The organism is Streptomyces sp. NPDC001020, assembly GCF_053599115.1.
On sequence record NZ_JBSFLQ010000005.1, the window covers coordinates 169,831 to 226,315 of the forward strand.

The window sequence follows — 56,485 nt, forward strand, 5'->3', positions numbered from 1 at the left end:
CACCGCCTATGTCGACGGTGAGAGGTGCCGCATCGAGGTCGCCGACTCGGGGCCGGGTTTCCCCTCCGGCAGACCCCGTCCCACGCGTCGGCCCGCACACGCCGACGCCGAGCACGGACGGGGCCTCTGTCTCATCCAGGAACTCGCCGACCATGTCCACATCGGCAACGAACCGGGTCATGGCGGGGCCGTGGTGCGCTTCGACAAGATCCTGAAATGACCGGAGGACGCCCTCTGGTGGCCGTACGGGCGAGAACTGCGGGCGACCACCAGTGATCGCCCGCAGTTGACCCACAGCTTCTGACGGCCCGGTCAGCTCAGCGTCAGCCCTTCAGGGACGCCATCCACGTCTCGACCTCGTCGGAGCGGCGCGGCAGGCCGGCCGACAGGTTCCGGTTGCCGTCCTCCGTGACCAGGATGTCGTCCTCGATGCGGACACCGATCCCGCGGTACTCCTCCGGAACGGTCAGGTCGTCCGCCTGGAAGTACAGGCCCGGCTCGACGGTGAGCACCATGCCCGGCTCCAGCGTGCCGTCCACGTACGTCTCCGTCCGCGCGGCCGCGCAGTCGTGGACGTCCATGCCGAGCATGTGGCCCGTGCCGTGCAGGGTCCAGCGGCGCTGCAGGCCCAGTTCCAGGACCCGCTCCACCGGGCCCTCGACCAGGCCCCACTCGACCAGCTTCTCGGCCAGCACACGCTGTGCGGCGTCGTGGAAGTCGCGGTACTTGGCGCCCGGCTTCACCGCGGCGATACCGGCCTCCTGAGCCTCGAAGACGGCGTCGTAGATCTTCTTCTGGAGCTCGCTGTAGGTGCCGTTGACCGGCAGCGTGCGCGTGACGTCGGCGGTGTAGTACGTGTGGGTCTCCACGCCCGCGTCCAGCAGGAGCAGGTCGCCGGAGCGGACCGGGCCGTCGTTGCGCACCCAGTGCAGCGTGCAGGCGTGCGGGCCGGAGGCGCAGATAGAGCCGTAGCCGACGTCGTTGCCCTCGATGCGCGCGCGGAGGAAGAACGTTCCTTCGATGTAGCGCTCGGAGGTGGCCTCCGCCTTGTCGAGGACCTTCACCACGTCTTCGAAGCCGCGCACGGTCGAGTCGACGGCCTTCTGCAGCTCACCGATCTCGAACGCGTCCTTGACCACGCGCATCTCGGAGAGGAAGACGCGCAGCTCCTCGTCCCGCTCGGCGGTCACCTTGTCGTGCAGGGCGGCCTCGATACCGGCGTCGTACCCGCGGACCACGCGGACCGGTCCGGTGGCCTCGGTCAGCTTCTGCGGCAGCTCGCGCACGTCCGACGCCGGGATGCCGTACAACTGTTCGGCCTCGGTGAGCGAGTGTCGGCGGCCCACCCACAGCTCGCCCTGGCCGGACAGCCAGAACTCGCCGTTCTCACGGTTGGAGCGGGGCAGCAGGTAGATCGTCCCCCGGTGGCCCTTCGTCCCGTCCGGGGCGGTCGTCGGCTCCAGTACGAGGACGCCGTCCTCGGTCTGGTTGCCCGTGAGGTACGCGTACTCGACGGACGCGCGGAAGGCGTACTCGGTGTCGTTGGAGCGGGTCTTCAGATTGCCCGCGGGAATCACCAGACGCTCGCCGGGGAAGCGTGCGGAGAGCGTGGCGCGGCGGGCCGCGGTCTCGGCGGACTGGGCGATCGGCTGCAGGTCGTGCAGCTCGGTGTCGGCCCAGCCGGACTTCATGTTCTCGGCCAGCTCGTCGGACACGCCCGGGTACAGGCCGTTCTTGCGCTGCTTGATCGGCTCTTCTTCGGCAGTCTCCGGGGTCTCCGGGAGCTCTTCTGCCACGGTCATCCTCCTCGCTACGGCACTGGGCCTTCCCCATCGTACGGTCGTACCGAAGGGGGCCCAGGGCCGGAAGGTCTGTTACCGGGAGGTTGGCGCGCGGTACCGGGGAGTCACTCGAACCGTGCCGCCAGCAGCACCACGTCCTCCGTGCCGTCCGTCCCGTCCAGCCCGCCCGGCAGCACGCTCCGCAGTACATGGTCGGCAACGGCCCCGGGGTCGGTGCGCAAGGGCCGCGGCACGCTCGCGGCCGCCGCGTGCAGCCGGGCGAAGGCGCGGTCCGTGGGGTCGCCGGTGCGGCGCAGCAGTCCGTCGGTGTAGAGCAGCACGGTCTCGCCGGGCTCCGCGGTCAGCTCGATGCTCGGCGCCTCCCAGCAGGCCAGCATCCCCAGGGGTGCCGACAGGGTGGTCTCCACGAACTCCGTGCGCCGCGGGCCGATCACCAGTGGCGGGCTGTGCCCGGCCCCGGCGAGGGTGAGCTTGCGCGGCGCGGGCTCGCAGTACGCGAACAGGGCGGTGGCCGAACGGGCGGGTTCGGTGAGCCTCAGCAGCAGTTCCAGGTCCGACAGGACGGCGACCGGGTCCTCGCCCTCCATCACGGCGTAGGCGCGCAGGGAGGCCCGCAGTCGGCCCATGGCGGCGACGGTGCCGGCGCCGGACCCGGTCACGGACCCGACCGCGAGACCGAGCGCGGCGTCGGGCAGCGGCAGCGCGTCGTACCAGTCGCCGCCTCCCCGCGCACCGGTGCGGCGCCGGGCGGCGAGCTGGACGCCGGCGACCCGGGGCAACCGGGAGGGCAGCAGCTCCTCGGAGATCGTCGTCATGTACGCGCGCGTGCGCTCGACTTCGACCAGCCGCGCCAGGTGCTCGGTCGCGTAGCGCGCGTACAGGCCGACGAGGTGACGTCGGCGTTCGACCGGTTCGGCGGGCTCGTCATAGAGCCACACGGCGGCGCCGAGACGGCCCGCGGCATCGGTGGACAGGGGGAGTGCGTAGCTCGCGGCGTAGCCGAGCCGGGCGGCCACCTCGCGGTGGCGGGGGTCGAGCCCCTCCTCGGAGAACAGATCGGGCTGGGCGATCTCGCGCTCGCCGCCCGGCAGCCCGTCGAGGATCCTGCCGTACGACAGGGAACTGCGCGGCACGGTCTCGATGTGCCCGAGGTCGGCGCGCCCCAGCCCCAGGCCGATCGTGGTGTCGGGGCCGAGACCGTCGCACGGCTCCAGCACGACGAGGCCACGCCGGGCACCCACGAGGGCGGCCCCGGCGCGCAGCAGTTCCTGGAGCGCTTCGGCGAGTGAGTCCGTGCGCGCCAGGCGTTCGGTGAGTTCGTGGAGGGTCGTCAGGTCGGAGACCCAGCCGGCGAGCCGGTCCTGGAGGACGGCCCCGGGGTCTGCCGGGGCCGCTGAGGCGGCCGAGAGTGCAGGTGTCGGCGCGACAGTGTGTGCCGGTGAGGGAACCGTTGAATCGATTCCGGCCACTTTCGATGGATGAGGGGCGTTCATGGCGTCCGGCTTTCGGACCGGCGCCCATTGCTCGAAAGCATCGCAAAACCCCCATGTCATTCTGCGCCGCGAGCAGTATCTCCACATGTACACGCACTCGTGAGGGGATGTCCAGCATTGTCCTGCCGGGATTCCTGGTGTCCGTGGGGCTTTCCTGCGTTCTTACCCAGAAGGAAAGTTGGCCTGAAACGGCCTCGGGTGTCGCCCTCTTGCGGTCGACTGGCTCCGTTCGGCAGAGCGTCACAACGGTCGTGGTGGGTACGTACTCGGTGAAGGCCAGGGGTGGTTGGGGGACACCCGGAACCTCGCGCCGAACCCGGGCGTCTTAACCACTGACGGCCGAGCCCCATCCTCCCGCGTCGGAGGCGGCGAGTAAGAGCGGGACGGCGAAACGCCAGGCGCCGCCACCCCGCGCCCGGCCCATCTTGGTGATGGGCGCAGTACGGACGCGGACGCAGTCAGAGTTCGACCCTCAGTGGTTCCCCCTGTCGAGGACAGGGGCGTGATGCGCCATTAGGTACGCACAGCGAAATGATCGACACATGGTGTGATGTGGCCCTCGTGTTGCCAGGCGTGCAACGGAAAGGAACGAGCGCTCATGCGCGAGATCCTCGGAAGGCGACGCAGGCTCCTGTCCAGGCGGAACGGCGGGAGGCCTGAGGTGATCGGCGCGGCCCTGACCTTCGCGACCGCATGGCAGTGGCCCGTTCTCCCGGGTGTGGCACCGGACCCGCAGGGGCGCGCCCGTTGTGGGTGCCCCGACCCGGAGTGCACCGTGCCCGGCGCGCACCCCTTCGACCCCGGACTGCTCGCGGCCACCACCGATGAGCGCATGGTGCGCTGGTGGTGGAGCAATCGGCCTACCGCACCCATCGTGCTGGCCACCGGGGGCAGGGCACCTTGCGCGGTGAGCCTGCCCGCCCTCGCGGCCTCTCGCGCGCTTGCCGCGCTCGACCGCAAGGGCATGCGCCTCGGGCCGGTCGTGGCTGCACCGCACCGCTGGGCGATCCTCGTGGCGCCGTATTCCATGGAGCAGTTGGGTGAGTTGCTCTGTGCCAAGGACTTCGTTCCGGGGTCGCTGCGCTTCCACGGCGAGGGTGGCTATCTGGCGTTGCCCCCCTCCGAGACGGGTCACGGGGAGGTTCGCTGGGAGCGGGCACCGCTGCCCGGGTCCGCCTCGCCCTGGGTTCCCGACGTGGAGGCCGTCGTGGACGCGGTCGTGGCGGCCCTCACTCGTACGGGTGTGAGCGCACCTGAGTCCTAGGGGTGTCGGGCGCGCGGCGAACTGGGCGCCCATGAACGGTCGATATCTTCGACCTCATGCTGTTTCGTCCTGGGGGGTGCGGGGAACAGGGGCCCGGATGGCGCTCGCCGGTCCGTGCCGGTCGGCCCGACCCTCGCAGGGCCCGTCTGCTCGCGCTCATGGGTCTGGTGTCGGCCGCGGCCGCGCTGCCGCTCGCCGTGGCGTCCGCCGGCCCTGTCGGCGATGCCGAGCACGTGGTGGTCTTCCCGCCCGCGCGTGAAGAGGCGAAGCTTCCGGTTCCCTCCCCTTCCCAGTCGTGGGGGCTGGGTCTCGCCACCGCCGCCCGTTGCGGGCCGGAATTCTCCTCCGTCGACGGTATTCACGCGCAGACCTGTGTCCTGACCCAGGGGCGGGTCGCCTGGGCGCGCACGTACTATCGCAACGCCACCGGCATAGAGCTGAGTTCCTTCTTGAGCGTCATGGGGCCCGGCGGACGCGCCGTCGAGATGCGCTGCGCGGTGGGCGTGGGGGGCGGCCCGAAGACCTGCGAGACACCGCGGCTGGCCATGACGGGCGACAAGGCGGCGTACTCGGCGGTCGCGGAGTTCGCCCGGGGCGACGGGGACGGACCGCTGCTGCTGCGCTCCGGAAGCGACGCGGCCGATCTGGACGGACAGTAACGCGGCGGCGTCGTAAGGCAGTTGATCCGTGTTCCGTACACGTATCAGCACATGGAAAGGCCCGGTTGCTGGCGACGGGGGATGCACCAGCAACCGGGCTACTTGAACGGTAACAAGAGATCGGCTTTTCGCAAATTCGATCTCGGCTATTCGGACACCGGCCTACCTGCCACAACCGTGGATTGTGACAGGAGTCACCTGCCCGAAGGGGCCATGAGGGGCTGACCGGTCGGTCAGTCCACGCAGTGCGTCAGCTGAGCGTCACCTGTCGGTTGGTCAGCCCGCCACGCGCCCGGCGCTCGTCCGCGGTGAGCGGCGTGTCCGACGCCAGGGCGGCCGCGAGGCGCTCGGCGAACTCGGCCACCGGCTTCTCGACGTCCTCCGCCCCCATGTCGCTCGGCAGGTCCCAGACCGGCACCGTGAGCCCGTGCGCGCGGAAGGAGCCGACCAGGCGCGTACCCTCGCCGAGGCTCGACTGCCCGGCCGCGTGCAGCCGGGCCAGGGCGTCCAGGAGTCGCTCCTCGGGGTGCGGCATGACCCACCGCAGGTGGTTCTTCTCCGGGGTCTGGCACCAGTAGGCGGCGTCCACGGCCGTGATCTTCACGGTGGGGATGGCGGCCTCGTTGGCCCGCTCCAGAGAGGCGGTCACCTCAGGTGTCGCGTTCTCCATGTCCGGGACCCAGAACTCGAAGCCGCTGTGCACCACCGGCTCGAAGGTGCCTTCGGGGTCCAGCAGGTCCTGCAGCCGCGGGCCGTCGGCCGGGGCGCGGCGGCCCTGCACCGGAGTGCCGGGTGCCACGGTGAGGGCGCGCTGAAGCGTGTCCGCGAGGTCGCGGCTGATGTCGCCCGACGCCGTGTCGTTCTGCAGGCCGAGCAGGACCGAGCCGTCGTCGCGGCGCAGCGCCGGCCAGGCCATCGGCAGGACCGTCGCGAGCGTGACCGACGGGATGCCCTCGGGGAGGTCGCCCTTGAGCTTCAGCTCGGCGGTCGCCGCCGGCACCAGCTCGCGCAGCGCCACCCAGTCGCACTCGCCGGGGAGTCCCTCGAACGGGCGCTGCACCAGCTCCGTCACCGCGTGCGCGGCGGCCCGGCCGTGACAGGCCTTGTAGCGGCGGCCGCTGCCGCAGGGGCAGGGCTCGCGGGCGCCGACGACCGGAACGTTCCCATCAGTACCCGCGGCACGGGCACCAGGGGCGGGCTGCGGGCGCTTGGCCTTGGTCTGGGGTCGCTTCTTGGCCATCGTGGGTGTCTCCCGGTTACGGCTCGTTTCGTACGGGCGCGAGCCTAGCCGCTCGTACGCCGACCGACGGGATCTTGTGGACAACGCACCGGGCCGTCCCGGAAGAGAATGTTCCGACCCGGTCCGGGCCGCGTGCCCGTGAGGGCACGCGCCTCGGCTTGGCGCCTCCCGGCCGGGACCCCGTACCGCGTGTCCCGGCCCGCCTCGGGCTCGCGAAGAGGACCACGACACCACGTCCACCGCTCCGTGCGCTGTGCCCGCTGTGCCCGCTGTGCGCGCGTCACCGGGAACGGCTCAGTCGACTTCGTCGAACGCGTCCGCGAAGTCCAGGTCGGCCGATACGGAGGGCGCCGTCACGCGCGTGGCGAAGTCGTCACGACGGTGCGCGGAGCCGGTGTCGTCCTGGACGACGACCCAGACCGTGACCTCGCCGCGGGCGTCGTCCCGGACTCCCCAGTCCTCGGCCAGTGCCGTGATGATGTTCAGCCCGCGACCACCGTGCGCGGTGACCGAGGGTGTCGCCGGAACCGGACGGGTCGGACCCCCGCCGTCCGTCACCTCGACCGTGAGTCGTCCCGAGGTGTCGAAGCGCCACGCGGCGCGTACGTCTCCGTCCCCCGCCAGGCTGTCGCCGAGCGGCCTGCCATGGCGACAGGCATTGCTGAGTAGTTCCGAAAGGATCAATACGGCGTCGTCGATGACCGATTCCGACACGCCACCGGTCCGCAACTGATCGCGCATCCGGTGTCTTGCCTCCCCCACGCCCGCAGGACCATGGGGTACGGCCATGCTCGACGACGTGGGCACCTCCTGTGCCACCACCAACGCCACCCCCGAGACCTCCTTCGCCCCACGCCACCGTGTGAATGCCCCACGGAACTGGGCCGGAAACCGACCCCCGTGCGTGTGGTGACGCACTCGTGACGGTCCGACACGGAACGAACGCGCCGGTGCACTCTCTGTAGTTAATTGGCTGGATTTCAGCCCTTACGGCGGGGTCTGCGGCGGACGGGCGCTCAGCGGCCGAGCTGGTGCAGCACCGCGCGCGGGCGGTTGGTGATGATGGCGTCGACGCCCAGCTCGACGCAGAGATCGACGTCTTCTGGCTTGTTCACGGTCCACACGTGCACCTGGTGTCCCACCTGCTTCAGGCGCTGGATGTACCCCGGGTGACTGCGCACGATCCGCATCGAAGGGCCTGCGATCCGGACACCGGCGGGCAGTCGTCCGTCGCGCAGCCGGGGGGAGAGGAACTGCAGCAGATAGACGGTCGGCAGGGCCGGAGAGGCGGCCCGCACGCGGTGCAGCGAGCGTGCCGAGAAGCTCATGATCCGTACCGGCGACTCGGCCGGCGACTGCGGGGCCTCCAGCCCGAACCGCTTCAACAGGTGCAACAGCCGCTCCTCGACCTGCCCGGCCCAGCGCGTCGGGTGTTTGGTCTCGATGGCCAGGTCGACGGGGCGCCCGGCGTCGGCGACGAGTTCGAGCAGGCGCTCCAGAGTGAGGACGGCGGTCTCCTCGGGGTCCTGCGGGCGGTGCTCCCAGTCCGGTTCCTCGTCGCGGCTCTTCCAGGAGCCGAAGTCCAGGGCGGCGAGGTCGGCGAGTTCCAGGGCGGAGACCGCGCCGCGGCCGTTGGACGTACGGTTGACGCGCCGGTCGTGGACGCAGACGAGATGTCCGTCCGCGGTCAGTCGGACATCGCACTCGAGGGCGTCGGCGCCGTCCTCGATCGCCTTCTTGTACGCGGCCAGGGTGTGCTCAGGGGCTTCTTCGGAGGCTCCGCGGTGAGCGACGACCTGGATCGGGTGCTGTCGTGCGAGGGTCACCGCGTCATGGTGCCACCGTCAAGGAGAGCGCGCGGGACCGGAAGCCGACGCCGGGACGTCGGCGAGGTGTCGGGAATGCAGAATTTTGTTCGGCAGAGTCCGATATAAAGAAAGGTCGAGGACCCACAGTCACCGCTTATGGTGCCCTGACGCCCTGTGGGAAAAGCTTGTCCACGTACCAAGCGCATGCACAGCTGAAGCGCGCCCGGCACCGCGCGGAGCGAGCGAGTGCGGCCGAGTGCGACCCAGAAGAAACAGTTGTGGAACTGAGGAGAAGAGCTGTGAGCACCGAGAACGAGGGCACCGAGGTACCCCCGGCGCCGTCCGCGCCTCCCGTGCCGGTGGACGCTCCCGCTCCCGTGCCGGGCGCGGCCTCCGAAGGGCACGCGCCGAGCGGTGGGACCCCGGCTCCGGCCGCGGTGGGCGCCCCGCCCGTGGGAGGTGTGCCGGCCGCGGCGGGCGTCCCGCAGCCGGAGGGTGCGCCGACGGGCCAGTTCCCGCCCATGGCCGCAGGACAGCCGGGCGTCCCCCCGGCTGCCGAGGCGGGGTGGCCGCCACCGCCGGCCACCCCCGCGTATGGCGGCGGCGGTGGGGGCGGCGTGTGGGGTGCCTCGTACCACCAGCCCGCCCCGAAGCCGAAGAAGGGCCGTGGCGGTCTGGTCGCCGCGATCCTCGTCGCCGCGCTGGTCGCGGGCGGTGTGGGCGGTGGCATCGGGTACCAGCTGGCCAAGAACGGCGACTCCGGCGGCTCGACGACCGTCTCCGCCGCCACCAGCGGCGGCGACGTCAAGGTCCCCTCCGGCTCGATCGCGGGTGTGGCCGCCAAGGCGCTGCCGAGCACCGTCACCATCGAGGCCGCGAGCGCCAACGGTCAGGGCGGTACCGGCACGGGTTTCGTCTTCGACACCCAGGGCCACATCGTCACCAACAACCATGTCGTCGCCGAAGCCGTCGACGGCGGCAAGCTGACGGCGACGTTCCCCAACGGCAAGAAGTACGACGCCGAGATCATCGGGCACGCACAGGGCTACGACGTCGCCGTCATCAAGCTCAAGAACGCCCCGTCAGACCTCAAGCCGCTTCCGCTCGGTGACTCGGACAAGATGGTGGTCGGCGACACGACGATCGCCATCGGCGCCCCCTTCGGCCTGTCGAACACGGTGACCACGGGCATCATCAGCGCCAAGAACCGCCCGGTGGCGTCCAGCGACGGCAGCTCCGGCAGCAGGGCGTCGTACATGAGTGCCCTGCAGACCGACGCCTCGATCAACCCGGGCAACTCCGGTGGTCCCCTCCTGGACGCACGGGGCGCGGTCATCGGCATCAACTCGGCGATCCAGTCCACGAGCAGTGGCGGTCTGGGCGGCAGCGGCCAGTCCGGCTCGATCGGGTTGGGCTTCGCGATCCCGATCAACCAGGCCAAGTACGTCGCCCAGCAGCTGATCAAGACGGGCAAGCCGGTCTACGCGAAGATCGGAGCCTCGGTCTCGCTGGAGGACTCCTCGGGCGGGGCGAAGATCACCAGCCAGGGCACGGGCGGCTCCGCCGCGGTCGAAACGGCGGGCCCCGCGGACAAGGCGGGCCTGAAGCCGGGTGACGTGATCACCAAGCTCGACGACAGGGTGATCGACAGCGGACCGACCCTGATCGGCGAGATCTGGACCCACAAGCCCGGTGACACGGTCACGATCACCTACCAGCGCGACGGCCGGTCCCACACGGTGGACCTCACCCTGGGATCCCGCGTCGGTGACAACTGACCAGCCTCCACGGGATGGACAGCACGTCTGAGGGTCTTCCTTCTGACCGGGGAGCCGCGCGAGGTGCGACCGACACCTTGAGGAGTCGCAGGCAGGGGTCGGAGGCGTCGGCTTCCGGCTTGTCGGCCCGTTGACCTGTCAGGCCCGAGACCCCGGATCGGTGAGCGCCGGCGCCGCAGGCGTACGAAGTGACCGGTACGACAGCGGCACTCCGTCAGCGACCGCGATGACAACGCCCGCGTCGTTCGGCACCGGTCCCTCCCCTCGTGGGGACCGGTGCCGAACGGTGGGGCGGCGTAGATCTCGCCGCACCGGTACGGATCAGGTGAAACCGGACCGTGGTCGGTGCGACAGCGGTCCTGTCGGGACCGGCTCTACGGCTCTCTCGAGCTCACACGGTGAGACCGCCGCCACTGTCCCGTCACTTCGGCGTGATTCGGCCGAGAACATGCGGCGTCGTGCGTCGTCTCTCCGGGAGCTGGTGGCCTGGGCGGGCGACGCCCGGTTGATGTGCTCCTGCGTCGAGATCTTGCCATCTGCGCTTTCCGCCAAGGAGATTCCGGCCACGACCGGACGACTAAACCGCAGGTCAGGCGTATAGAGTGGGTTTTCCGGTCCGGACGTTCGGGTGTGGCGGAAAGTAAGGAGTGGAGGCCTTGAGTTCCGACTCAGGGGCACGCACAGCCTTCGCAGAACGTCTGGCGCTGCTGTACAAGGAGGCCGGTAACCCTCCCCTCAAGCGCGTGGCCGAGGCGGTCGACCGGCTCCAGCGGATCGACGAACGCGGGCGCCCCGTGCGGGTGTCCGCTCAGCGGATCAGCGACTGGCGACGGGCCAAGAACGTGCCTGCCCAGTTCGTCGCACTCGCGGCGGTACTGCACATCGTGATCCCGCAGGCACGGCGCTTGCGGCCCACGCCCGTGTCCGAGGGCCTGTACGACCTGACCCAGTGGCAGCACCTGTGGGAGCGAGCGCTCGCCGATCCGGTCGTCGATCGCTCGACGACATCCACGGACGAGGAGGAACGACCTCCGGTCGGAACGCCGAGCGCCGTCCCCGTTGTGTGCCCCTACCGGGGGCTGGCCTCGTACCGTCAGCAGGACGCCCGATGGTTCTTCGGCCGGGAGCGGAGCACGGATGCCCTTGTCGGTCAGCTTCGCGCGGCGGAGAAGACGGGCGGCCTGGTCATGCTCGTGGGCGCCTCAGGGGCGGGAAAGTCCTCCCTGCTGAGCGCCGGTTTGGTGCCCGCGCTGCGGAACGGCGTAGCGGGCGAGGAGACCAGCCGGGCGAGGGACGTGGTCCTGCAGTTTGTGCCGGGAAGCGATCCTTCCGCGGAGCTGGTCCGCCGGATACCCGAACTCGCGCACCTCGTTCCCACCGCGGAGGGACCGGCAGGGGAGGAACCTCACACCTCGGAATTCGCTCACGTGGCGCGGGAGGCCGTCACGGCATGGGCGCGGCGCGAGACGCCATCCGGCGCGCGTCCGGTTGTCATCGTGGACCAGTTCGAGGAGGCGTTCACCCTCTGCTCGGACGAGGCGAACAGACGCACCTTCATCCAGCTCCTCCATGCCGCGTGCACGCCCGCCGGGCCCGGGGACGCAGCCCCCGTCCTCGTCGTCCTCGGCGTACGCGCGGACTTCTACGAGCAATGCCTCGGATATCCCGAACTGGCCGACGCGCTGCAGCACCGTCACATGGTGCTCGGGCCGCTGACCGCCACGGAGCTGCGTGAAGCGGTGACCGGTCCGGCCAAGGCCGTGGGGCTGGAACTTGAGCCGGGGCTGGCGGAGCTGATCGTCCGGGAAGTCGGCGCCGGCGGCCCCCGTGGTGCGCATGACGCGGGAGCGTTGCCGCTTCTCTCCCACGCGCTGCTCTCCACGTGGCAGCGACGGAAGGCGGGACGGCTGACGCTGACCGGCTACCGCGCGGCGGGCGGATTCCAGGGAGCGGTGGCGGCGACCGCCGAGCGGGCCTGGTCCGGCCTCGATCCCGCGGCACGCACGGCCGCGAGACTGCTCCTCCTCAGGCTGGTCCGGCTGGGCGAAGACACCCAGACCACCCGGAGGCGGGGGACGCGGCGCCAACTGGCGGAGGAATCCGCGGATCCCGGCAAGACGGAGGAATCACTCGAGGCGCTGGTGCGCGCCCGGTTGGTGACACTCGACGCGGAGACCGTGGAGATCACCCATGAAGCGCTGCTCCACGCCTGGCCGCGCCTGCGTGACTGGATCGACGAGGACAGGCACGGCCACCTGCTGCGCCAGCGACTCGAGGAGGACGGCAGGGCCTGGGAGAGCTCGAACCGCGACACGTCACTGCTTTACCGCGGTTCGCGTCTGGAGCAGGCCCACGACTGGGCGAAATCCACCGGTGGCGCCTCCTTGACCAGGAGTGCGGTGGAGTTCCTCGCTGCTTCCGTACGGCTGCGCAAGCGCACGGTCAGGATCAGTCGTGGCGCGGTGTCGGCTCTGGTCGTCCTGGCGGTGCTGGCCGCCGGTTCGGCGGCGCTCGCGTGGCGGCAGCGGGACGATGCCGTGTTCGAGCAGGTGCTCGCCGAGGCCGATCGGGTCCAGTACACGGATCCATCGTTGTCCGCTCAACTCGACCTGGTGGCACACCGCCTGCGACCACGCGACAAGGGCACGAACAGCAGGCTGATATCGACCGTCAACGCGCCGCTGGCCACGCCGCTCCTCGGTCACACCGGCGCCGTCTATCTCACCTCGTTCAGCCCGGACGGGCGGATCCTCGCCACCGCCAGCTACGACCGGACCGTTCGACTGTGGAACGTGTCCGACCCGACCCGCCCCAAGCTCCTGGGTAAGCCCCTCACCGCCCACACGAGCTGGGTGAGCAGCGCCGTCTTCAGCCCCGACGGCCACACCCTCGCCAGTGCTTCCGACGATGGCACGGTCCGGCTGTGGAACGTGCGGGATCCCGCACGCCCGCACCCGCTCGGTGCGCCCCTGACCGGCCGTCCCGGCACGGTCTACCTGCTTGCCTTCAGCCCCGACGGACACACCCTGGCCTCCGCCAGTGAAGACCACACCGTTCGTCTGTGGGACGTGCGCGATCCACGTCGGCCGAGGGCGCTTCGCGCCTTGACCGGCCACACCGCCGCCGTGCGCTCCGTGGCGTTCAGCCCCGACGGGCGGACGCTGGCGGCCGGTGGCGACGATGGCACGATCAGGCTGTGGAACATGGCCGATCCGCGTCGTCCGAGGCAGATCGAAGTGGTGCTCACCAGTCACAAGGGCACGGTTCACTCCGTGGCCTTCAGCCCCGACGGCCGCACCCTCGCCAGCGGCAGCGCGGACGACACCATCCAGCTCTGGAACGTGGCCGATCCACGGCACACGACACCGCTCGGCGTCCCGCTCACCGGCCATACCGGTCCCGTATGGTCAGTGGCCTTCAGCCCCGACGGAACGATGCTCGCCGCCGGCAGCGCGGACAGCACGGCGAGTCTGTGGAACGTCAGAGATCCGGCATACCCGTCGCAGGTCGGTGAGTCGCTCACCGGCAGCAGCGGCGAGATGTACACCGTGAGCTTCAGCCCCGACGGGCGAACCCTCGCCACCGGCAGCGGCGACAACAAGGCTCGCCTGTGGTCGATACCCACGTCGGACATGATCGGCAGCATCGGAGCGTTCCGCCCGGACGGGCGGGTGCTTGCCACGGCCGCACGCGACGGAAAGATCCGGCTGTGGAACGTGGACACTCCCGACCGGCCCGTAATGCTGGGCAAGCCGTTCATACCCGGGACAGGCGACGTGACCCATTCGCTGGCGTTCTCCCCCGACCGCCGCACGCTCGCGATGCTGACGGGAAGCAGCGCGGTGCAGCTGTGGAACGTCACCGACCCGACCCGGCCCGTGCCCTACGGACGGCCCGTCGCACTGCGCACGCGATTCGCCGGTCCCGGCGCGCTGGCCTTCAGCCCGGACGGGCGCACGCTGGCAACAGCCCATGACGACCGCACGATCCAGTTGTGGGACGTCGGCGACCCATCCCGCCTTCATCCGCTCGGCGTGCCACTCACCGGTCACAAGGGCTACGTCAACACTCTCGCCTTCAGCCCGGACGGCCGTACCCTGGCCAGCGGCAGCGCGGACGCCACCGTCCGGCTGTGGAACGTGGCCGCCCCACATCATGCCGTCCGACTCGGCGCGCCTCTCACCGGGCACCTGGGGCCCGTCAACGCCCTCGCCTTCAGCCCGGACGGCCGTACTTTGGCCAGCGGCAGCGACGACGACACGGTCCGGCTCTGGGACATCACCGAGTCCCCCAAGGCCGTGCGGTCGCACCCTCCCCTCAAGGGCCACACCGAAGCAGTCGCATCGCTGACGTTCAGTCAGGACGGCCGCACACTGGCCAGCGGCGGCAACGACAACACGGTCCGGCTCTGGAACGTCACCGTCCCCTCCGAGGCCGCCCCCATCGGTCAGTCGATGAGCCCCAACGCCAAGACAGGAAATTTCCTGTCGTTCAGCCCCAACAGCCACATGCTCGGAGTGTCGAGCGGTGCCGATACCGTCCGGCTGTGGAGCCTGGACATCGACGAGGCGATTCGTCGTATCTGCTCGACCACCCGGGGCGTGCTGACGCCGGAGAAATGGCACGAGTATCTGCCCCGCCTGTCGTACAAGCTTCCGTGCGGTCGGTAACGGATAAAGCCCCACCTCGGGCGCCGTGATCCGGGTCACAGCCCCTCCCCGGGAGCCGAGCGGTCGTCTCCCGACGCGCGACCGGCCTTGTTACGCTGGCAGCAGCCCGGTCGTTGGCGCATCCCCCGTCGCCAGCGACCGGGCGCTTGTCCGGCAGGGGGAACGAAAGCGCTCATAACGCACCCGATCTCCCGCGTGTCGGCTCGGATCAGGAGACGGCTGCTGATCGGTGGCGACAGCGCCGGTGGGCGAAAACAGTGTCAGTGGACCCCGTGCGGACCTCGTACGGACCACGCCGCCACGATCCGGCTCGATCCCGGTACGCTGTACCCGCTCCGCCCCTGGTGGCCGGGGCCGAGGTGGGTTGCCCGAGCGGCCTAAGGGAACGGTCTTGAAAACCGTCGTGGCGCGAGTCACCGTGGGTTCAAATCCCACACCCACCGCCATGTGAAATGGCCCCTGACCAGGTGAATCGGTCAGGGGCCGTTGTGCTGCGCGGTGCCCGCTCCGCGCCGTGATTCCCCGTGGTTTCCCGCTCGATCGGGCATGGAAGGGGCACGCATGAGGCACGGGCCGACCACCGCATTTGGAGATCCGTCGGGCAGCGGGCTTGCTGCCGCACAGAGGTGACGCCCACGGCATGCGCGCGGGCAAGTCGCGGTCGCAGGCCGCTCGTGCGTGGAGGGGCGGGTACTCGCCGGCGGTTCCGTGGCGAACTCAGCTGGACGGCGTGACCGGGGACCGCATGCCGAGCCACTGCTCGGCGCCCCAGGCCTCGAACCGCTCTACCTCAGTGAACCCCAGTTTCGCCGCGAGACGCATCGAGCCGACGTTGGCGGTCTGGGTGGTGAGCACCACCGGCTCGCCGGGAAGCGCGCCGGCGAGCCAGTCGAGCGCCGCCGCGCACGCCTCGGCCGCGTACCCGAATCCCCACGCCCGCGGCAGGAACAGGTAGCCGAGATCGGCCTTCCCCGCGGCAGCCGGGCGCTGGTGTCCCGTTGCTCTCCTGAGCAGGATCTGGCCGATCATCGACCCGTCGAGATCAACGACGAAGTTCCCGGGCCGCCGCTCGGGCGCCTCGGGCATCTGGCGCTCAAGCTCGGCACGCGGCCGGGGGCCGCCGAGGTAGGTGTGCACCTCTGGCGAGGCGAACAGCTCGATGAACGCCGCACGGTCCCGGGTCTCGGGCTCACGGAGCACGAGCCTCTCGGTCCTGATCGGCTCAGGCGGCCAAGCCACGGGTCCCAGATCTTCCATCCGCGCACGCTAACAGGTGGCCAAACCAACCGAGCCGAAAACGTTGACTCCACCTGGATCCGAACTCCGAACAGCACCCAACGATTGATCGGGACCTCTGATCGGGATCTCGTAGACGATCTCGAGTGAGGGCCGCTGCGGATCAGCACTCGTCGGGTCGGTCGGCAGCGCCCCCTCCGAGGGGCCGATCACCGTGCGACACCGAGCGTCAGGGTGGGGGTCCGCGCCCACAGGCCGGGGGGATATCCCCACCAAGAAGAGCCCCGCTGACTCCATCGCTGGCGCTTTGCTCGCTGATTACCGTCGACAACGCAGTTGACCAGCAAGGAAAGGAACGTCATGGCCTGGCGCCGCGACAGCATGGAAACCGAGCGGGACCGGAGTGGGCCCCCTGCGATCGAGCTGCGCGCCGTCACCCGTGCTCATGGGCGAGGCGCTACGGCCGTGCAGGCGCTCCGCGGAGTGGACCTGGCGTTGGAGCGGGGCAGTTTCACCGCGGTGATGGGCCCGTCGGGGTCGGGGAAGAGCACGTTCCTGCAGTGTGCCGCCGGTCTGGACCGGCCGACCTCGGGGCAGGTGTTGCTCGGCGGGGAAGAGGTCACCCAGCTGAGCGAGGATCGGCTGACGAAGCTGCGGCGCACGCGTATCGGGTTCGTCTTTCAGTCCTTCAACCTCCTGCCTTCCCTGACCGTGCTGCAGAACGTGCTGCTGCCGCAGCGGCTCGCGGGTGAGCGACAGGACCGGCGGCGGGCGCAGCAGCTCCTGGCCGAAGTCGGGCTCCCGGACCACGGGAGCAGGCGTCCTGGGCAGTTGTCGGGCGGGCAGCAGCAGCGTGTGGCGATCGCGCGCGCGCTGATAACGGAGCCGGAGGTGGTGTTCGCGGACGAGCCGACCGGCGCCCTGGACACCCGGTCCGCCCGGGAGGTCCTCGGGCTGCTGCGCCGTGCGGTCGATGTCATGGGTGCCACGGTCGTCATGGTCACCCATGACCCGGTGGCCGCCTCCCACGCGGACCAGGTGCTCTTCCTGGCCGATGGGGCGTTGGTGGGAAATCTGTGGCGTCCCGACCCGCAGGCGGTGGCCGACCGGATGGTGGCACTGACCGTTGGGGCCGACGGGTTCGTGGGGGCGGCGGCGTGACGAATGGTCTCGCGCGGGCCTCCGTGCGCTTCAGGCCCGCGTCCTTCGTGGGCAGCTTCGTTGCGTTGCTGCTGGGAGCGTTGATCATCACCGCCTGCGGCACTCTGCTGCAGACCGGCATCACCGCGCACGTGGAAGCCGTGCGCTACGCGGATTCCCCCGTGGTGGTCTCCGGTGATCCCTACGTCCGGTTCAGTTATCAGGAGGGCGGGGACAGGGCATCGACGCAGATCGCTCTGCCGGAGCGCAGCCACGTCGACAAGGCACTGGTGGCCGAGATCGCCGCCCGCCCCGCAGTGGCCGCGGCCGTGCCGGACCTGTCCTTCCCCATACAGGTGGTGAAGGAGGCGGGCGCGCTGCCCGCGCTGACCGGACGGAACTTCTCGGCAGCCGCCCTCACCGCTGACGACCCCTCCGCCGCGCGGAAGGGACACGCGCCTGGGGCTGGGGAGGTCGTGCTGGAGGAGAGCGCAGCCCGAGCCGCACACCTTGCGCCGGGAGACCGCCTCTCACTGCTTGCCCCCGGCGGCAGCGGGAGTTACGTGGTCTCCGGGCTGATCTCCGCGAAGGCCGATGGCCCGAGTGCGTGGTTCGCGGACGGGGTGGCCGAGAGGCTCTCCGGGCATCCCGGGACGGTGGACGCCATCGCCGTGACCCCCCGTGCGGGCGTGACCGTCTCCGCCCTGGCCGGACAGGTACGCCAGGCCGTGCACGGCCGCGCCAAGGTCGCCACCGGTGACGCGCGCGGAGCCGTCGAAGTGGCGGCTCTCACCGAGGGCAAGGAGGTCCTGACCGGGCTGGGCGGCTCCTTCGGCGGTGTCGCGGCGATGACCGCGGTCTTCGTCGTCATGGGCACGATCGCGCTGGCCACGGGACAGCGAGCCCGTGAGTTCGCCATGCTGCGTGCGATCGGCGCGACGCCCCGTCAGATCCGCCGCACCATCGCCACCGAGGCAGTGATCCTCGCACCTGTCGCAGCCGCGCTGGGGGTGCTGCCGGGCCTGGCACTGGCCCGCTGGTGGTTCGGTGAACTCGTCGACCGCGGCGCCGTGCCCGAGCAGGTGTCCCTGGACGTCGGCGTGCTGCCGATGGTGGTCGCGGTGGGGGCCTGTGTGCTGGCCGCGCTGACGGCCGGCTGGGTGGCCGCGCGCCGACCCGCCAGGCTTCGCCCCAGCCAGGCGCTCGGGGAAGCTTCCGTGGAGCGCGCCCGGCCTGGCGTGATCCGGATCGTCATGGGGCTGGCCGCCCTCGCGGGCGGCGGTGTACTGGCCACCCTTGCCGCCCGGCTCGGCGGCAGCGACGCCGCCAACACCGCCCTCGGCGTGATCATGTGCTTCCTGCTCGCCGTCGCCCTGCTCGGTCCGCTGCTGGCGCACCTGTGCGCGAGCGTTTTCGGTCTGCCCCTGCGGGCGGGCGCCGCAGGAGCCGCCGGCTCCCTGGCCGCCGACAACACGCGCGCCCAGGCCCGCCGCCTGGCCTCCGCCATCACTCCGATCATCATGGTCACCGCCTTCTGCGGCACGCTGCTCTTCATGCAGAGCACCATCCGCCACGCCTCCGGCGAGAACGTCAAGCACGCGGTCGTCGCCGACCACGTGCTCGGCTCGACCGGCCCCGGCCTGCCCGCGACCGCCGCCGAGCGGGCGGCGCGGCTACCTGGCGTGAAGTCCGCGACCGGAGTGCTGCGCACCGGGGCCGTCTACCGGTCCGGCAACGAACTGAACTCGACGACGGTCCTGGGTGTCTCCGGTGACCCGGGCAACCTGCCCAAGGTGCTCGACCTCGGCGTGAAGAGCGGCTCGTTGCGCGCACTCGGATCCGGGACGGTCGCACTGGACACCACGATCGCCAAGGACCTGGACGTGAAAACCGGTGACCGGGTCTCCCTGTGGCTGGGCGACGGCACCAAGGTCCGGCCCACCGTGGTCGCCACCTACGAACGAGGCCTCGGTGTGGGCCAGGTCGTGATGCCCCGTGCCGCGGTCGCCGCGCATGTGACGGCCGCCCTGGACAGTCAGGTGCTCATCGCGGCCGCCCCCGGCGCCGACCGGCAGGCCACGACCCGGCAGCTGACCGCACTCGCTCCGGGGACGACCGTCACGGACGCGGCCGGATACGGCGCCCAGGCCGACCGGGCCCAGGAGCTCAACGCCTGGGCCAACACCGTCATGGCCGCCGTGCTCGGCGGATTCGCCGCCGTCGCCGCCGCCAACACCCTTGTGATGACCGTTCTTGACCGCCGCCGCGAAATCGGCTTGCTCCGCCTCTCCGGAACCACCCGCCGCCAAGTCCGGGACATGATGGCCTGGGAATCTCTCCTCGTCGCCGTATCCGGCCTCGCCCTCGGTGGCGCCATCGCCTGGACCACCCTCGTCCCGATCGCCCGCGGTCTCACCGGAGCCGCCCCCTACATCCCGACCAGCACCGCCTTGCTACTGGCTGCCGGAGCCGTCCTCCTCGCCCTCACCGCCACAGGCCTGCCGACCCTCGCACTGCTACGCACCCGGCCGATCGAAGCCGGTGCCGCACGGCAGTAGCGCCTGGTTCGCCGGCCTTCGCCGCGGCGTCTGCCGCATCCGTCCTCAGGGCCGCTGCCCCGTCATCCGTGCCGCCGACGCGATCGTCGCGAGGGCCTCGCGTTCCGTGAGGCCGGTGCGGATCGCGGCGTCGACCAGCGTGGGGGTCAGGTCGGGGCCGATCCCGTTCTCGTACGCCCGGCAGGCGGCCCAGAAGAGCCGGGTGTTGCGCTGGCCCTCGTGTGCGGCGAGGACGAACTGGACGAGGCCGTGCCCGTGCCGTCTGACCGGGGAAGGTGCGGCCGGGCGCGGACGCGGCGGGGGTGTGAGCAGGCGCAGCAGGGCAGGCGGGCAGGGTGCGGGCGCCAGGTGTGCGGTGCCCGGCGCAGTGCCGTACATGCCGTGTTCGGTGCGTGAGCCGGGGCCGACCAGGTAGCCGCCCGCGCCACGGACGTCGATGCCGGGTGCCAGACGGCTCGCCGAGTTCGGCACGACCACGTCGGGTGGGCCGCTCAGCCACAGGTGCCGGCCTCCGCTCGGGGTCATCACGATCACCGTTGCGGGGATCGTGAACAGGTGGCGCAACGCGAGTCCGCGCAGAGCTGCCAATGAGTCGGTTCCGGACTTGGTGTCGAGGTCGATGCCGATCAGGTGGTGGGGGCGCAGGCCGCAGGCGATGCCGTAGCCGGTGGCCCACGGCGCGGCGGCGAACAGTTCGCGGATGCGGCGGGGGTCGGTCGTGGCGTCGTACACCCCATGCCCGAAACGGCCGCATTCGCCGTGACAGGCGGGTGTCGACGGGGTGGGGTCGTCGCGGTGGGGGGAGCGCAGGGCCGGCAGTTTCGTCCGGGACAGCGGGATCACCGCGAGCCCGCGCTCCGCGACGGAGAGGGCGTGGGCCAGGGCCAGGGTGGTGGCCTGCCGGTCGATGGTGGCCATGGATCCAGTTTCGTACGTACGTTCGAAAAAGGAAAGAGGTAGTGCTGTCCGGTGTGTTGCGCGGAGTTCGTGACGGCGACCGACGGCTCGGGAAGGTGGTGATGAGTGGTCGGTCGAAAAGGTTCCGAAGCGGTTCATTCCGTGTGGCGCTTGGTGCTGGGTCGCCCTGATTCGATGGAGAAGGGCAGTTTGCGGTGAAGGGTGCCGCGAGATGGGTTTATTGACATGTGGTCACGCTTGAGGGCGAATCAGGGCCTCCAGCATGGTTCGTCGCGGCTGTGGTGGGCAACTCTGAAGTCGCGACGTCGTGTACCGGTCCGCAGCGGTAGACCAACTGCTCGGAGCCAAGCCCTACTTCACCTGCGTGTCAGCGAACCTGTCGGCACGCGCATGGTTTCGGAGGAATCACATGGCAAGCATCCGCACCGCCCGCGTCCTCGCTGCTGCCGCGGCCCTGCCCCTCGCCGCCACCCTCTTCACGGGTGTCGCCTCGGCGGACAACGGCTCCTTCGCGAACGACGGATCGAATGCGGCTGCCGCGAGTATGGGTGGCGGGGTAGGGCACGACAACAACGGCAACTCGTCCACCACACAACAACAGGCGGTCGGGTTCGGCGCCTCGAACCGGAGTAATACGGCCCAGGTGAAGGACTCCGCCTTCACGACCGTCAACCAGGGGAACGGGAACGTGGTCATCAACTTCGGCAAGCTGTGGTGAGCGGTGGGCCGATGTGACGCCATCGGCCCGAATTCCCTTCTTGGTGTGCTTTCTGGGGTCGTGACACGTGCGCGCGACGGTACTTCGGTGCCGTCGCGCGCACGTTTTGTTTGCGCACGGCCTGACACCTGAGTTCTGCGAGGGGCGGCGGTACGCGCCTTCCCCGCCCGCCGCGGCCCGGTGGACGTCTTCGGTGGGCCCGCGCGGACCAGTGCGGTCCTCGTACACACGCGCTCGGCTCGTGCGCTGGGGCTCGTCTCTCGGGGTGAACCCCCAAGGGTGCGCGCGGACTCGTCCACCTTCAGTAGGTGGGGCCAACCCCCCACCTACAACCTGAGGCGGATACCGCTTCGGGACCTGCGGCCGATCCGTCGCAGGCGGGACGAACCTAGCGTGGAGCCATGACCACACCCGTCTGCACCAGCGCTTCGAACGCCATGACGCGGACCCTTCCGTACCCGTCGTTCTCGTCGTACGTGAAGGCCCGCCAGCCGGTGCTGCTGCGCACCGCCCGGTCGCTGACCGCGAACCCGAGTGACGCGGAGGACCTGCTGCAGACGGCGCTGACGAAGACGTACGTCGCCTGGGACCGGATCCAGGACCACCGCGCGCTCGACGGGTACGTACGCCGTGCGCTGCTGAACACCCGGACCTCGCAGTGGCGCAAGCGCAAGGTCGACGAGTTCGTCTGCGACGAGATGCCCGAGCCTGAGGAGATGCCGGCCACGGACCCGGCCGAGCAACAGGCGCTGCACGACGCGATGTGGCGGGCCATCATGAAACTGCCCGCACGTCAGCGGGCGATGGTGGTCCTGCGCTACTACGAGGACCTGAGCGAGGCCCAGACGGCGGAGGTGCTCGGCGTCTCCATCGGAACGGTCAAATCGGCGGTGTCCAGGGCGCTGGGCAAGCTCCGCGAGGACCCCGAACTGGAGCCGGTCCGTTAGGGCCCTTCGTCCGGAGCGGGCCGGATCAGGGCGCGTTGCCGGACCCCGCGAGCCCGGCCTGATCCGATCCAGAGGCAGCAGTGCTGTGACCGGAGGGCTCACCGGGTCATCGGGTGAACGGGAGGTCCCTTGATCGATCATCCCGAGGCCTAGTGACATACCAAGTGGTATGTGCGCAGAATCTGCGCAACCTACTACCGCGCAGGCCGCCCGGGAGGACCGCTGTGCTGAGCACCATGCAGGACGTACCGCTGACCGTCACCCGCATCCTCGTTCACGGGGTACTGGTGCACGGACGCTCCCGGATCACCACCTGGACCGGGGAGGGCGAGCCGCAGCGACGCACCTTCGCCGAGGCCGGCGCCCGCGCGGTGCAGCTGGCCAACGCACTCCGCGACGACCTCGGCGTCAGGGACGACGACCGGGTCGCGACCCTCATGTGGAACAACACCGAGCACGTCGAGGCGTACTTCGCGATCCCCTCCATGGGCGCGGTCCTGCACACCCTCAACCTGCGCCTGCCCGCCGAGCAGCTGACCTGGATCGTCAACCATGCCGCCGACCGCGTGATCATCGTCAACGGTTCACTGATCCCCCTGCTCGCCCCGCTGCTGCCGCACCTGAGGACGGTCGAGCACGTCGTCGTCTCCGGCCCTGGCGACCGTAGCCCGCTCGACGGCTTCCCCGTGCGCGTGCACGAGTACGAGGACCTGATCGCTGGCAAGCCGACCACGTACGACTGGCCCGAGCTGGACGAACGCCAGGCCGCCGCCCTGTGCTACACCTCCGGCACCACAGGCGACCCCAAGGGCGTGGTCTACAGCCACCGCTCGATCTACCTGCACTCCATGCAGGTCAACATGGCCCAGTCGATGGGCCTGACCGACCAGGACACCTCGCTGGTCGTGGTCCCCCAGTTCCACGTCAACGCCTGGGGCCTGCCGCACGCCGCCTTCATGTCCGGCATCAACATGCTGATGCCGGACCGGTTCCTGCAGCCCGCCCCGCTCGCCGAGATGATCGAGGCCGAGCGGCCGACGCACGCCGCGGCCGTCCCCACCATCTGGCAGGGCCTGCTCGGTGAGCTGACCGTCAGACCTCGCGACGTCTCCTCTCTTGCGCAGGTCACCATCGGCGGCGCGGCCTGTCCGCCTTCCCTCATGGAGTCCTTCGACAAGCTGGGGATGCGTGTCTGCCATGCCTGGGGCATGACGGAGACCTCCCCACTGGGCACGGTTGCCCGTCCGCCGGCCCATGCGGTCGGCACGGAGGAGGAGTTCGCGTACCGGATCACTCAGGGCCGCTTCCCGGCAGGCGTCGAAGCCCGCATCATCGGACCCGGTGGCGAACGGCTTCCCTGGGACGGAGCGTCCGCGGGTGAACTGGAGGTGCGCGGACCATGGATCGCGGGCGCTTACTACAACGGCCCGGACGCCGAACCTCTGCGCCCGGTCGACAAGTTCAGTGAAGACGGCTGGCTCAGGACCGGCGACGTCGGCACCATCAGTCCCGACGGCTTCCTCACCCTCACCGACCGCGCCAAGGACGTCATCAAGTCCGGCGGCGAGTGGATCTCGTCGGTTCACCTGGAGAACGGTCTGATGTCGCACCCGGATGTCGCCGAGGCCGCCGTCGTCGCCGTTCCCGACGACAGATGGGGCGAACGCCCGCTCGCCGTCGTGGTGTTCAAGGACGATGCCGCCACCGACTTCGCCGCTTTGCGCACCTTCCTCTCGGAGGAGGTCATGATCGCCAAGTGGCAGCTCCCCGAGCGCTGGACGATCGTCGAGGCGGTCCCCAAGACGAGCGTCGGGAAGTTCGACAAGAAGGTGCTGCGTCAGCAGTACGCCATCGGGGACCTGGACGTCACCAGCATGTAAGGCCGAATGCGGGTCCCTCGGGGCGCTGTTTCACGTGAAACAGCGCCTCCGTGACATTTGGGTGGGTTGATCACCCTAGGTCGGGCTCAGTTCGTCCCGATCCGCGCCAGCAGATCCGCGATCCGCCCCTGCACCTTGGGGCTCGTCGAGCGCTCCGCCAGGAACAGGACCGTCTCCCCCGACACCAGCCGCGGCAGATCGGCCTCGTCGACGGCGGCGGTGTAGACGACGAGCGGGGTGCGGTTGAGCAGGTTGTTCGCGCGCAGCCAGTCGATGATCCCGGCCTGGCGGCGGTGCACCTGCATCAGGTCCATCACCACGAGGTTCGGTCGCATCTGTTCGGCGAGCGTGACGGCGTCCGTGTCCGAAGCGGCCTGGGCGACCTGCATCCCGCGCCGCTCCAGCGACGCGGTGAGCGCCAGCGCGATCTCCGAGTGCTCCTCGATGAGCAGTACACGTGGCGGGTGCTGCTCGGAGTCACGCGGAGCCAGTGCCTTCAGGAGTATGGCCGGGTCTGCGCCGTACGCCGCCTCGCGCGTGGCCTGTCCCAGTCCCGCCGTGACCAGCACGGGGACCTCGGCGGCCACCGCCGCCTGGCGCAGCGACTGGAGCGCGGTCCGCGTGATCGGGCCGGTGAGCGGGTCGACGAAGAGCGCGGCCGGGAAGGCGGCTATCTGCGCGTCGACCTCCTCACGGGAGTTGACGACGACAGGCCGGTAGCCACGGTCACTGAGCGCCTGCTGGGTCGTCACATCCGGCGCGGGCCACACGAGCAGTCGGCGCGGGTTGTCGAGCGGCTCCGGGGGCAGCTCGTCGTCCATCGGCTGTGTCTGGGGCTGGTCGGCGACCTCGACGGCACCACCGGGACCGTCGAGCGGCTCGGGACCCTCGTCGGCGTTCGCGTCCGGGGCTCCGATGGCGTACGACCGCCCTGCGCCCTGGGTGGCCGCGGCCAGGCGGGACTGTCCGGCCGGGGAGGACTGCGTCGGGAGTGGGGTCGATGCGGCCTGCGGATGCGGGCGCCCGGCCGTCTCCGTTCGCTCGCCCGCGGGCTCGGGAGGTGTGCCGAGTTTGCGGCGTCGGCCCGAACCGTTCGGCTGGTGCGGGGGAGGCGTGGACGACTGGGAGCGGGGCTGGGCCGCCGCCTGACGTGCGAAGGGCACACCCTGGCCGAGCGTGCGCACGCTGATGGCCCGTCCCTGCGTCGAGTTGGGATCGCCGGGTGCGGACGCCTCGGCGGGCAGGGGCTGAGCGGCTCGCGGCCGGGTGGTGCGCTCCGGAGGCAGCGGGGTGCCTGCCGACGGGGTGGGCTGCGGTAGAGGCAGCCCGGCCCCGGAGGTGTCACCGGAGCCCTGCCGGGGCTGCGGCTGGGCGGCCTGCGGGGGCACCGGAGTCCCAGATGGAGGCGTGGCGGCCGCGGGCAGGGACTGAGTGGGCTGCGGGCCGGGCTGCGCCTGTGCGGCGGGCTGTCCGGGGAGGGGCTGGCCGGGTGTGGCGGGCTGTCCGGGGAGGGGCTGGCCGGGTGCGGCGGGAACCGGCTGACCGGGTGCTGCTGCCGGCGCGGGCTGTACCCCGGGGCCGTGCTGCGTGGGAACCGGCTGACCAGGGGCCGTCTGCGTCAACGGCTGCTGCACGGGCAGGCCGGGGCCTCCCTGAGCCGGCACCCCCTGCGGGGGAACGGGCGGCTGGGCGACCTCGGGTGCGAGTACGCCCTGCGCAGGGGCAGGCTGCGGACCGTCAGGTGCCGGCACGCCCTGCGAAGGCGTTTCCCCGGCCGTATCCGTCCCGCGTGTTCCGTCCTGCAACTGCCGGGCGGGCGCGACGGCCTGGTGGGCACGGCGGCGGCCCGTGGGCACGGGCACCGGATGCGGTTGCGGCGGTGTGTGGTCCTCGGCCAGATCGTGCGGTGCCGCGTCATGGCGGCCCTCGTCGGCCTGGGCGCCAGGGAGCGGGCTCTGCTCCGGTGTGCGGTCGGCCTCGGCCGGCGGCAGCGCGAACACCTGCCGGGTACCGGAGTCCGCGGCTGCGGCGTTCGCCGCGGCGAGCGCGCGCCGGCGGCGTCCGGTGGGTTCCGGGGCCGTCCCGGCTCCCACCGGGGAGGGCGTGCCGGAGGCCGAGGGCAGAGTGGTCGGCGGCGTCTGCTGTTCGGTGTCGCGGCGGGCGCGCCGCCCCGTGGGGGTGGGTACGCCCTGCGGCGGCAGGGTCTCTTCCAGCCCGGTGGCCATGGTTCCCGCGGCATGCCCGGCGGCAGTCACCGCTGAGCCCTCGCTTCCGCTCTCGACAGGGTTCGGCCGTCCGCGCCGCCGTCCCCCACTTCCGGACGCCCCGGTCGTCTCCGCGACACCATCGCTCGCGGCCGCCTGTGTCGTCCCGGACACCTCGGTGGCGGGCTCCTCCGCGGCGCGCCGCCTGCGCCGCCCGGTGGGCGTCGTAACGGCCGTGTCGGAGGGCGGAGCGGAGTCGCCCACCTCGTTGTCCAGGAACGCGTCCACGGACGACCGGCGGGCCCGCCGCCGGCCACCGCACTGGTCGGACGGGACGGCCTCGGCGCCGAGGTCCTCCACGGGCGCCTCGATCGAAGTCGCCGCGACCGCGCCCGCACCACCGCCGAGCGGTACCTCCAGCACATACGCGTTGCCGCTCATGCCGGGTACCTGGTGCGTCTGCAGCACACCGCCGTGCGCACGCACGATGCCGCTGACGATCGGCTGGTGCACCGGGTCTCCGCCGGCGTACGGGCCGCGTACCTCGATGCGTACGACCTCGCCGCGTTGCGCGGCGGCCACCACGACGGTGTTGCCCATGTAACCGCCCGCGGAGACGGGCGCGTTGCCCGTGGAGTCGACACCCGCCACGTCCGCGACGAGGTGCGCGAGCGCCTGGGCGAGCCGCTGCGGGTCGACCTCGGCCTCGATGGGCGGGGCGTGCACGGCGAACTGCACACGTCCTGGCCCGATCAGTTCGACGGCCCCGTCGACTCCGGCGGCGATGACCGCGTCGAGCATGACGGGCATCCGTAGGAGCTCGACCTCGCCGACGTCCAGACGCTGGTAGCCGAGGACGTTGTCGACGAGCGTGGTGATGCGTGAGTAGCCGGCCGCGAGGTGGTGGAGTACCTGGTTGGCCTCGGGCCACAGCTGACCGGCGTCGTCCGCGGCGAGCGCGGACAGTTGGCCCCGCAGTTCGTCGAGGGGGCCGCGCAGGGAGTGGCCGAGTACGGCGAGCAGTTGCTCGTGGCGGGCGGCCAGCGCCTCGTAGCGGTCCTTCTCGCGTTCGCCGAGCGCGGCGTAGCGTTCGTCGCCGGCCGCGAGCTCCTCCGTGTGCCGCTCCCGCAGCTCGGCGAGCTCGGCAGCGTGCTCCTCGCGCAGCCGTTCCAGCTCCTCCGCGTGCTCCTTGGCGACCCGCTCGAGTTCCTGCTGGTGCTGCTTGTCGGCCTCGCTCTTCTCCGCGACGACCGCGTCGAACGGACGCCGGTCGGTGAACGTCATCACGGCACCGACGATCTGGTCGCCGTCGCGCACCGGCGAGGTCGTCAGGTCGACCGGCACCTGGTCGCCGCTCTTGGACCACAACACCTGTCCGCGCACCCGGTGTTTGCGTCCGGAGCGCAGCGTGTCGTGGAGCGGGGACTCCGCGTACGGGAACGGGGCGCCGTCCTCGCGGGAGTGCAGAACGAGGGTGTGCAGCTCTTTCCCGCCCAGATCGCTGGCCCGGTATCCGAGAATCTGCGCGGCGGCCGGGTTGACGAGCACGATCCGCCCGTCCGTGTCCGTGCCCACCACGCCCTCGGCCGCGGCCCGCAGGATCATCTCGGTCTGCCGCTGGGAGCGGGCGAGTTCGGCCTCCGTGTCGATGGTTCCGGACAGGTCCCGGACGACGAGCATGAGGAGTTCGTCGCCCGTGTAGCCCTGGCCGTCGTACGCCTGCCGGCCGTCTTCCAGGTTGGCGCTCGTGACCTCGACGGGGAACTCGCTCCCGTCGGTCCGCCGGGCGGTCATCCGCGTGGGCTTCGTGCGCCCTTGAGAGTCCGTGGAGTCGGGCCGTCGCATGGATCCGGGGATCAGCCGCGAGTCGAACCGCGGCAGCAGATCGAGCAGTCCCCGCCCCACCAGGGCCGTCCCCGGCGCCTCGAAGGCCTCCAGGGCGATGGTGTTGGCGTTGACGACGGTCCCGTTCGCGTTGACCAGTACCAACGCGTCGGGCAACGCGTCCAGTATGGCAGCGAGGCGAGCAGCCCCTCGGGATGGCCTGCTGCTCACGAGACGCTTCCTCCCTGTTACCGCACCTTGCCGACCGCGGGGGCCATCTTGCCAACCGGCCCGCGACGTGTCACGCGAGGGAGTCTACGGGCAGTGCCCCGACCCGCGGCGTCGGATGAGCGGGAAAACCGCACGCGAAAGTGCCCAGCACCTGTGAACGCGCGGGCCGTTCCCGTGGAACCGATGTTCTCCGGCCGCGGGCCGTGACCGGTGGGAGAGCGGGCGCTACGAGCGCACGTCCGGCAGCAGGGGCACCAGGTCGTTCCAGCGGGCGATCTCGCAGCCGTTCTTGCGGTTGTAGCGCGCGTCGACCGGCCGCCCGGCCCAGGTCCCGGTGATGCGCGCGGTGGCCGGGCCGCCGTACTCCATCGTGCACAGGCGCAGCGGCGGCACCGGTGCGAACGGGTCCCGGCCCCAGACGGTCCGCCGGTCGAGTGCGGCGCATGCGTCGACGGGATCCGGATGGCTGCCCCGACTGGGGTGACAGCGCAGCAGGTACGTCCCGTCGGCACGCCCGGCGTGGCGGACGGTGACGACGAGCCGGTCCCCGCCAGGGACGGCAGGATCGACATGGTCGTACGCCACGGCGGGAGCCGCGGCCACGGTGAGGAGGGCGACGGCACCGAGGAGCACGCCGCGCGAGGTGATCTGAACCATGCCGTGACTAACGGCGGCGGGGCGTTGCGGTTGCGGGCGTGGCGGGAGTGGCGAAGGGGACGGCCGGGGCATCGCCGAACGGGAAGCGGTGTGTGACGTCCGCCGGGGCGTCCGCACGGATCCCGCCTCGTCGATCCCGTCGCACGGATCGCGGCCGGTGCTTTGCCCTGTGGCCTTTCGGCCTAGTACCGTAGGGGGCGATTGGTGACACCGCACTCGACTGTGTCATCATCTGCACGCACCACTCGCGCTTGCGCGGGCGGTTGTGCTGGAGGCGTCGCCTAGTCCGGTCTATGGCGCCGCACTGCTAATGCGGTTTGGGCCTTAAAGCCCATCGAGGGTTCAAATCCCTCCGCCTCCGCGCTTGATCACGAAAGCCCCGGTCCTTGTGACCGGGGCTTCGGTGTTTCTGGGGCGGTTTCGCCTCCCGGCCGACAGGCCGGCCCGCGAGCCGCCTCGCACCCTGCATAGCGTTTCCGCAGGTCACAAGGGGTGTGGCAAACGGATTTCACATGACGGCGGCCGTCATGTAATGTTCTTCCTGTCGCCGCGAGCGGGCCGAAAGGACCGAGAGCGGGGGCGAATACAAAAGACAAGCACTCGTAGCTTAACGGATAGAGCATCTGACTACGGATCAGAAGGTTGCAGGTTCGAATCCTGCCGAGTGCACACAGGTCAAAGGCCCCTGGGGATCATTCCCAGGGGCCTTTGACATCAACCGCTGACATCAACGCGGTCCGAAGTGCCGATCACTCCTCTGCGTGCGGCTCCTGCTCGTCCTCTGCTTCCTCCCCCGGATCATCCAGCCCAAGAGCGTCATCCATCCGGTCAGCAGCGGCCTTGAGCGTCGTGCTCATGACGTGCGCGTAGGTGTCGAGCGGCATCGTGATCGTGCTGTGGCCGAGTGTCTCCATGATCGTGCGGGCGTCCACGCCCTGAGCGAGCAGGAGCGAGGCGCACGTGTGCCGAAGATCGTGCACCCGCACCCGCACCCGTCGCACGCCGGCGTCCCGGCACAGGATCGTGAGCATTCGGTTCAGGCTGCGGGGGTCGGTGACGCGACCGGTCGTCGTGGTGAAGATCAGCCCGTCCGGCTGCCCCGGCGCCGGCTGCCACTTCTTCCCAGCGACCTTCCGTTCCCGCTCCTGCTGAGCTCGGTGCTGCACGAGCGCTCGCACGCAGTGCTTCGGCAGGGACACCGTACGAACGGAACGCATGGTCTTGGGGCTGCCGAAGATCAGTTCCCGCCGGATGCGCTGGACGTTCCGGCGGACGCGCAACTGTTCGTTCGCAAGGTCGAAGTCCGCCCACGTGAGGGCGAGCGCCTCGCCTCGACGCAGGCCCGTCGACACCAGCAGCAGCCACAGTGCGTAGAGGCGGTGTGAGCGGGCGGTCTTGAGCATGAGGCGAGCCTCCGCGGCGTCCAGCGGGCGCACCTCCTTGCGGGTGACCGTGGGGGTCTCCACAATCCGGGCGACGTTCCGCGCGATCAGTTCCTCTCGGATCGCCTGCTGAAGCGACGACCGAAGGACGGCATGGATGTACTGGACGGTCCGGGCGGACGGTCGGCGCTCGCAGCAGCGGCCTACGGCGCAGCACGAGCGCTTGCCCTCCGGGCGCTCCGCGTCCGCGCCCCGCAGGCAGCACAGGCAGGAGTCCTTGAACTCCGCGAGGAACCGGCGCACGTCCGCAGGGGACAACCGGTTCAGCCGCTTCTTGCCGAGGGCGGGCCGGATGTACAGGCGGGTCAGCCCCTCGTAGCTGTTCAGCGTGGACGGCTTGAGTCGCTGCGGCGCGATGGTGGCGAGCCAGTAGGTGAGGACGTGTCGGCTCCCGGTGGCGTGCTGGCCAGCAGTGGGCTGGTCCAGACGCACTATCAGGACGAAATCACCGTACGCATGCCAACACGTACGGAGTCCGTCCGTCGTGTCCGGGAGAGCTCGCGATTTAGGCCAGGATCTGACCGCTATGGCCTTTAGCGTGGTTCCTGAACGAGCGAACGGAACAGGGAAGGCGGAGACATGACCGGTAACGAACTGCGCACCCATGACCTGGCCGACGTGCGGGCTGCCAGTGGCGAGCGGGCCGACCTGCTCGAGGCACTGGCCAAGCAACGGCACTTCCTGCGCTTCACCACCCGCGATCTCACGGACGAGCAGGCCGGGCAGCGGACGACCACCAGCGAACTGTGCCTGGGCGGTCTGATCAAGCACGTCACCGCCGTCGAGCGGAACTGGGTGGAATTCATCCTGAACGGCCCTGCGGCGATGGGCGACTTCACCACCATGACCGAGGCCGACTGGGCCCGGCGGGCCGAAGAGTTCCGGCTGCTGCCCGGCGAGACGCTGGCCGGCGTGCTGGCCGACTACGCAGAGACGGCCCGCAGGACCGACGAGCTGGTCGCCTCCCTGCCCGACCTGGACGCCACCCAGCCGCTGCCGAGGGCGCCGTGGCACGAGCCCGGCACACGCTGGTCGGCCCGCCGGGTGCTGATGCACATCATCGCCGAGACCGCCCAGCACGCTGGACACGCCGACATCATCCGGGAGTCCCTGGACGGCGCCAAGAGCATGGGCTGACCGGCGGCACGGTCGGAACTTGTGCCCTTCGCGCACCCGTCGGAGCCGAGGGCTGCCGTCCGTCGGTTCATCTTCCGCGCCTCGCCTCCTTCATCGTCTCGGACCGCGTGTCAGTGGCCGTGTCTACCCTGGACAGCGATGACTCAGGTGTGGCGATGCACGGGGCTGCGGTGGGGTGACGGCGTGCCCGTGCTCAGGTGGGAAGGCGGGCGGCGCAGTGCTCTGACGCGGGGGAAGCGGGTGGCCTTCGCCGTGGTGGCGGGGGGTGTGCGGACGTGTGTCGGAGCGCGGGGACACGGGTGTCCGACGCGGGCTGTGGTGTCCGGGCGGAGTACCGGCGCGCGGTGCGAGGAGTGCGCGCGGCTCGACCGGGCGCACTCCGTCGCCGCCGACACGGTCGCCGACGATCCGCGGCCCTACCACGTGTATCTGGCGTGGTTCGGGCCCGGCATGGTCAAGGTCGGGATCACCGCGGTCGAGCGCGGTTCGACGCGACTGCTGGAGCAGGGCGCCGTCTCCTTCAGCTGGCTGGGGCGCGGACCGCTGATGGCGGCACGGCGGGCGGAGGAACTGCTGCGGGCGGCGCTGCGGGTGCCGGACCGGATTCCGTACGCCGACAAGAGGGCGGTACGGGCCGCATTGCCGCCGGCCGGGGAGCGGGCCGCTGAGGTGGCGGAGCTGCACGCGCGGGCGGCGGCCCTCGACGGCTGGCCGGAGTCGCTGGAGCGGGCGCCGTTCCGGGCTGTCGACCACAGCGGGGTGTTCGGGCTCGACGGGCCGATACGCGTGGACGGTGTGGTGTGTGAGTTGGTCCCCGGCGGGGTGGTGAGCGGCGACCTGCTGGCCGCCGCAGGGCCCGATCTTCACCTGGCCACCGGGCGCGGGACGGTCGTACTGGACACGCGGTTGATGACGGGATGGGAACTGACGGCCGCCACGGAGCGAGACGAAACGACCGTGCCGGTACGGGAGGTAGGGGACCCGGGCGTACAGGACGGACTGTTCTGACGGGCCGGGCAGAGGCCCGGGGCCCCGGTGCCGAGGCCATGGGGCAGTCGCGCTGGTCAAGAACAGGATCCCTTTCGGTTCTCGTTCGACAAGCGGGTGGACTGGGGCACCGCCGCAGGCGATCGTGGGGCGACATGAGCGATCACCGCGAGGCACTCGACGCGCCCACCACGTCCGTTCACTCCGCCACTCACGCCGTACCGGCCGCCGCCGCGGACCCTGCCGAGTCGCCGTCCACGGCTACCGCCCCACCGACTCCCGTCCCCGCCCACGAACCTCCGTACTACGCCGTCGTCTTCACCTCTGTGCGGACCGACGAGGACAACGGATACGGGGAAACCTCCGACCTGCTGGACGAGCTGGTCAAGGAGGTCCCCGGGTATCTCGGGATGGACCACGCCCGGACGCCTGGCGGGCTCTCCATCACCGTCGGGTACTTCCGGGACCTCGCCGCCATCGAGGCGTGGCGGAGCGATCCAGGGCATCGCACGGCCCAGAAGAACGGACGTGCGCACTGGTACGAGTCGTACACGCTGCACGTCGCCAAGGTCGAGCGCAGCCACGCGTTCGAGCGGGCCCACGGCTGAGCGAAACGGCACGCCCACGGCTGGGCACGGCAGGCGGACCGGAAGCCGAACGGCGCCTCGGACGTCACCTCGCTCGTGGCCCGTCACTGCAGGGCCACTCACAGCCCGCCATGGCGACCACGCTTCGCTTTCGCCCCAACTTCGCTGGCTGCCACGGCTGTAGGGCTCGGGAGCAGGCGATGCCGCGGCCTTCCCCGGGGAGTCCCTGAGAGGCGCCTGTGTGTTTCTCAGGGAAATCACAGGTGGGCGAAAGAGTGCTCTCAGAGGACCTCGACATGGTGTCCACCATGACCACGACCTCGCCTCAGGCGCGCCCCGAACTGCACAGGCCGGGCGGGAGCCCCGTCCGAGTGCTGGTGGTCGACGACGAGTTGTCGATCGCCGAACTGCTGTCCATGTCCCTCCGTTATGAAGGCTGGCAGATCCGCAGCGCGGCTGATGGGCAGGGCGCGATGCGGACCGTGCGCGAGTTCAGGCCGGACGTGGTCGTCCTCGACATGAAGCTCCCGGACACGGACGGCCTGACTGTCCTGGGAAGGCTGCGGCGCGAGCTGCCCGACGTGCCCGTTCTCTTCCTGACCGCCAAGGACGCCGTCGAGGACCGGATCGCGGGCCTGACCGCCGGTGGGGACGACTGTGTCACCAAGCCGTTCAGCGTCGAAGAGGTCGTGGCCCGGCTGCGCGGTCTGATCCGGCGGTCCGGTGCCGCCGACCGCCGCTCCGACTCCGTGCTCGTCGTCGGTGACCTCACTCTCGACGAGGACAGCCACGAGGTGTCGCGGGGCGGCGACGACATCCACCTCACCGCCACCGAGTTCGAACTGCTCCGCTTTCTGATGCGCAACCCGCGACGAGTGCTCAGCAAGGCGCAGATCCTGGATCGAGTGTGGTCGTACGACTTCGGCGGGAAGGCCAACGTCGTCGAGCTCTACATCTCCTACCTGCGGCGGAAGATCGACGCAGGCCGCGAGCCGATGATCCACACCCGGCGTGGCGCCGGCTACCTGATCAAGCCCGTGGCGCTCTGAGCGAACGACGGCGGTTGCGTACTCAACTCCCGCTTCGCGGCGTCGTGTCCACGGGCGCGGTGACGGAGAACCCCGACAGCCATCCCCGTCTGTCCGGCGCGGTGGTCAGTCCTCCGACACCAGGCGGGCCGGGAAACCGCCCGTCGCCACCGGACCCCACCGCACCGGAGTCACTCGGATGATGGACTTACCCTGCTTGATCATGGCCTGCCGGTACTCGTCCCAGTCCGGGTGCTCTCCCGCGATGTTGCGGTAGTACTCGACGAGGGGTTCGACGGAGTCCGGTGTGTCGATGACCTCCGCCGTGCCGTCGACCTGGACCCATGGCCCGTTCCACTCGTCGCTGAGCACGATCAGGCTGACCCGCTCGTCGCGCTTGGCGTTGCGGGTCTTGGCGCGCTCCGGGTAGGTGGAGACCACGATCCGCCCCGACTCGTCGACCCCACAGGTCAACGGGGACCCCTGGGGGCTCCCGTCGGCCCGCCGCGTCAGCAGGATCGCGCGGTGACGGGGCCGTACGAAGTCCAGCAGCTCGTCCAGCGTTACGACGGTATTGGTCGCGATGTTCGGTGCCATGGGGGGCAGCCTAGGGGCAGACCCGCCCGCGCCGCGTGACCCTGCCGGGGGCACTACGCCTGCGGCAGCGACTCACCCTGCACCGCCTGCATGTCCAGCTCCACCCTCAGCGTCGTGCCGATCGCGGCGATGCCCGCCTGGACCACCTGGTTGTAGTTCATGGCGAAGTCCTCGCGGCGCAGTTCCGTCGTCGCGCGGAAGGCCGCGCGCGTGCCGCCCCACGGGTCGGAGCCGGTGCCGAGGTAGGCGAGGTCCAGGTCGACGGGGCGTACGACGCCGTGCAGGGCCAGTTCGCCATGAACCGTCCAGCGGTCCGAGCCCGCCGCGGTCAGACCGGTCGAGCGGTAGGTGATCTCCGGGTACCGCTCGATGTCCAGGAAGTCGGCCGACCGCAGGTGGGTGTCGCGCATCCCGTTGCCCGTGTCGATGGACGCGGCGCGGATGACAGCGTCGACGCGGGACTTCTCCACCTCGTCCGGGGCGATCTCGATGCGCCCGGAGAACTCCGTGAACCGGCCGTGCACGCTGGAGATCCCCAGATGCTGCGCGACCGCGCCCACCGACGAGTGCGCCGGGTCGATGGTCCACGGACCGGGCGGCGGCAGCTCGGTGCCGCCCTGCCGGGCGAGTGTCACCGTCCCGATCTCGGCCCGTCCGCTCGCCGTGACGATCGCGCTGGAGGCGGCGGGCGCGTACCCGACCGCGGTCACGATCACGGTGTAGGCGCCCGGGGTCAGCGCGGTCGCGTCCCGTACGACCCCGTCCCCGTCGGCCTCGGCCCGCAGTACCTGCGTACCGGTCATGTCGGTCACGGTGACGACCGCGTGCGACACGGCCCATCCGTCCCGCGTACGGATCCGTGCGGTCAGTCCCATCGCGTGGTCTCCCTCTAAATCCTTGAATATCCCCGTAGAAGACTCAAAAAATCCGGCTCGTGGGGGCGCACCTCCGCTCAGAGCGCGCCCCCACGAGCCGGGGTCCCTCTACTCGCCCGGGTGGGCCAGCTGGATGTCGTGGTCGTCGACACCGCGACCGGACACGGTCAGCGCGGTGGCCACCGGCGGGTAGCCCGTCGCGATGACGGTGTACTCGCCGCTGTCCAGGTCGGTGAAGGCGTACGCCCCGTCCGTGCCGGTCATGGCCGTGCCGACCACGTTGCCCGCCGCGTCCACCAGCGTTACGCGGGCGTCGGCGAGGGGGCCGTGCGGGGCCCGGACGACGCCCTGGACCTGGGCGCCGGAGTCGAGGTCGACCTCGATCCGGGTGATGCCGGTGCCGCTCACCTCGACGGGCAGGGCCCGCGGCCGGAAGCCGACGGCGTTCACCGCGACCGTGACGGAACCGGGCACCAGCTCGGTGAAGGAGAAGTCGCCCTGCTCGCCGGTGTTTCCGGTGGCCAGCAGATCACCGCGCACATCGGTGACGATCACCATCGCGTCCTTGACGGGCAGCGCGGTTCCGGCGGCCCGGACGACACCGCTCAGACCGCTGGTGCCGCTGAGCAGGACGTCGTACGCCACCGGGTCCTCGTGCACGACGATCGTCGAGGCCTGCGGCTGGAAGCCGTCGGCGGAGGCGATCAGGACGTACGAGCCCGCGCCCGGCGCGTCCACCGCGTAGGAACCGTCGGCCTGGGCGACCGAGCGGCCCAACTGGCGTCCCCCGAGGGAGATCAGCGTGACCGCGGCCTGCGGGACCGGCGCGCCCTCGGCGCCGCGGACGAAGCCGCGGACCGGGACGCCGCCCAGGGGCGCGGACTCACCCGGCGCGGCCACCGTGGCGATCGCGGCCAGCTTCTGCGTACCTTCGGGACCGGCCTGGGCCGACGAGGCGATGGAGGCACCTGCCTGCTCGGAGGAGACCCAGCTCGGAACCTTCTCCTCGACGGGGGCGGCAGCCTGGGTGACCGCCGCCGGGGCGTCCTGCGGCGCGGACTCGGACGACGTGGCCTGCGCCAGGGCGCCCGCGGTCTTCAGCGGGACCTCCTTGATGAACAGGGTGATCGCGAAGGCGATGAACGCCATGCCGGCCGCGATCAGGAAGACGTCCGCGATGCCGTGGCCGTACGCGCTCTCCATGACCGTGCGCAGCGGCGCGGGCAGCTTGTTCATGTCCGGGATGGCGCCTCCGGAACCCGAGCCGGACGCGAGGTGCGCGTACTTGGGGCCGAGATCGGTGAGGCCGTCCTCGACGTAGTGGGTGATCCTGTGGACCATGACCGCGCCGAGCGCGGAGACACCCATCGCACCGCCGAGGGACCGGAAGAAGGTGACCGTCGAGCTGGCCGAACCCAGATCGCTGGGCGCCACCTGGTTCTGCGTGCACAACACCAGGTTCTGCATCATCATGCCGATGCCGAGGCCCAGCAGCGCCATGAAGACGGCGACCTTCCAGTAGGCCGTGTCGTAGCGGATCGTGCCCAGCAGGCCCAGACCGGCCGTCACCAGGACGCCACCGCTGACCAGCCAGGCCTTCCACTTGCCGGTCCGGGTGATGATCTGGCCGGAGACAGTGGAGGAGATGAACAGACCGCCGATCATGGGGATGGTCAGCACACCCGACATCGTCGGGGACTTGTCCCGCGCCAGCTGGAAGTACTGGGCGAAGAAGACCGTGCCAGCGAACATCGCGACACCCACGAAGAGCGAGGCGAGCGACGACAGGGTGATGGTGCGGTTGCGGAACAGGCGCAGCGGGATGATCGGCTCGCTGGCCCTGGACTCGACGAGGACGAAGACCGCGCCGAGGACGATCGCGCCGGCCACCATCGTGTACGTCTGCCACGACAGCCAGTCGTACTTGTCACCGGCGAAGGTGACCCAGATCAGCAGCAGGCTGACCGCGGCGGAGATGAAGAACGCGCCGGCCCAGTCGACCTTCACGTCCCGCTTCACCACGGGCAGGTGGAGGGTCTTCTGCAGCACGATCAGGGCGATGACCGCGAAGGGCACACCGACGTAGAAGCACCAGCGCCAGCCGAGCCACGAGGTGTCGGTGATGACACCGCCGAGCAGCGGGCCGCCGACGGTGGCGACGGCGAAGGTGGCACCCAGGTAGCCGGAGTAACGGCCGCGCTCACGCGGCGAGATCATCGCGGCCATGACGATCTGCGCCAGCGCGGACAGACCGCCGGTGCCGATGCCCTGGACGACACGGCAGGCGATGAGCATGCCGGGGTTCTGCGACAGACCCGCGGCCATCGAGCCGAGGACGAAGATGACCAGGGCTATCTGGACGAGCAGCTTCTTGCTGTACAGGTCCGCGAGCTTGCCCCACAGCGGGGTGGTCGCGGTCATGGCCAGCAGCGAGGCGGTGACGACCCAGGTGTAGGCCGACTGGCCGCCGCCGAGGTCACTGATGATGTGCGGCAGAGCGTTGGAGACGATCGTGGACGACAGGATCGCCACGAACATGCCGAGCAGCAGCCCGGAGAGGGCCTCCATGATCTGCCGGTGCGTCATCGGAGCGCCGTCCGGGGAGCCTCCCCCGTGCTTGGCGTGAGCCCGCACACCGGCTGGTGTGGTCGTTGCCATGGGCTTCCTTTTCTTACGTTCTTATGCGGGTGTACGGGTGGTCTGGTCGGCAACGGATTCCGTTGCGGGTGCGACGTGCGCGAACCGGGGTGCGGAGCGGCATTCGCCGAAGCTCTTGCGCAGCCGTGCCATGAGCTGGATGAGCAGGGCGACGTCCTCGTCGCTCCAGTCGCTCAGCCGCTCGGCGAACAGCTCGGTGACGCGCTGGTTCAGCTCCTCGAGCCGGGCCCGGCCGGGATCCGTCAGTCGCAGGATGCGGGAGCGTTTGTCCGCAGGGTCGGGAGAGCGCTCGATCCAGCCGCGGTCCGCGACATGCGCGACATGGCGGCTGGTGACCGACATGTCGACGGCGAGCAGCTCCGCGAGCTTGCCCATGCGCATGTCGCCATGGCGGCTGAGCAGCGTCAGCACGGCGGCGGAGCCGCCCGGGCAGTCGGACGGCAGGATCCGCCCGAGGTCCCTCTTCACGGCTCCGACGGCGCTGAGCTGGCGTGCCAGCTCCTCGTACTGCGCCCGCTCGGCCATCGCTCCTCCATCTTCGTTGCTTAGGGCAACCATAAGCCGTAATTGGTTGCTGCAGGCAAACGAAATGGGCTCCACGGGGCTAAAAACTTGGCAAAGGCAAGTATTGGCGAACGTAAATCCGCAGGTGGCCGGGGCCGGGGCGGGGTGAGATCGGCCGGCTCCGGGCCCGAGGGTGAAACCGTCCGGGCCGACAGGGGCACGGAGGAGGCGGTCCCGGCAGGTGAGCCCGCCGTGGGAAGCCCGGTGTCTCCCGGCAACGAGGCACCCGCACTTGGGCAGTTCCCGCCGCATTCGCTAGGGTCTCGGGCCATGGCTAACACCCAGGGACCCCAGGGCAACTACGACCCCGCGGGCAACACCCAGATGTTCCGTGCCTTCGTCGACGAGGCCCCGCAGGGCGGTCGGCCGCAGCAGGAGGCTTCGACCGGCCCCCGCATCGGCCTGATCGTCGGTGTCCTCGCCGCCGTGGTGATCGTCGCCGCGGTCGCCTGGCTCGCGCTGAAGTAAGGAGGGCGTCGCCCGGCTCGCACCGCCACGGCGCGGGCGGGGCGAGGCCTCACATTCGCTGGGCGGACAGGTCCCACGTCTCGATGCGTATGCCCAAGGGTGTGCGGCGGGGGTGGCCGCACACCGTCCAGGTCTTCGTGCCGGCGCCCCGGCGTCGGCGGCGCCTCCACGGGCCCGAGCGTCGCGCCCAGTCGGCCCGGAATGCCCCGATGCGTATGCCCGGACATCACCGCGCCCGAACGCAGCGAGTTGCCAACACAGTTGGGTGAGGCGACGGTCGCCGTCTGCCGCCATCGCTGGTCCGTGGCCGCGCCGTTCGTTTGCGTTGAGCGCGGTGCATCACCCACCGGTGTACGAGGTCGTGCTGCCGGCGCAGAAGGCGAACCAAGGCTCCTCACGCACCGGCAGCCCGCCCGGAGAGCGAACGGGCCTGCCGTTGCGACTCGAAGCTGTTGGGCGCCTCAGTCGGAGATGAGGCCCTCCCGTAGCTGCGCCAGCGTGCGGGTCAGCAGCCGGGAGACGTGCATCTGCGAAATGCCGACCTCCTCGCCGATCTGTGACTGCGTCATGTTGGCGAAGAAGCGCAGCATGATGATCTGCCGCTCGCGAGGCGGGAGTTTGGCCATCAGCGGCTTGAGGGACTCGCGGTACTCCACGCCCTCCAGTGCGCTGTCCTCGTACCCGAGCCGGTCCGCGAGCGAGCCCTCGCTGCCGTCGTCCTCGGGCGTCGGGGAGTCCAGCGAGGACGCCGTGTACGCGTTGCCGACCGCTAGGCCGTCGACCACGTCCTCCTCCGACACGCCCAGCACCGAGGCGAGTTCGGTGACCGTGGGCGAGCGGTCCAGCTTCTGGGACAGTTCGTCGCTGGCCTTGGTGAGGGCCAGGCGCAGCTCCTGGAGTCGGCGCGGCACCCGTACCGACCACGACGTGTCCCGGAAGAACCGCTTGATCTCGCCGACGACGGTCGGCATCGCGAACGTCGGGAACTCGACGCCCCGTTCGCAGTCGAAGCGGTCGATCGCCTTGATCAGCCCGATCGTGCCGACCTGGACGATGTCCTCCATCGGTTCGTTGCGGCTGCGGAAGCGGGCCGCCGCGTACCGCACGAGCGGGAGGTTCAACTCGATGAGGGTGTCCCGGACATAGGCGCGCTCCGGGCTGTTCTCGTCGAGTGCCGCGAGTCGCAGGAAGAGGGAGCGGGACAGGGTGCGGGTGTCGATGGCTTCGGAGGACGGAAGGGCCGGGGCCTCGGGAACCGGAAGGGACCCGGCACTCGGAAGGTCCTGAGGGGCCTGAAGGTCCGGAAGCACGTCGGTGGCGGAGTCGCTCTGCATGAGCGTGAGCACCTTCGAGCTGCCCTGGTCTGCGGACATGCCACCCCCTTTGGGTCGCGGGACGGTCGCGGCGGACGCTCCCGTCGGAGGAACGCAGCCTCCACCTGAATACCGGCCGTGAGGCTGCGGCAAACGCGCTTCCGGAAGGATGTCACATGTCGGCAACACGCTGTAGTGACATGTCGACATGCGAGAGCTGAATGCGCCCTGGTTGGAAGGGGTCTGAGGGACTTTCAGCAGAGAACTGCCAGGAAAGGCGCTTGCGGGTGATTCGCTCGCGTGAGTTAGGCGTCGATCCTGTTTGCGGATCGCAGCCGAGCGAAGCTCCTGGCGAGGAGCCTTGACACATGCATCTGCGAGACGCCCAGTTCGGCGCTGATCTGCGACTGGGTCAGGTTGCTGTAGTAGCGCAGCAGCAGGATCCGTTGTTCCCGCTCGGGCAGTTGGACGAGCAGATGCCGTACGAGGTCGCGGTGCTCGACTCCGTCGAGGGCGGGATCCTCGTAGCCGAGCCGGTCGAGCAGGCCCGGTAGCCCGTCGCCCTCCTGGGCTGCCTCCAGCGAGGTCGCGTGGTAGGAGCGGCCCGCCTCGATGCAGGACAGCACCTCCTCCTCGGTGATGCGTAGCCGCTCGGCGATCTCGGCGGTGGAGGGCGAGCGTCCGTGCGCGGTGGTCAGGTCCTCCGTGGCGCTGTTGACCTGCACCCACAGCTCGTGCAGCCGGCGCGGGACGTGGACGGTGCGGACGTTGTCGCGGAAGTAGCGCTTGATCTCGCCGACGACGGTCGGCATCGCGAAGGTCGGGAACTGCACGCCTCGGTCGGGATCGAAGCGGTCGATGGCGTTGATCAGACCGATGGTGCCCACCTGGACGACGTCCTCCATGGGCTCATTGCGGGAGCGGAAGCGGGCGGCCGCGTAGCGTACGAGCGGGAGGTTCGCCTCGATGAGCGCCCCGCGTACGTGGTTGTGCTCCGGCGTGCCCGGCTCCAACTCCTTGAGCTGGGCGAAGAGCACCTGTGTGAGGGCCCGGGTGTCGGCGCCACGGCGCTTCTGGGGGGTGGTGTGCTGTGGGGCGTCCTGAGCGGCGTGCTGTGCGACGTTCGCAGGGGCGTCCTGAGGGGTGGCGGCCGGAGCGGGTGCCTGGGGGCGGTCGGGAGCCGTGGCGGAGGCCTGGGGCCCGTCGGGAGGCGGGACCGGGGCCTCGTCCTGAGGCGGCGCACTACTGGCCGACACGGTCAACGCCACCCCTTCATCCATCTGCATAGCTGTCAATTCACCGCCAAAAGCGGTCATAGCATCACAAGAGATGGACACCGTGTGCAAGTACCGCATAGGCCCGTGTTGAGGGAGAGTTGGGGGCCCAGGAAATAGGGGAGCCCCCCACCGTCCCGGTGGGGGGCTCCTCGGGCGGTGTCGCCCCGAATTCGTGCGCGGTGTCGCTCAGATTTCGTAATCGGCGATCACCCATGTGGCGAACTCGCGCCACAGTGCGACGCCCGCCTGGTGCTTCGGGTGCTCGATGTACCGTCCCAGCGCCTCTGTGTCGTCGACCGCCGAGTTGATCGCGAAGTCGTACGCGATGGGCCGGTCGCTGGTGTTCCAGCCGCATTCCCAGAAACGCAGCTCGTCGATCTGCTCGCCGAGGGCCTGGAAGGCACGCACGCCCTCCACGACGCGCGGGTCGTCGCGCTGGACGCCCTCGTTGAGCTTGAAGAGGACCAGATGGCGGATCACGGGCGCTCCCAAGGGTGTGACGACGGCCGCCCGGCTGCCGGGAGCCTCAGTCGGCCCCGTCGGCGACCCAGGTCATGAAGTGGCCGACGGCCTTGGCGGCATTCGAAATGCCCTCGAACCCTATCTGCACGTACTCGGCGGCCTTGGCCGGGTCAGTGATGATCACGTAGAGCACGAAGACGACGACCACGTACAGCGCGATCTTCTTTCCTTGCACCGCCACCGCGGCCTCCCCCGTCTCCTGTGCCCCGCGGGGCTTGGTCCGCCGCCGGTGAGTGTAACCCGCCCAAGTGTTCGGGGGTTCGCAAATGATCACGTATGCACCATGTCCGCACACGGCCCGCCCCGCCGGGGCCCTCAGGGACCAATGGCCCAACGGCCGGGGCCGTTCGTCCGCCCGTCGGGGCGAGCGCGGGCGGCAGGATGGGGCTGCCCACCGGATTCCGGCAGGAGCCGGAGGGCAGGGGATGGGACCTCACTGCGGGGTCCGTGCCGCAGGCTTGCCCAAGGCGTGGCGCGGGCTTGGGGTCCTCTCCCCACCGGGGAGGCGGCCTCTTCCCCCGCGGCCGCCTCCCCGTTCGCCGCGTTCTCCGCGGTCGACCAGAAGCGCCGGTGAACCGGCGGCGCAGGATTCGGTGCCGGGTACTCGGCGATCTGTGCCGCGGCGCGGGCACGTACGCCGAACGCACGAAGGGCCCCGTCCAACGACGGGGCCCTTCTTCAGCGGTAGCGGAGGGATTTGAACCCTCGGTGACTTGCGCCACACTCGCTTTCGAGGTCTGTTCGGGCTGGTCAGGGCATGATCCGCAGCCGTTCAACCTCGTTCACTCCCGTACTCCGGGCCCGGTGCGTGAACCTCTGTGAACGGCGCCGGACGGGGGTGAATGAGACGGAAACTGAGACGGAGGGGGCGCCGCTGGCCAGCACGTTAGCGCCGCTGGTGGGGCACTCCAAGGTCTGTGGCCGCGCTCTCGCTGCGGCATCCGGCGGTGGGGCAGACGGGCAAGAGGTCGTCCGGCATTGCTAGCTCACCTACCGGCCGCTGAGCGAGCCACCCCGAGAGCCGATGCGGCGGCGTCTCCGTGCGGACATGCCTGAAGCCGAGCCCCTCGTAGTAGGCGTGCAGCCCAGTGTTTGTGCGCCAAGTGTCGATACGGACCCAGTTCCGTCCTTCCAGGGCCGCGAGGCGGGACATCCAGTCGATGACCCGCGTCCCGAGCTGTCGGCCGGACGCTTTGCGGGCGACGATGAGCTTGTATAGGTACAGCGCTGTTTCGGGGCGGTCGGCGTCGGTCCAGAAGTCCCGGTCGACAGGGCCACGGCTGACGGTGGCCAGCACTTCGTCATGCTCGCCAACGACGACCCATGCGCGCCCCTCATCTATGCTCGCGCGCCACTTCGAGATGGCCCGGTCGCCCGTCTCCGGGTCGCTCCACTGGTCGGTGCCTTTGGTGCGTAGCCACCCTTCGGCCTCTGTGCGCAGAGCCAAGAGGGCGGGTACGTCCGCCGCTGCTGCGGGGCGGAGGAACTCAGTCCGTACTGACTTCATAGAGGATCTTGTGCCTGTCTCCGGGGAGGATGGTGACCATGCAGCGGAGGGGGCGGTCGTCCGCGTCATAGCCCGTTCGGGTGTGCTCTGCGACTGGAGTAGCTGCGGGGAGGCCAAGTTGCTCCGCTTCCTGATGAGTTGGCATACGGACTGAGATTTCGTCGACGTACTTGGCCTGCACGAGTCCTACGGACGCGAGGATGCCGCCGGGCGCGGAGACATCTCGGGGCTCCATCAGGGGGGTGCCGACCACGAGTTCCTGGGGGAAGTATGAGTCGGCGAGCGCATAGGGCCGGTTGTCTATGAACCGGACGCGCTTGCGCACCACGGCCAATCCACCTTCGGGAAGCGCGAGGCGCTCTCGAACGTGGGGCGGGGGCACAACGATCGACACTGCGATCTCTTGGCGGGGGGCGTTTCCGTTCTCCGCGACCGCGCTCGCCCACTGGTCGCCGGCGGTTCGCCCTTCCACAGCGTTCTCATGGCGGCTCCGGCTCTCCAACGTCGTCCAGTTCCACACGACAGGGGGGTAGTCCTCGCGAACGTACTTGCCCTGTCCCTGTCCGGTGACGACCAAGCCTTCCTCGATCAGGAGGCGTACGCCGGCACGGATGGTCTCTCGGCTGTAGCCGTACTGGCTCATCATCTTGGATTCGCTCGGCAGGGCCTCACCCGCTGACAGCGCGCCGGACAGGATCTGTTCGCGCAGGTCATAGGCGATTTCCTGAGCCTTCGTCATACCGCGTCGTGCCGCCAAGACATCTCCTCTGCTCTGACTCCTCCGTACAAGTTAGACCAGGGGGCTTGACTCTCCAAGTAGGTCTCGGGCAATCTCTTGCCACGCCACTCCTCCAGACAAGCCGGATGGGGTGTCATGTACGGTTCCGTCGTACATGCAGCACAACGGGAGTTGAGTCCTCGGACCCAGCTCCAAGGGGCCCGGGACAGAGCGGGCCGAGGGCGCACCCGACCCTTTGCACTCGGGAGGGCTTAGACCGAAAGGTCACGTCTCCATACGCCTACAACGGGGTCATGCCGCGCTACCTGATACGGGCGCGGCACCCCCGAAGGAGACATGCACGTCGCCCCGGCATCCAGCCGTGAGGGGTGCGAGATCGAATCTCGCCCGGGGCCCTCCGGCCGCTCTACGCGTCCGTGCCGCGCGTTTGGCGTGGCTGATCACCTCACAACGGCGCGCACCCCCCGGAGTAGCCGCTCCAGGGGGTGCTGTTCGGGCCGTTTCACCTGCTAGGGAGACCACGACCCATGAACCACATCGTCACTGTTCAGGACGCTGTTACCGCGTTCGCCGAGTGGATGGAGCCGACGGACGCGGAACTGGACGCGATCGAGCGGGAGATGCCCGTCATCCTGGCGGATGTCGACCTGCTCGACGCGCAGCTCATCACGCTGGACCGCACGCCGACCGAGCTGGACGTCCGCCGGATCCGCCGGGCCCGTCGCCGGGTGCTGGAGGCGCGGCGTCTCCTGGCCAACCGCGCTGGTGCTGGAGAGGTGGCGTGATGGGCCGCCGGTTCAAGGACATGCAGACCCCGGAACAGCAGTGGGCTGCCCTTCAGACGCCGCGTTCCGCCGCATCACCCCGGTCATCGGTTCGCCCCGCCAGCCACTCCGAGTGGCGGCAGATGACCGCACACCAGCAAGCCGCGCACCTCGCCCGGCTCGAAGGGCACGAGGACGAGGCGCGCGAGTGGGAGCGGATGGGCGCGCAGGCGGCTGCCGCGGACGCGGCAGCGGAGGCGGCTCCGAAGAAGAAGCGGGGGTGGTTCTGGTGATCCGCATTGTCACCGCGGCGCGGCTGCGCCGCCGGAGGGAAGCCATCGAGCAGGCCCACACCCGTGCCAGGGAGGTACAGGAGCAGGCGGATGCCGCCCTGAGCCGTCACCTGAAGCAGGTGTGGGAGCTGACCGCCCGTGCGGAGCGGGCCGAGCGCTCCGCTTCCATGGCCGACTGGGGTAAGGAGCTTGCGGAGGCCGCGGCGAAGGTGCTGCGCGAGGAACTGGAGGCCGCACAGCAGGCCGGGCGGACGCTGTTCCTGCTGCTGCACTACGGCGAACCGCACAGCATCCACGGCAGCCGGGAGGACGCCTACGCCTACGCCGACACCCAGGGCACGCCCGTTCACAGGTGGGTGACCGGTGTTCACCGCCCTGCTGCGGAGCTGCCGTGGGTGTTGATCCCGTTCACGCAGGATGAGGCCGTCAAGGGCTTCCGCTCGGTGATGGTCCGCTCCCCGGAGCCGATGGGGGGCGCGGCGTGAACAGCGTTCAGATCCGTTCAGCGGAGAAGGCGTTGTCGGTGGGCATGTGGCTGATCGTGTCCGGCGCGATGCTGTATTCGATCCTGACCGTCACGCCGCTGATGGCCTCCCACACCCCGCGTGCCTGGCAATGGACGGCCCCGATCCTGCCCCTCGTGGTCGATGCCGCGGTCGTGATCGTGGTCCGCCTGGATTCGGTGCTGGCCCGCCTTGGCGGTCATGGTGGGCGGTGGCCGATCGTGCTGCGGTGGATGACCGGCGGCATGACGCTGGCCCTCAACACCGCGGACTCCGCGCTGAAGAAAGACCCGGTCGGCGTGGCCGTGCACGCGGTGGCGCCGCTGCTGCTGATCGTCACCGCCGAGACTGGGCTGGCCTACCGCCGCGCCATCGCCGCGGCTGTGGCGGCGCTGGAGGAGCGGCAGCGGGCCGAACGCGAGCGGGCCGAGCGGGCTGCCCGGGAGCGGGCTGAAGCCGCCCGACGGGATGCCCGTGAGGAGCGCGACCACGCCGCGATGCTGGCGCGTGAACAGCGTGAACACGAAGCCGCTTTGGCCCGCGAGGCGTCTGAACGCGAGCAGCAGCGGCGGCGTGAGGAGCAGGCGCGGCAGGACGCCCGCGAGGCTGCCGAACGCCAGGAGAGTGAACGCCGTGAACGCGAGCGTGAACAGCGCGAGCAGGAACGTGAACAGCGTGAACGCAAGCGTGAACAGGCCATCGAGCGTGAACAGCGTGAGCGGGCCGAGCGTGAACGCCGTGAACGGGCCGCGCTGCTGGAGCGGGGACCTGCCGTAGGCAAGCTCCCGGAGGGCGAGGCGCACGCGATTGTGGCCGCCGCGTTCGAGGCGGGGCTCTCCGTGCGGTCCACGGCGGAGCTGTGCGGCTGGTCGGTGGGGTGGGTGTCCGCCCGCTACGCCGAGCACCGCGACCCGGGCACGGGCGGTGCTGAGCTGGCCATCGCGGGCCGCTGATGGCCGCCCTTTCGTTCCATGCGCCCTACGCCATCAACTCCCCCCGGCCGGCCACCGGCCACACATGCCTGAGGAGGGCCTGACCATGAGTAAAGCCGACACCCGACGCCTGGACCGCGAGATCCGGCTCACGAACCGCAAGCTCGACGCCGTGCGCGAGCGGGAGATGTGGCCACTGGACGGCCGCGAGCGCCGCGCGATCCTCGCCGCGCTGGCCGGCGGCTCGTATCGGGTCGTGCGAGGCCGAAGCACCGACCGCGCCGACCGGAAGCTGGAGACCGCGTGGAGCGCGGCCGAGACGCGGCTGGTCGCGGAGATCACCGCGCTGGAGACCGAGAGGCAGCGGATCGTGACCGAGGCCGCCCAGGCCAAGGCCGCCAAGAAGTCCTCCGGTTGGTGGTGAGCATGGACCGCCGCTGTCCTGCCACCCGCCGTGGCGCTCCGGCCGATGGAGGACGCCATGAACTGGCTTGAGATCTTCTGCCACATCCTCGTACCGGGCCTGCTCGGGTGGCTCGCGGTATGGGTCGGGATCACCCGCATCCCCTGGCACCCCCGCGACGAGGAGGACCAGTGACCGGCCCCCGCTGCCCCGCTGCCCACCCTGATGACCCGACCCCGTGTGACGGCCCGGTCGCCGTGACCGTGCTCGACGCCTATGCAGCCGGGGCCGACGGCTGCGAGCACCACAGCGCCCGGCTCCTGGCCTCCCTCGACGGTGGCTGTGTCTACGCCCTCCCCGACGCCCCCGAGGGCGCCGCCATCCGTGTGTTCAAGGCCGCGGGCGGTATCCGCCCGTTCTGCTGGCTCAACGGCCCGCGCACCTCGCTGTCCCAGCTCAGCCACGCGGAGAACCGCGCCCGGTACGGCCGCTGACCCGTGTACGTCCCGCCCGCGCTGATGCCGGGCGGGGCCGCCGGCCAGGCCGGGCCCTCTCTCAACGTTCCGCCCCTGCTCGGGGCAGTCAGGAGCCTCCCGCCATGAGCGACACCGTCGTTCACCTGCACAAGAACACCAATCCTCCTGCCGAACCGGCCACCGTGACGACGCTGACCGTGGCCCCGGACCCGGCACCGGCCACGCCCCTGCCGCTGTGGGTCCGCTCGGGCCGCGCCCTCAAGACCGCCGTCACCTACGAGAACACCAAGACCGCCGCCCGCGTCGCCGCCCGTCACAGCCTCTACGTGGTGGGCGGGGCGCGGATCGTGGCCCGCCGCACCTGGGACGGCCGCACCGCCGCCCGCTACGAACGCATGCTGCGCGCCGCCGAGGCCGCCGGGAACTACGAGGTGGCAGCGGAGTGGGAGGAGCGCGGGCAGCGCTTCCGCGACGCCCGCCACCGCCGCCGCATGGACCTGCTGCACTCCCCGGTGGAGGCGGCCAGGGGCGCGCTGGTCGGCACCGGGATGGGCATAGGCGGCCTGGTCGCGCTCGGCGTGGTCCTGGCCATCGCCAACAAGGACGCCCACGACGTCATCACCCCGATCATGGCGGTGATTGACTTCATCCGCCTGATGATCACCATCGTGCAGGTGGTGTGGGGACCGGCCGTCACCATCGGCCCGTTCCTGGCCCTGCTCGCCCTGTGGGCCGTCGGCCAGCACCAGCAGGCCGCTCCGGACTGGGCGCTTCCCGCCAACGCCCGCTCAAGCGAGGGCGAGCCGATCACGCCGTCGATCGTGGTCAAAGCCCTGCGCGACCTGGGGATTCCCGCGCTGCGAGGCGCCATCAAGGAGATGGGCGACGCCGGCGCCTCGATGCTCTCCCCGATCACGATCGCCGGGTGCGGTGTCGAGGTCGACGTCACGCTCCCGTCCGGGGTGTCGACGAACGAGGTGCAGCAGCGGCGGCGCAAGCTGGCGGAGAACCTGACCCGGCACGAGCACGAGGTGTTCATCACCATCCCCGAGGCGGCCCGCACCGTGCGGGTATGGATCGCCGACTCGGGTGCGCTGGACGAGCCGATCGGCCCGTCTCCCCTGGTCACCGACGAGACGATGACCGCGAACTACAAGACCGGCCGGGCTCCGTGGGGTCAGGATCTGCGCGGCGACGCGGCGGCGCTGAGCCTGTATCAGCGCCACGTGCTCGTCACCGGTCTGTCCAACCAGGGCAAGACCGCTGCTCTGCGCTCGCTCGCCTTGTGGGTGGCACTCGACCGCACGGTCGAGTTCTGGATTGCCGACCTCAAGGGCGTCGGGGACTGGAAGCCGTTCGAGGGCATCGCCGACGTCCTCATCGAAGGCCCGACCGACGACCACGTCATCCAGGCCACAGAAATGGTGGAAGACGCGGTGGACGAGATGAACCGCCGTATCGAGGCACGCCGCACCGACCCGACGGCCGTCTTCCCGCCGCTGATCGTCATCGTGGACGAGGCGCAGGTGGCGTTCATGTGTCCGGTCAAGGACAAGGCCAAGCGGCCCTACGGCGGATCCAAAGCCACCTCCCGCTACTACATGGCCGTCCGCAAGGTCCACAACCAGGGCCGTGCGGTCGACGTGCTGATGTGGGAGGGAACCCAAGACCCCACCGACCAGAACCTTCCCAAGCTGGTCCGCGAGGGCGCCCACACCCGCGCCTCCCTCGTACTGGGTACCGAGTCCCAAGCCCGCATGGCGCTCGGAGACAAGGCCGTTGACGGCGGGGCCGCCCCGCACCTGCTGCGCCAGGGCCTGGACAAGGGGACCCTGGTCGTCGCCTCCGACGGCATCGAGATTCCCAAGGGGCAGTCGTCCATCACCGTGCGCACCCACTTCATCGACGACGACCAGGCCGCCGGCATCGGAGAGCGGGCCAAGGCCATGCGCGACGGCGTGACGACCCTGCGCGTCATCGAGCGTGGCGAGGAACGCGACCCGCTCACCGACATCGCCACCGTGCTGGGCAGCGATGCCCGCGTGCGCACCCAGGAAGTCATCACACGGCTCGCCGCGCTGAACGAGGACGCCTACGGCAAGTGGTCGTTCATCGACCTCAAGCGCGTCCTGGACGATGCCGGAGCCGAGCCCTACAAGTCCGACGGCCGCATGGTCGTCGGCCGCGACCGCGTCCTCCGCGCCCTCACCAACCGCGACAACGAGGGTTCCGCTTCCGCCGACGGATGACGGGGAGCCAACCCCCGGCGGGTCAGGGAGGCAGGGAGAACTCCCTGAACACCTCCCTGACCCGCCTCCCTGACCCTGACCTGCACAAATGATCGTTCAGGGAGGCAGGGAGGCACGCAGGTCAGACCCCCTGAACACCCCTCCACACGGCACCCCGAAGGGGGTGTCTCTGCCTCCCTGGCCACGCGCCGGAAGGGATTCCGCATGCTCTCGCGCTCTGTGCTCAAGCTGCTCCAAACCATCGCCAACAACGACGCCGGCGAGGGGGTTCTGTTCGTCTCGGCTCCCTGTGGCCGGTGGCAGATGGACGGCAGCCCCTACACCGTCAACGACCGAACCTTTCACCCGCTCACGGCCCGCGACTTCATCGACATCGGTGACGGACGCACCGATCCGGTGAAGGTGACCGCTGCCGGCCGCGCCTACCTCGCTGGAGGTGCCCAGTGAACGAGACCACCCCTAACGCGCTCCACTCGAACGTCCAGATGAGTGACGACGTGGCCGCCGCCGAAGCCGCCCGGATCATCGCAGAGGCGTACCGGCCCGCACCCGAGACGCCCACCGCCTACCGCGACGACACCCCGACGCCCGCCTACGGCAGCGCCCCGCCCGTCGCCCAACCCGGACGGCCCCCTATGAGCCAGGGCGCCACGGACGCGAGCGTGCTCATGCTCGCCGGCGCCACCGCCACCACCATGGTCGGCGGTACGGCGGCCGTGCTCATGTACGTGTCCCAGTTCGCCGACCCCGTCGTGTGCGGCCTCGTCTTCGGCGCCCCCACCGCCCTCGTGCTCGCCCTCGCCCGGCTCGCCAGCAGGGCCAAGCCCGCGCCGGACGTTCACCACCACTACGAGGGTCCCGTCTACCAGGACCAGCGCAACGTCCAGAGCAAGACGACCGGCGTATGGGCCAAGACCAACAACCAGTAGCTACGCCAAGGGCGGCCCCCTCGTCTCGCCAAAGTCGCGGGGCCGCCCTTGCCAGCCAGCATCCATCCAAGGAACTGGAGACCTCCAGCATGACTCATGACCACCGTTCCGCGCTGCTGCGCGCGGCGCTGGCCGCCGCCGAGCGCGGCTGGCACGTCTTCCCGCTCCGCCCCGGCACAAAGCGTCCGGCCCTGCACGGGGAGAACTCCTGCCCCCGCACAGGGTGTTGCGTAGGTGGGCACCTGAAGTGGGAGCAGCGAGCCACCACCGACCCGGACCGCATCCGTGCCGCCTGGTCCCTGGCGCCGTACAACATCGGCCTCGCCACCGGCCCCTCTGGCCTACTCGTGGTCGACCTGGACGTACCGAAGGACAAGAGCAGTTCGGACGCGCCTGACGGCGCGGCGTCCTTCCAGGCGCTCTGCGAGCGCCACGGGCAGCCCGTCCCCCAAACCCGCACGATCCGGACCGCGAGCGGCGGCACGCACCTGTACTTCCCCGCCCCCGCCGCCGTCGAGCTGCACAACACGGCAGGGACCCTCGCCCCGCTCGTGGACACCCGAGCCCACGGCGGCTACGTCGTCGCAGCCGGCAGCGTGGTCGACGGCACCACGTACACGACGGACGGCCCGGCACTGCTCCACCCACTCCCCGGGTGGCTGAAGGCCCTGCTCGTGCCGCCCCACCCCGTCAACCGGCCCGCCCCAGTGCCGGCCCCGGGCACGGGCCGGCGCCCCCGGTACGCCGAAGCCGCCCTCACCCGGGAGGCTGCCGCCGTCGCCGGAACCCGCGAGGGAGAGCGCAACTACGCACTGCTGCGGGCCGCGCGGGCGCTGGGCCGGTTCGTCGCATCCGGCGACCTCCCCCGCACCGTCGTGGAAGACGCTCTTCAAGGGGCAGGGGAGTCGGCCGGCCTGTCTGCGGCCGAGTGCCGCGCCACCATCCGCAGCGCCCTGGACTGGTCCATCGCCCACAACCCCACCCGCACAGCAGTGGCGGCATGAACACCCCTCCCCGCCCTTTGAAGAGCATTGCCACCGCCCCGGCCGACCCGCACGCCGCCCGACCGGCCGCACTCCGGACCGCAGTGGGCGAGCCGAAAGGCGCCGCCCGTCAGGGCGTCCGTACTGCTCTTGGTTCTGACCCGCAGACGGTCACCATCACCGGCATCCAACCGGGCCTTCAGATCCGGTGCGAGGGCGTACCGGTCGCGGACTGGCTGTGTGCCTGCGGGCGCCACGAACGGGCTCGCGGCCGTGCCGCCGTCATCGAACTGCCCACCCGCGTCCGTGTCGGCCACTGCCCCCACCGCGCCACCCCCGAACAGGAAGGAAGGGCCGCCGCATGACCGCCATCGACGGGGCCGCACTGCTCAACGATGTGGAAGCCTTCCACCGCCGCTTCAACGTCTTCCCGCACGAGGCCGCCTACGTCGCCGTGGCGCTGTGGGACGCGCACGCCCACCTGCTCGATTGCTTCGACTCCACCCCGCGTCTGGCGTTCCTGTCCCCGGAGCCGGGGTCGGGGAAGTCGCGGGCGTTGGAGGTCGTGGAAACCCTCGTGCCGCAGCCCATGACGGCCGTCAACGCATCCGCCGCCGCCCTGTTCCGGTCCGTGTCCAACCCCAACGGACGGCCCACGATCCTATTCGACGAGATCGACACGATCTTTGGACCCAAGGCGGGAGACAACGAGGAACTGCGCGGCTTCCTCAACGCCGGCCACCGCCGTACCGGCGTCACGTACCGGTGCATCGGCGACGGCGGCAACCAGGCCGTTCAGGCGTTTCCGTCGTACTGCGCGGTCGCGGTAGCCGGACTCGGAGCACTGCCGGACACGATCATGACCCGCTCAGTCGTGATCCGGATGCGGCGCCGGGCCCGCAACGAAGGCGTGGAAGCCTTCCGCGCCCGCATCCACGAAGCCGAGGGGCACAAGCTCCGTGACCGGCTCGCGCAGTGGACGGAACAGGCACGCGACTTGGTCATGGGGGCGTGGCCGGAGATGCCGGACGGGGTGACCGACCGACCAGCGGACGTGTGGGAACCCCTGCTCGCGATCGCCGACGCCGCTGGCGGCGACTGGCCCACCCGAGCCCGCGAAGCGTGCGTGACCCTGGTGACCGCGTCCAAGGCCAACGACAAGGGCAGTCTCGGTGTCCGGCTGCTGACCGACCTGCGCGATCACGTCATGGTTGGCATCGATCGTCTGCCCACCGTCGCCATCCTGGACCGGCTGAACGCCCTGGACGACGCCCCGTGGGCCGACCTGCACGGCAAGCCGTTCGACAACCGGCGTCTGTCCAAGATGCTTGCCGAGTACATGACGGCGAACAACGAGCCCATCGCCTCCCGCAACATCAAGGCCGCCGGGAGCGTCCTCAAGGGCTACTACAGCGCCGATCTGCGGGACGCGTGGGCCCGCTACTGCCCCCCTCCCCCGGAAAGTCCGCTACCGCCGCTACCCGGCACGGAAAACGTGGCCTGACCAGCACGAACGGGGTAGCGGCAACCGGCCCAAGTTGCCGCTACCTATCCGCTACCGCTACCCCTTCCCGCTACCTCCAGCAGCCCCCTGACCTGCGAGGTAGCGGCGGTAGCGGAAGTAGCGGCCCTCAGAGGGACCCCCAACGGACAGTCCTAGAGGAGACCTTCGCATGAGCATCGCCACCGTGGAGATCGCAGCGCTCGCTGAGGCAGGCGACCCGGCCCCCGTTCTCCTGACCGTCGAAGAGGCCGCCCGCTGCCTCCGCATCGGCCGCACGACCTGCTTCGCCCTCATACGCGCCGGAGAGCTGGAGTCCCTGACCATCGGCGGACTCCGGCGCGTCCCCGCCGACGCTCCGGCTGCCTACCTCGCCCGCCGCCGCGCTGAGCAGCGCGCCGCCTGATCGCCTCGCACCGGGACGCCACCCATTTGGGGTGGCGTCCCGGTTGCTTCCACCCCGCAACCTGAAGGAGTCCGCCCGTGGCGGAAGACAAGAAACGCACTCGACAGCCCAACGGTCGCAGCTCCATCTACCTGGGCAAAGACGGGAAATGGCACGGTCGCGTCACCGTCGGCATCCGTGATGATGGGCGGCCCGACCGCCGCCATGTCGAACGCAAAACCCGAGCCGAGGTGACGGCGGCCGTCCGTGAGCTGGAGAAGCAGCGCGACGGCGGGTCGGTACGCAAGGCCGGTCGCGCCTGGACGGTTGAGGCGTGGCTGACCCATTGGGTCGAGACCATCGCCCCGCTCGCCGTCAACGAGAACACGATGGTCGGGTACGGCGTCGCCGTGTGGAAGCACCTCATCCCCGCACTTGGGGCCCACCGTCTCGACAAGCTCGGGCCCGAGCACATCGAGCGTTTCTACGGACGGATGCAGGCGGACGGACGACGGGCCGGCACGATCCACCAGATCCACCGCACCTTCCGCACCGCGCTCAATGAGGCAGTTCGGCGTGGTCACCTCACCCGCAATCCGGTGCAGCTCGCCAAGGCGCCTCGCGTCAGCGAGGAGGAGATCGAGCCGTACACCGTCGAGGAGGTCAAGCGGCTACTGCGCGCCGCTGACGACCGCCGCAACTCCGCTCGCTGGGCCGTCGCGCTTGCTCTCGGACTACGGCAAGGCGAGGCGTTGGGCCTCAAGTGGGCAGACGTGGACATGGAACGCAGTGTCCTGATGGTCCGCCGTAGCCGGCGCCGCCCGCGATATGCCCACGGATGCAGCGACACTTGCGGTCGAAAGGCCGGGTACTGCCCGCAGCGTCAACGCACCAACCCGGAGACGGCCGACACGAAGTCCCGTGCGGGCCGGCGGGCGGTCGGTCTGCCCACGCAGCTTGTTGACCTGCTCCGGGCCCACCGGGTGAAGCAGGACGCCGAACGTGCGGTCGCGGGGGAGAAGTGGGCGGATGAGGGCTGGCTGTTCGCCACCCCGGACGGGCGCGGTACCTCGCCCCGCACCGACTATGACGACTGGAAGGAACTGCTGTCCGACGCCAAGGTACGGGACGGTCGTCTGCACGACGCTCGACACACCGCCGCCACGGTGCTGCTGATCCTCGGAGTCTCGGAACGGGCCGTCATGGGCCTCATGGGCTGGTCCACGACGGCGATGGCCGCCCGGTATCAACACATGGTCGACACCGTTCGGGTGGACGTGGCCCAGCGGGTTGACGGGCTCATCTGGAAGCAGGAAGCCGAGGGGTCCGGCGACGATGGCGACGGGGCCGCCGGGGTCCTCGTTCCGGTCAACTGAGACGGAAACTGAGACGGGGATGCACGAAGGGTCCGGCTCGATGAGCCGGACCCTTCGTCTACCTGCGGTAGCGGAGGGATTTGAACCCTCGGTGACTTGCGCCACACTCGCTTTCGAGGCGAGCTCCTTCGGCCGCTCGGACACGCTACCGAGGGAGACCCTACCCCAAGGTGGGCAGTGCTCCGAAATCGGTTTCCGATGATCGTCCGGGGCCTGGTGCCGCGGCACCAGGTTTCAGCGGGTCCGGAAGAAGTCCGTGAGGAGCCCGGCACACTCGTCGGCGAGTACCCCTTCGATCACCTCCGGGCGGTGGTTGAGGCGTCGGTCGCGCACCAGATCCCACAACGACCCGGTCGCGCCGGCCTTCTCGTCACGCGCGCCGTAGACCACCCGGTCCACCCGGGACTGCTGCAGCGCGCCCGCGCACATCGTGCAGGGCTCCAGGGTCACGACGAGCGTGCAGCCGGACAGCCGCCACTCGCCGAGCGCCGTCGCGGCCCGGCGGAGCGCGAGGACCTCCGCGTGGGCCGTCGGGTCGCCCGTGGCCTCCCGCTCGTTGTGACCCGTGGCGAGCACCGAGCCGTCCGCGCTCAGCACGACGGCGCCGACCGGCACATCACCACCCGCGGCGGCCCGGCCGGCCTCGTCCAGCGCGAGCCGCATCGCGGCCCGCCACCGGTCGCGCACCGGATCGGCGGTCGGCGTCCCGTCCTCGGTCACCTGGCGCACCTAACGGACGGTCTCCAGGACGTCCGAGGCCCCGAGGGCGTCGGCGATCGCGGTGAGGGCGTCATCGGCGCCCAGTAGGCGCAGTTGCTTCTCGTCGACACCGAGGTCGTCGAGGACCTCGCTGTCTCCCAGGGGGCCGTGCGGCACGGCGGTGTCCGCGTCCACGCCGTCCTCGTCGTCGGCGCCCTCGGGCTCACCGTCCTCCGTGCCGTCCAGGTCGAGGGAGTCCAGGTC

General features: G+C 70.3%; 51 protein-coding genes and 4 tRNA genes (2 of these 55 running past the window's edge). 32 read left to right on the forward strand and 23 right to left on the reverse strand.

What is annotated here, in order from left to right; all coding sequences use genetic code 11:
* On the forward strand, positions 1–220 hold the 3' portion of the coding sequence (locus tag ACWDEX_RS06410) for an ATP-binding protein (protein ID WP_450462059.1). 206 nt of this gene lie to the left of the window's left edge; the window shows 220 of its 426 coding nt (coding positions 207–426); its start codon lies beyond the left edge, outside the window; the stop codon is at positions 218–220.
* Positions 221–323: 103 nt separating this feature from the next.
* Here ACWDEX_RS06410 and ACWDEX_RS06415 read toward each other — a convergent pair whose 3' ends face one another.
* Positions 324–1,802 carry an aminopeptidase P family protein gene (locus tag ACWDEX_RS06415; RefSeq protein WP_450462060.1) on the reverse strand — a complete coding sequence of 493 codons (1,479 nt, stop codon included), beginning with the start codon at positions 1,800–1,802 and terminating at the stop codon, positions 324–326.
* Positions 1,803–1,906: 104 nt separating this feature from the next.
* Positions 1,907–3,271: a PP2C family protein-serine/threonine phosphatase gene (locus tag ACWDEX_RS06420; protein WP_450462061.1), complete on the reverse strand. Its 1,365-nt coding sequence runs from the start codon at positions 3,269–3,271 to the stop codon at positions 1,907–1,909.
* Positions 3,272–3,893: 622 nt separating this feature from the next.
* On the opposite strand from ACWDEX_RS06420, the gene ACWDEX_RS06425 reads away from it, so the two are divergent.
* Positions 3,894–4,559, forward strand: a complete 666-nt coding sequence (locus ACWDEX_RS06425; protein ID WP_450462062.1) for a bifunctional DNA primase/polymerase — start codon at positions 3,894–3,896, stop codon at positions 4,557–4,559.
* A gap of 158 nt (positions 4,560–4,717) precedes the next feature.
* A complete protein-coding gene (locus ACWDEX_RS06430) occupies positions 4,718–5,218 on the forward strand; it encodes a hypothetical protein (protein WP_450462063.1) in 501 nt (166 codons plus the stop codon).
* 250 nt (positions 5,219–5,468) lie between these two features.
* Here the strand turns inward: ACWDEX_RS06430 and ACWDEX_RS06435 are convergent, their stop codons facing one another.
* From ACWDEX_RS06435 to ACWDEX_RS06445, 3 genes are all read right to left on the reverse strand, one after another.
* The gene (locus tag ACWDEX_RS06435) at positions 5,469–6,458 is read right to left on the reverse strand and encodes a DUF5926 family protein (RefSeq protein WP_450462064.1); all 990 of its coding nucleotides are present in this window, start codon (positions 6,456–6,458) and stop codon (positions 5,469–5,471) included.
* 294 nt (positions 6,459–6,752) lie between these two features.
* Positions 6,753–7,376, reverse strand: coding sequence for an ATP-binding protein (locus tag ACWDEX_RS06440; RefSeq protein WP_450462065.1), 624 nt, complete (start codon positions 7,374–7,376; stop codon positions 6,753–6,755).
* A 98-nt stretch (positions 7,377–7,474) separates the two neighbouring features.
* Entirely contained in the window at positions 7,475–8,284 is an 810-nt protein-coding gene (locus ACWDEX_RS06445; RefSeq protein WP_450462066.1) for a glycerophosphodiester phosphodiesterase, read from the reverse strand.
* A 281-nt stretch (positions 8,285–8,565) separates the two neighbouring features.
* Between ACWDEX_RS06445 and ACWDEX_RS06450 the strand changes: the two genes are divergently transcribed.
* The 3 genes from ACWDEX_RS06450 (at position 8,566) to ACWDEX_RS06460 (ending at position 15,160) form a co-directional block, all read left to right on the forward strand.
* Positions 8,566–10,044: a S1C family serine protease gene (locus tag ACWDEX_RS06450; RefSeq protein WP_450462067.1), complete on the forward strand. Its 1,479-nt coding sequence runs from the start codon at positions 8,566–8,568 to the stop codon at positions 10,042–10,044.
* A gap of 647 nt (positions 10,045–10,691) precedes the next feature.
* Positions 10,692–14,714 carry an nSTAND1 domain-containing NTPase gene (locus tag ACWDEX_RS06455; RefSeq protein ID WP_450462068.1) on the forward strand — a complete coding sequence of 1,341 codons (4,023 nt, stop codon included), beginning with the start codon at positions 10,692–10,694 and terminating at the stop codon, positions 14,712–14,714.
* 358 nt (positions 14,715–15,072) lie between these two features.
* Positions 15,073–15,160 (forward strand) — tRNA-Ser (locus ACWDEX_RS06460).
* Between the two features lie 271 nt (positions 15,161–15,431).
* On the opposite strand, the gene ACWDEX_RS06465 is transcribed toward ACWDEX_RS06460, so the two are convergent.
* A complete protein-coding gene (locus tag ACWDEX_RS06465; protein ID WP_450462070.1) occupies positions 15,432–15,971 on the reverse strand; it encodes a GNAT family N-acetyltransferase in 540 nt (179 codons plus the stop codon).
* Positions 15,972–16,310: 339 nt separating this feature from the next.
* On the opposite strand from ACWDEX_RS06465, the gene ACWDEX_RS06470 reads away from it, so the two are divergent.
* A complete protein-coding gene (locus ACWDEX_RS06470; RefSeq protein WP_450462071.1) occupies positions 16,311–17,111 on the forward strand; it encodes an ABC transporter ATP-binding protein in 801 nt (266 codons plus the stop codon).
* On the forward strand, positions 17,108–19,648 hold the full coding sequence (locus tag ACWDEX_RS06475; RefSeq protein WP_450462072.1) for an ABC transporter permease: 2,541 nt from the start codon (positions 17,108–17,110) through the stop codon (positions 19,646–19,648). The genes ACWDEX_RS06470 and ACWDEX_RS06475 overlap by 4 nt, the downstream gene beginning before the upstream one ends.
* Positions 19,649–19,693: 45 nt before the next feature.
* Here the strand turns inward: ACWDEX_RS06475 and ACWDEX_RS06480 are convergent, their stop codons facing one another.
* Entirely contained in the window at positions 19,694–20,566 is an 873-nt protein-coding gene (locus ACWDEX_RS06480; RefSeq protein ID WP_450462073.1) for a bifunctional DNA primase/polymerase, read from the reverse strand.
* A gap of 409 nt (positions 20,567–20,975) precedes the next feature.
* Here ACWDEX_RS06480 and ACWDEX_RS06485 point away from each other — a divergent pair, with 409 nt between their 5' ends.
* From ACWDEX_RS06485 to ACWDEX_RS06495, 3 genes are all read left to right on the forward strand, one after another.
* Positions 20,976–21,284 (forward strand): hypothetical protein, encoded by a 309-nt coding sequence (locus tag ACWDEX_RS06485; protein ID WP_450462074.1) that lies wholly within the window; start codon positions 20,976–20,978, stop codon positions 21,282–21,284.
* 401 nt (positions 21,285–21,685) lie between these two features.
* Positions 21,686–22,231, forward strand: coding sequence for a SigE family RNA polymerase sigma factor (locus ACWDEX_RS06490; RefSeq protein WP_450462075.1), 546 nt, complete (start codon positions 21,686–21,688; stop codon positions 22,229–22,231).
* Positions 22,232–22,467: 236 nt separating this feature from the next.
* A complete protein-coding gene (locus ACWDEX_RS06495; RefSeq protein ID WP_450462151.1) occupies positions 22,468–24,111 on the forward strand; it encodes a long-chain fatty acid--CoA ligase in 1,644 nt (547 codons plus the stop codon).
* Between the two features lie 86 nt (positions 24,112–24,197).
* On the opposite strand, the gene ACWDEX_RS06500 is transcribed toward ACWDEX_RS06495, so the two are convergent.
* Positions 24,198–28,370, reverse strand: coding sequence for a PAS domain-containing protein (locus ACWDEX_RS06500; RefSeq protein ID WP_450462076.1), 4,173 nt, complete (start codon positions 28,368–28,370; stop codon positions 24,198–24,200).
* Between the two features lie 225 nt (positions 28,371–28,595).
* Positions 28,596–29,027 (reverse strand): SSI family serine proteinase inhibitor, encoded by a 432-nt coding sequence (locus ACWDEX_RS06505; protein ID WP_450462077.1) that lies wholly within the window; start codon positions 29,025–29,027, stop codon positions 28,596–28,598.
* A gap of 270 nt (positions 29,028–29,297) precedes the next feature.
* Between ACWDEX_RS06505 and ACWDEX_RS06510 the strand changes: the two genes are divergently transcribed.
* A tRNA-Ser gene (locus tag ACWDEX_RS06510) sits at positions 29,298–29,388 on the forward strand.
* Between the two features lie 235 nt (positions 29,389–29,623).
* A tRNA-Arg gene (locus tag ACWDEX_RS06515) sits at positions 29,624–29,696 on the forward strand.
* 80 nt (positions 29,697–29,776) lie between these two features.
* Here the strand turns inward: ACWDEX_RS06515 and ACWDEX_RS06520 are convergent.
* Positions 29,777–30,901 carry a tyrosine-type recombinase/integrase gene (locus tag ACWDEX_RS06520; RefSeq protein WP_450462079.1) on the reverse strand — a complete coding sequence of 375 codons (1,125 nt, stop codon included), beginning with the start codon at positions 30,899–30,901 and terminating at the stop codon, positions 29,777–29,779.
* Positions 30,902–31,048: 147 nt separating this feature from the next.
* Between ACWDEX_RS06520 and ACWDEX_RS06525 the strand changes: the two genes are divergently transcribed.
* The 4 genes from ACWDEX_RS06525 (at position 31,049) to ACWDEX_RS06540 (ending at position 34,229) form a co-directional block, all read left to right on the forward strand.
* Positions 31,049–31,606 (forward strand): DinB family protein, encoded by a 558-nt coding sequence (locus tag ACWDEX_RS06525; RefSeq protein WP_450462081.1) that lies wholly within the window; start codon positions 31,049–31,051, stop codon positions 31,604–31,606.
* A gap of 138 nt (positions 31,607–31,744) precedes the next feature.
* Entirely contained in the window at positions 31,745–32,614 is an 870-nt protein-coding gene (locus ACWDEX_RS06530; protein WP_450462082.1) for a DUF2797 domain-containing protein, read from the forward strand.
* Positions 32,615–32,748: 134 nt separating this feature from the next.
* On the forward strand, positions 32,749–33,201 hold the full coding sequence (locus ACWDEX_RS06535; protein WP_450462083.1) for an antibiotic biosynthesis monooxygenase family protein: 453 nt from the start codon (positions 32,749–32,751) through the stop codon (positions 33,199–33,201).
* A gap of 287 nt (positions 33,202–33,488) precedes the next feature.
* Positions 33,489–34,229 (forward strand): response regulator transcription factor, encoded by a 741-nt coding sequence (locus ACWDEX_RS06540; protein WP_450462084.1) that lies wholly within the window; start codon positions 33,489–33,491, stop codon positions 34,227–34,229.
* A gap of 105 nt (positions 34,230–34,334) precedes the next feature.
* Here the strand turns inward: ACWDEX_RS06540 and ACWDEX_RS06545 are convergent, their stop codons facing one another.
* The 4 genes from ACWDEX_RS06545 to ACWDEX_RS06560 all read right to left on the reverse strand — a co-directional run bounded on the left by ACWDEX_RS06545 (position 34,335) and on the right by ACWDEX_RS06560 (position 38,863).
* The gene (locus ACWDEX_RS06545; RefSeq protein WP_450462085.1) at positions 34,335–34,805 is read right to left on the reverse strand and encodes a PPOX class F420-dependent oxidoreductase; all 471 of its coding nucleotides are present in this window, start codon (positions 34,803–34,805) and stop codon (positions 34,335–34,337) included.
* 53 nt (positions 34,806–34,858) lie between these two features.
* Positions 34,859–35,680: a YceI family protein gene (locus ACWDEX_RS06550; RefSeq protein ID WP_450462086.1), complete on the reverse strand. Its 822-nt coding sequence runs from the start codon at positions 35,678–35,680 to the stop codon at positions 34,859–34,861.
* 108 nt (positions 35,681–35,788) lie between these two features.
* A complete protein-coding gene (locus ACWDEX_RS06555; protein ID WP_450462087.1) occupies positions 35,789–38,338 on the reverse strand; it encodes an MFS transporter in 2,550 nt (849 codons plus the stop codon).
* A gap of 21 nt (positions 38,339–38,359) precedes the next feature.
* Positions 38,360–38,863 carry a MarR family winged helix-turn-helix transcriptional regulator gene (locus ACWDEX_RS06560; protein ID WP_450462088.1) on the reverse strand — a complete coding sequence of 168 codons (504 nt, stop codon included), beginning with the start codon at positions 38,861–38,863 and terminating at the stop codon, positions 38,360–38,362.
* Positions 38,864–39,172: 309 nt separating this feature from the next.
* On the opposite strand from ACWDEX_RS06560, the gene ACWDEX_RS06565 reads away from it, so the two are divergent.
* Positions 39,173–39,370, forward strand: a complete 198-nt coding sequence (locus ACWDEX_RS06565) for a hypothetical protein (RefSeq protein WP_450462089.1) — start codon at positions 39,173–39,175, stop codon at positions 39,368–39,370.
* Positions 39,371–39,831: 461 nt separating this feature from the next.
* On the opposite strand, the gene ACWDEX_RS06570 is transcribed toward ACWDEX_RS06565, so the two are convergent.
* The 6 genes from ACWDEX_RS06570 to ACWDEX_RS06595 all read right to left on the reverse strand — a co-directional run bounded on the left by ACWDEX_RS06570 (position 39,832) and on the right by ACWDEX_RS06595 (position 44,746).
* Positions 39,832–40,743, reverse strand: coding sequence for an RNA polymerase sigma factor SigF (locus tag ACWDEX_RS06570; protein WP_450462090.1), 912 nt, complete (start codon positions 40,741–40,743; stop codon positions 39,832–39,834).
* A 245-nt stretch (positions 40,744–40,988) separates the two neighbouring features.
* On the reverse strand, positions 40,989–41,963 hold the full coding sequence (locus tag ACWDEX_RS06575) for an RNA polymerase sigma factor SigF (protein WP_450462152.1): 975 nt from the start codon (positions 41,961–41,963) through the stop codon (positions 40,989–40,991).
* A 183-nt stretch (positions 41,964–42,146) separates the two neighbouring features.
* Positions 42,147–42,440, reverse strand: coding sequence for a Dabb family protein (locus tag ACWDEX_RS06580; RefSeq protein ID WP_450462091.1), 294 nt, complete (start codon positions 42,438–42,440; stop codon positions 42,147–42,149).
* Between the two features lie 46 nt (positions 42,441–42,486).
* Complete coding sequence (locus tag ACWDEX_RS06585; RefSeq protein WP_450462092.1) at positions 42,487–42,663, reverse strand: hypothetical protein; 177 nt, start codon at positions 42,661–42,663, stop codon at positions 42,487–42,489.
* Positions 42,664–43,368: 705 nt separating this feature from the next.
* Positions 43,369–43,989, reverse strand: a complete 621-nt coding sequence (locus tag ACWDEX_RS06590; protein ID WP_450462093.1) for an N-acetyltransferase family protein — start codon at positions 43,987–43,989, stop codon at positions 43,369–43,371.
* On the reverse strand, positions 43,970–44,746 hold the full coding sequence (locus tag ACWDEX_RS06595) for a GntR family transcriptional regulator (RefSeq protein ID WP_450462094.1): 777 nt from the start codon (positions 44,744–44,746) through the stop codon (positions 43,970–43,972). The genes ACWDEX_RS06590 and ACWDEX_RS06595 overlap by 20 nt, the downstream gene beginning before the upstream one ends.
* Before the next feature lie 509 nt (positions 44,747–45,255).
* Here ACWDEX_RS06595 and ACWDEX_RS06600 point away from each other — a divergent pair.
* The 14 genes from ACWDEX_RS06600 to ACWDEX_RS06665 all read left to right on the forward strand — a co-directional run bounded on the left by ACWDEX_RS06600 (position 45,256) and on the right by ACWDEX_RS06665 (position 55,522).
* Positions 45,256–45,513, forward strand: coding sequence for a DUF6284 family protein (locus ACWDEX_RS06600; RefSeq protein WP_450462095.1), 258 nt, complete (start codon positions 45,256–45,258; stop codon positions 45,511–45,513).
* Complete coding sequence (locus tag ACWDEX_RS06605) at positions 45,513–45,785, forward strand: hypothetical protein (protein ID WP_450462096.1); 273 nt, start codon at positions 45,513–45,515, stop codon at positions 45,783–45,785. The genes ACWDEX_RS06600 and ACWDEX_RS06605 overlap by 1 nt, the downstream gene beginning before the upstream one ends.
* A complete protein-coding gene (locus ACWDEX_RS06610; protein ID WP_450462097.1) occupies positions 45,782–46,270 on the forward strand; it encodes a hypothetical protein in 489 nt (162 codons plus the stop codon). Before ACWDEX_RS06605 ends, ACWDEX_RS06610 begins: the two co-directional genes overlap by 4 nt.
* Positions 46,267–47,241 (forward strand): DUF2637 domain-containing protein, encoded by a 975-nt coding sequence (locus tag ACWDEX_RS06615; protein WP_450462098.1) that lies wholly within the window; start codon positions 46,267–46,269, stop codon positions 47,239–47,241. The genes ACWDEX_RS06610 and ACWDEX_RS06615 overlap by 4 nt, the downstream gene beginning before the upstream one ends.
* Before the next feature lie 85 nt (positions 47,242–47,326).
* Positions 47,327–47,644, forward strand: coding sequence for a hypothetical protein (locus tag ACWDEX_RS06620; protein WP_450462099.1), 318 nt, complete (start codon positions 47,327–47,329; stop codon positions 47,642–47,644).
* A 170-nt stretch (positions 47,645–47,814) separates the two neighbouring features.
* Complete coding sequence (locus tag ACWDEX_RS06625) at positions 47,815–48,117, forward strand: hypothetical protein (protein WP_450462100.1); 303 nt, start codon at positions 47,815–47,817, stop codon at positions 48,115–48,117.
* A 104-nt stretch (positions 48,118–48,221) separates the two neighbouring features.
* Positions 48,222–50,348: an FtsK/SpoIIIE domain-containing protein gene (locus ACWDEX_RS06630; protein WP_450462101.1), complete on the forward strand. Its 2,127-nt coding sequence runs from the start codon at positions 48,222–48,224 to the stop codon at positions 50,346–50,348.
* Between the two features lie 204 nt (positions 50,349–50,552).
* Positions 50,553–50,795: a hypothetical protein gene (locus ACWDEX_RS06635; RefSeq protein ID WP_450462102.1), complete on the forward strand. Its 243-nt coding sequence runs from the start codon at positions 50,553–50,555 to the stop codon at positions 50,793–50,795.
* Positions 50,796–50,833: 38 nt separating this feature from the next.
* Positions 50,834–51,277, forward strand: a complete 444-nt coding sequence (locus ACWDEX_RS06640; RefSeq protein WP_450462153.1) for a hypothetical protein — start codon at positions 50,834–50,836, stop codon at positions 51,275–51,277.
* A gap of 89 nt (positions 51,278–51,366) precedes the next feature.
* Entirely contained in the window at positions 51,367–52,281 is a 915-nt protein-coding gene (locus ACWDEX_RS06645; protein WP_450462104.1) for a bifunctional DNA primase/polymerase, read from the forward strand.
* Entirely contained in the window at positions 52,278–52,625 is a 348-nt protein-coding gene (locus tag ACWDEX_RS06650) for a hypothetical protein (RefSeq protein WP_450462105.1), read from the forward strand. Before ACWDEX_RS06645 ends, ACWDEX_RS06650 begins: the two co-directional genes overlap by 4 nt.
* Complete coding sequence (locus ACWDEX_RS06655; RefSeq protein ID WP_450462106.1) at positions 52,622–53,764, forward strand: DUF3631 domain-containing protein; 1,143 nt, start codon at positions 52,622–52,624, stop codon at positions 53,762–53,764. The genes ACWDEX_RS06650 and ACWDEX_RS06655 overlap by 4 nt, the downstream gene beginning before the upstream one ends.
* Before the next feature lie 169 nt (positions 53,765–53,933).
* A complete protein-coding gene (locus ACWDEX_RS06660) occupies positions 53,934–54,167 on the forward strand; it encodes a helix-turn-helix domain-containing protein (RefSeq protein ID WP_450462107.1) in 234 nt (77 codons plus the stop codon).
* Positions 54,168–54,244: 77 nt separating this feature from the next.
* Positions 54,245–55,522, forward strand: coding sequence for a tyrosine-type recombinase/integrase (locus ACWDEX_RS06665; protein ID WP_450462108.1), 1,278 nt, complete (start codon positions 54,245–54,247; stop codon positions 55,520–55,522).
* 65 nt (positions 55,523–55,587) lie between these two features.
* On the opposite strand, the gene ACWDEX_RS06670 is transcribed toward ACWDEX_RS06665, so the two are convergent.
* From ACWDEX_RS06670 to ACWDEX_RS06680, 3 genes are all read right to left on the reverse strand, one after another.
* Positions 55,588–55,672, reverse strand: a tRNA-Ser gene (locus ACWDEX_RS06670).
* An 84-nt stretch (positions 55,673–55,756) separates the two neighbouring features.
* Complete coding sequence (gene tadA / locus ACWDEX_RS06675; RefSeq protein ID WP_450462154.1) at positions 55,757–56,185, reverse strand: tRNA adenosine(34) deaminase TadA; 429 nt, start codon at positions 56,183–56,185, stop codon at positions 55,757–55,759.
* 66 nt (positions 56,186–56,251) lie between these two features.
* Positions 56,252–56,485, reverse strand: the end of a protein-coding gene (locus ACWDEX_RS06680; RefSeq protein ID WP_450462109.1) for a tRNA adenosine deaminase-associated protein. The gene runs 300 nt beyond the window's last position; 234 of the gene's 534 nt are visible here — the last part of the coding sequence; the start codon falls outside the window, past its right edge; its stop codon occupies positions 56,252–56,254.

Bases quoted from the DNA above. Each gene is read 5' to 3' on its own strand.
- ACWDEX_RS06470 (WP_450462071.1), top strand. From the start codon at position 16,311: ATGGCCTGGCGCCGCGACAGCATGGAAACCGAGCGGGACCGGAGTGGG.
- ACWDEX_RS06465 (WP_450462070.1), bottom strand. From the start codon at position 15,971: ATGGAAGATCTGGGACCCGTGGCTTGGCCGCCTGAGCCGATCAGGACC.
- ACWDEX_RS06435 (WP_450462064.1), bottom strand. From the start codon at position 6,458: ATGGCCAAGAAGCGACCCCAGACCAAGGCCAAGCGCCCGCAGCCCGCC.
- ACWDEX_RS06415 (WP_450462060.1), bottom strand. From the start codon at position 1,802: ATGACCGTGGCAGAAGAGCTCCCGGAGACCCCGGAGACTGCCGAAGAA.
- ACWDEX_RS06540 (WP_450462084.1), top strand. From the start codon at position 33,489: ATGACCACGACCTCGCCTCAGGCGCGCCCCGAACTGCACAGGCCGGGC.
- ACWDEX_RS06600 (WP_450462095.1), top strand. From the start codon at position 45,256: ATGAACCACATCGTCACTGTTCAGGACGCTGTTACCGCGTTCGCCGAG.
- ACWDEX_RS06590 (WP_450462093.1), bottom strand. From the start codon at position 43,989: ATGAAGTCAGTACGGACTGAGTTCCTCCGCCCCGCAGCAGCGGCGGAC.
- ACWDEX_RS06650 (WP_450462105.1), top strand. From the start codon at position 52,278: ATGAACACCCCTCCCCGCCCTTTGAAGAGCATTGCCACCGCCCCGGCC.
- ACWDEX_RS06620 (WP_450462099.1), top strand. From the start codon at position 47,327: ATGAGTAAAGCCGACACCCGACGCCTGGACCGCGAGATCCGGCTCACG.
- ACWDEX_RS06575 (WP_450462152.1), bottom strand. From the start codon at position 41,963: ATGGATGAAGGGGTGGCGTTGACCGTGTCGGCCAGTAGTGCGCCGCCT.
- ACWDEX_RS06480 (WP_450462073.1), bottom strand. From the start codon at position 20,566: ATGGCCACCATCGACCGGCAGGCCACCACCCTGGCCCTGGCCCACGCC.
- ACWDEX_RS06660 (WP_450462107.1), top strand. From the start codon at position 53,934: ATGAGCATCGCCACCGTGGAGATCGCAGCGCTCGCTGAGGCAGGCGAC.
- ACWDEX_RS06425 (WP_450462062.1), top strand. From the start codon at position 3,894: ATGCGCGAGATCCTCGGAAGGCGACGCAGGCTCCTGTCCAGGCGGAAC.
- tadA (WP_450462154.1), bottom strand. From the start codon at position 56,185: ATGCGGCTCGCGCTGGACGAGGCCGGCCGGGCCGCCGCGGGTGGTGAT.
- ACWDEX_RS06635 (WP_450462102.1), top strand. From the start codon at position 50,553: ATGCTCTCGCGCTCTGTGCTCAAGCTGCTCCAAACCATCGCCAACAAC.
- ACWDEX_RS06565 (WP_450462089.1), top strand. From the start codon at position 39,173: ATGGCTAACACCCAGGGACCCCAGGGCAACTACGACCCCGCGGGCAAC.
- ACWDEX_RS06640 (WP_450462153.1), top strand. From the start codon at position 50,834: ATGAGTGACGACGTGGCCGCCGCCGAAGCCGCCCGGATCATCGCAGAG.
- ACWDEX_RS06605 (WP_450462096.1), top strand. From the start codon at position 45,513: ATGGGCCGCCGGTTCAAGGACATGCAGACCCCGGAACAGCAGTGGGCT.
- ACWDEX_RS06655 (WP_450462106.1), top strand. From the start codon at position 52,622: ATGACCGCCATCGACGGGGCCGCACTGCTCAACGATGTGGAAGCCTTC.
- ACWDEX_RS06490 (WP_450462075.1), top strand. From the start codon at position 21,686: ATGACCACACCCGTCTGCACCAGCGCTTCGAACGCCATGACGCGGACC.
- ACWDEX_RS06530 (WP_450462082.1), top strand. From the start codon at position 31,745: ATGACTCAGGTGTGGCGATGCACGGGGCTGCGGTGGGGTGACGGCGTG.
- ACWDEX_RS06630 (WP_450462101.1), top strand. From the start codon at position 48,222: ATGAGCGACACCGTCGTTCACCTGCACAAGAACACCAATCCTCCTGCC.
- ACWDEX_RS06495 (WP_450462151.1), top strand. From the start codon at position 22,468: ATGCAGGACGTACCGCTGACCGTCACCCGCATCCTCGTTCACGGGGTA.
- ACWDEX_RS06545 (WP_450462085.1), bottom strand. From the start codon at position 34,805: ATGGCACCGAACATCGCGACCAATACCGTCGTAACGCTGGACGAGCTG.
- ACWDEX_RS06535 (WP_450462083.1), top strand. From the start codon at position 32,749: ATGAGCGATCACCGCGAGGCACTCGACGCGCCCACCACGTCCGTTCAC.
- ACWDEX_RS06555 (WP_450462087.1), bottom strand. From the start codon at position 38,338: ATGGCAACGACCACACCAGCCGGTGTGCGGGCTCACGCCAAGCACGGG.
- ACWDEX_RS06485 (WP_450462074.1), top strand. From the start codon at position 20,976: ATGGCAAGCATCCGCACCGCCCGCGTCCTCGCTGCTGCCGCGGCCCTG.
- ACWDEX_RS06505 (WP_450462077.1), bottom strand. From the start codon at position 29,027: ATGGTTCAGATCACCTCGCGCGGCGTGCTCCTCGGTGCCGTCGCCCTC.
- ACWDEX_RS06570 (WP_450462090.1), bottom strand. From the start codon at position 40,743: ATGTCCGCAGACCAGGGCAGCTCGAAGGTGCTCACGCTCATGCAGAGC.
- ACWDEX_RS06560 (WP_450462088.1), bottom strand. From the start codon at position 38,863: ATGGCCGAGCGGGCGCAGTACGAGGAGCTGGCACGCCAGCTCAGCGCC.
- ACWDEX_RS06550 (WP_450462086.1), bottom strand. From the start codon at position 35,680: ATGGGACTGACCGCACGGATCCGTACGCGGGACGGATGGGCCGTGTCG.
- ACWDEX_RS06645 (WP_450462104.1), top strand. From the start codon at position 51,367: ATGACTCATGACCACCGTTCCGCGCTGCTGCGCGCGGCGCTGGCCGCC.
- ACWDEX_RS06430 (WP_450462063.1), top strand. From the start codon at position 4,718: ATGGGTCTGGTGTCGGCCGCGGCCGCGCTGCCGCTCGCCGTGGCGTCC.
- ACWDEX_RS06525 (WP_450462081.1), top strand. From the start codon at position 31,049: ATGACCGGTAACGAACTGCGCACCCATGACCTGGCCGACGTGCGGGCT.